Source organism: Ferruginibacter paludis (assembly GCF_030409685.1).
GTDB lineage: Bacteria > Bacteroidota > Bacteroidia > Chitinophagales > Chitinophagaceae > Ferruginibacter > Ferruginibacter paludis.
Genome location: NZ_JAUFQJ010000024.1, coordinates 519,044 through 576,714, shown reverse-complemented (window position 1 = coordinate 576,714; position 57,671 = coordinate 519,044). Strand labels below are relative to the sequence as shown.

The 57,671-nt window shown below is 40.2% G+C and carries 49 protein-coding genes (2 of these 49 running past the window's edge); 22 read left to right on the top strand and 27 right to left on the bottom strand.

The window, feature by feature from the left end; genetic code table 11:
• Together QWZ08_RS26815 and QWZ08_RS26810 are read left to right on the top strand one after the other, a co-directional pair.
• Window positions 1-1,252, top strand: the 3' portion of a protein-coding gene (locus tag QWZ08_RS26815; protein WP_290340826.1) for a sensor histidine kinase. 35 nt of this gene lie to the left of the window's left edge; 1,252 of the gene's 1,287 nt are visible here — the last part of the coding sequence; the start codon falls outside the window, past its left edge; the stop codon is at window positions 1,250-1,252.
• Window positions 1,253-1,257: 5 nt separating this feature from the next.
• Window positions 1,258-1,944 carry a response regulator transcription factor gene (locus QWZ08_RS26810; RefSeq protein WP_290340825.1) on the top strand — a complete coding sequence of 229 codons (687 nt, stop codon included), beginning with the start codon at window positions 1,258-1,260 and terminating at the stop codon, window positions 1,942-1,944.
• Window positions 1,945-2,304: 360 nt separating this feature from the next.
• On the opposite strand, the gene QWZ08_RS26805 is transcribed toward QWZ08_RS26810, so the two are convergent.
• Entirely contained in the window at window positions 2,305-2,919 is a 615-nt protein-coding gene (locus tag QWZ08_RS26805; protein ID WP_290340824.1) for a hypothetical protein, read from the bottom strand.
• Between the two features lie 81 nt (window positions 2,920-3,000).
• Window positions 3,001-4,068, bottom strand: a complete 1,068-nt coding sequence (gene prfA, locus QWZ08_RS26800) for a peptide chain release factor 1 (protein ID WP_290340823.1) — start codon at window positions 4,066-4,068, stop codon at window positions 3,001-3,003.
• Between the two features lie 182 nt (window positions 4,069-4,250).
• Here prfA and QWZ08_RS26795 point away from each other — a divergent pair, with 182 nt between their 5' ends.
• Window positions 4,251-5,429: an amidohydrolase family protein gene (locus QWZ08_RS26795; protein ID WP_290340822.1), complete on the top strand. Its 1,179-nt coding sequence runs from the start codon at window positions 4,251-4,253 to the stop codon at window positions 5,427-5,429.
• 28 nt (window positions 5,430-5,457) lie between these two features.
• Here QWZ08_RS26795 and recO read toward each other — a convergent pair whose 3' ends face one another.
• Complete coding sequence (recO, locus tag QWZ08_RS26790) at window positions 5,458-6,192, bottom strand: DNA repair protein RecO (protein WP_290340821.1); 735 nt, start codon at window positions 6,190-6,192, stop codon at window positions 5,458-5,460.
• A gap of 248 nt (window positions 6,193-6,440) precedes the next feature.
• Here recO and QWZ08_RS26785 point away from each other — a divergent pair, with 248 nt between their 5' ends.
• Window positions 6,441-8,786: an efflux RND transporter permease subunit gene (locus QWZ08_RS26785; protein ID WP_290340820.1), complete on the top strand. Its 2,346-nt coding sequence runs from the start codon at window positions 6,441-6,443 to the stop codon at window positions 8,784-8,786.
• An 83-nt stretch (window positions 8,787-8,869) separates the two neighbouring features.
• Here QWZ08_RS26785 and QWZ08_RS26780 read toward each other — a convergent pair whose 3' ends face one another.
• The 4 genes from QWZ08_RS26780 to QWZ08_RS26765 all read right to left on the bottom strand — a co-directional run bounded on the left by QWZ08_RS26780 (window position 8,870) and on the right by QWZ08_RS26765 (window position 14,419).
• Window positions 8,870-11,278: a hypothetical protein gene (locus QWZ08_RS26780; protein ID WP_290340819.1), complete on the bottom strand. Its 2,409-nt coding sequence runs from the start codon at window positions 11,276-11,278 to the stop codon at window positions 8,870-8,872.
• Between the two features lie 101 nt (window positions 11,279-11,379).
• Window positions 11,380-11,712, bottom strand: a complete 333-nt coding sequence (locus tag QWZ08_RS26775) for a hypothetical protein (protein WP_290340818.1) — start codon at window positions 11,710-11,712, stop codon at window positions 11,380-11,382.
• Between the two features lie 66 nt (window positions 11,713-11,778).
• Window positions 11,779-13,392, bottom strand: coding sequence for a S8 family serine peptidase (locus QWZ08_RS26770; protein ID WP_290340817.1), 1,614 nt, complete (start codon window positions 13,390-13,392; stop codon window positions 11,779-11,781).
• Window positions 13,393-13,492: 100 nt separating this feature from the next.
• Window positions 13,493-14,419, bottom strand: coding sequence for a PfkB family carbohydrate kinase (locus QWZ08_RS26765; RefSeq protein WP_290340816.1), 927 nt, complete (start codon window positions 14,417-14,419; stop codon window positions 13,493-13,495).
• A gap of 256 nt (window positions 14,420-14,675) precedes the next feature.
• Between QWZ08_RS26765 and QWZ08_RS26760 the strand changes: the two genes are divergently transcribed.
• Complete coding sequence (locus QWZ08_RS26760; protein ID WP_290340815.1) at window positions 14,676-15,284, top strand: L-threonylcarbamoyladenylate synthase; 609 nt, start codon at window positions 14,676-14,678, stop codon at window positions 15,282-15,284.
• 90 nt (window positions 15,285-15,374) lie between these two features.
• Here QWZ08_RS26760 and QWZ08_RS26755 read toward each other — a convergent pair whose 3' ends face one another.
• Both QWZ08_RS26755 and rnhB read right to left on the bottom strand, forming a co-directional pair.
• A complete protein-coding gene (locus QWZ08_RS26755) occupies window positions 15,375-15,680 on the bottom strand; it encodes a hypothetical protein (protein ID WP_290340814.1) in 306 nt (101 codons plus the stop codon).
• A 223-nt stretch (window positions 15,681-15,903) separates the two neighbouring features.
• The gene (gene rnhB / locus QWZ08_RS26750; protein ID WP_290340813.1) at window positions 15,904-16,500 is read right to left on the bottom strand and encodes a ribonuclease HII; all 597 of its coding nucleotides are present in this window, start codon (window positions 16,498-16,500) and stop codon (window positions 15,904-15,906) included.
• Between the two features lie 81 nt (window positions 16,501-16,581).
• Here rnhB and QWZ08_RS26745 point away from each other — a divergent pair, with 81 nt between their 5' ends.
• The gene (locus QWZ08_RS26745) at window positions 16,582-17,628 is read left to right on the top strand and encodes a COX15/CtaA family protein (RefSeq protein WP_290340811.1); all 1,047 of its coding nucleotides are present in this window, start codon (window positions 16,582-16,584) and stop codon (window positions 17,626-17,628) included.
• An 83-nt stretch (window positions 17,629-17,711) separates the two neighbouring features.
• Window positions 17,712-19,931, top strand: coding sequence for a hypothetical protein (locus tag QWZ08_RS26740; RefSeq protein ID WP_290340810.1), 2,220 nt, complete (start codon window positions 17,712-17,714; stop codon window positions 19,929-19,931).
• Between the two features lie 52 nt (window positions 19,932-19,983).
• On the opposite strand, the gene QWZ08_RS26735 is transcribed toward QWZ08_RS26740, so the two are convergent.
• From QWZ08_RS26735 to paaI, 7 genes are all read right to left on the bottom strand, one after another.
• Entirely contained in the window at window positions 19,984-20,433 is a 450-nt protein-coding gene (locus tag QWZ08_RS26735) for a CBS domain-containing protein (protein ID WP_290340808.1), read from the bottom strand.
• A gap of 62 nt (window positions 20,434-20,495) precedes the next feature.
• On the bottom strand, window positions 20,496-21,401 hold the full coding sequence (locus QWZ08_RS26730) for a diacylglycerol/lipid kinase family protein (protein ID WP_290340807.1): 906 nt from the start codon (window positions 21,399-21,401) through the stop codon (window positions 20,496-20,498).
• Between the two features lie 146 nt (window positions 21,402-21,547).
• Window positions 21,548-22,597 (bottom strand): 3-oxoacyl-ACP synthase III family protein, encoded by a 1,050-nt coding sequence (locus QWZ08_RS26725; RefSeq protein WP_290340806.1) that lies wholly within the window; start codon window positions 22,595-22,597, stop codon window positions 21,548-21,550.
• A gap of 108 nt (window positions 22,598-22,705) precedes the next feature.
• Window positions 22,706-23,248, bottom strand: a complete 543-nt coding sequence (locus tag QWZ08_RS26720; protein WP_290340805.1) for a hypothetical protein — start codon at window positions 23,246-23,248, stop codon at window positions 22,706-22,708.
• 275 nt (window positions 23,249-23,523) lie between these two features.
• Window positions 23,524-24,393 carry a CPBP family intramembrane glutamic endopeptidase gene (locus QWZ08_RS26715; RefSeq protein ID WP_290340804.1) on the bottom strand — a complete coding sequence of 290 codons (870 nt, stop codon included), beginning with the start codon at window positions 24,391-24,393 and terminating at the stop codon, window positions 23,524-23,526.
• 84 nt (window positions 24,394-24,477) lie between these two features.
• Window positions 24,478-25,482 (bottom strand): GTPase ObgE, encoded by a 1,005-nt coding sequence (gene obgE, locus QWZ08_RS26710; protein ID WP_290340803.1) that lies wholly within the window; start codon window positions 25,480-25,482, stop codon window positions 24,478-24,480.
• 71 nt (window positions 25,483-25,553) lie between these two features.
• Window positions 25,554-25,985: a hydroxyphenylacetyl-CoA thioesterase PaaI gene (gene paaI, locus QWZ08_RS26705; protein ID WP_290340802.1), complete on the bottom strand. Its 432-nt coding sequence runs from the start codon at window positions 25,983-25,985 to the stop codon at window positions 25,554-25,556.
• A gap of 1,116 nt (window positions 25,986-27,101) precedes the next feature.
• Here paaI and QWZ08_RS26700 point away from each other — a divergent pair.
• A complete protein-coding gene (locus QWZ08_RS26700; protein ID WP_290340800.1) occupies window positions 27,102-27,857 on the top strand; it encodes a DUF6089 family protein in 756 nt (251 codons plus the stop codon).
• Window positions 27,858-27,901: 44 nt separating this feature from the next.
• Here QWZ08_RS26700 and QWZ08_RS26695 read toward each other — a convergent pair whose 3' ends face one another.
• The 3 genes from QWZ08_RS26695 to ligA form a co-directional block, all read right to left on the bottom strand.
• Window positions 27,902-28,564: a DUF2461 domain-containing protein gene (locus QWZ08_RS26695; protein ID WP_290340799.1), complete on the bottom strand. Its 663-nt coding sequence runs from the start codon at window positions 28,562-28,564 to the stop codon at window positions 27,902-27,904.
• An 80-nt stretch (window positions 28,565-28,644) separates the two neighbouring features.
• Complete coding sequence (locus QWZ08_RS26690; RefSeq protein WP_290340798.1) at window positions 28,645-29,208, bottom strand: hypothetical protein; 564 nt, start codon at window positions 29,206-29,208, stop codon at window positions 28,645-28,647.
• Between the two features lie 90 nt (window positions 29,209-29,298).
• Window positions 29,299-31,401 carry an NAD-dependent DNA ligase LigA gene (gene ligA, locus QWZ08_RS26685; protein WP_290340797.1) on the bottom strand — a complete coding sequence of 701 codons (2,103 nt, stop codon included), beginning with the start codon at window positions 31,399-31,401 and terminating at the stop codon, window positions 29,299-29,301.
• Between the two features lie 201 nt (window positions 31,402-31,602).
• On the opposite strand from ligA, the gene QWZ08_RS26680 reads away from it, so the two are divergent.
• The 14 genes from QWZ08_RS26680 to pdxH all read left to right on the top strand — a co-directional run bounded on the left by QWZ08_RS26680 (window position 31,603) and on the right by pdxH (window position 50,726).
• The gene (locus tag QWZ08_RS26680; protein ID WP_290340796.1) at window positions 31,603-35,970 is read left to right on the top strand and encodes an Ig-like domain-containing protein; all 4,368 of its coding nucleotides are present in this window, start codon (window positions 31,603-31,605) and stop codon (window positions 35,968-35,970) included.
• Window positions 35,971-36,005: 35 nt separating this feature from the next.
• Window positions 36,006-36,746: an NUDIX hydrolase gene (locus QWZ08_RS26675; RefSeq protein WP_290340795.1), complete on the top strand. Its 741-nt coding sequence runs from the start codon at window positions 36,006-36,008 to the stop codon at window positions 36,744-36,746.
• 332 nt (window positions 36,747-37,078) lie between these two features.
• Entirely contained in the window at window positions 37,079-40,072 is a 2,994-nt protein-coding gene (locus QWZ08_RS26670; protein ID WP_290340794.1) for a SusC/RagA family TonB-linked outer membrane protein, read from the top strand.
• 19 nt (window positions 40,073-40,091) lie between these two features.
• Entirely contained in the window at window positions 40,092-41,711 is a 1,620-nt protein-coding gene (locus QWZ08_RS26665; RefSeq protein ID WP_290340793.1) for a RagB/SusD family nutrient uptake outer membrane protein, read from the top strand.
• Between the two features lie 25 nt (window positions 41,712-41,736).
• Complete coding sequence (locus QWZ08_RS26660; RefSeq protein ID WP_290340791.1) at window positions 41,737-42,576, top strand: SusE domain-containing protein; 840 nt, start codon at window positions 41,737-41,739, stop codon at window positions 42,574-42,576.
• Window positions 42,577-42,621: 45 nt separating this feature from the next.
• On the top strand, window positions 42,622-44,424 hold the full coding sequence (locus tag QWZ08_RS26655) for a SusE domain-containing protein (RefSeq protein ID WP_290340789.1): 1,803 nt from the start codon (window positions 42,622-42,624) through the stop codon (window positions 44,422-44,424).
• Window positions 44,425-45,008: 584 nt separating this feature from the next.
• Window positions 45,009-45,452, top strand: a complete 444-nt coding sequence (rplM, locus tag QWZ08_RS26650; RefSeq protein ID WP_290340788.1) for a 50S ribosomal protein L13 — start codon at window positions 45,009-45,011, stop codon at window positions 45,450-45,452.
• A gap of 45 nt (window positions 45,453-45,497) precedes the next feature.
• Window positions 45,498-45,887, top strand: coding sequence for a 30S ribosomal protein S9 (rpsI, locus tag QWZ08_RS26645; RefSeq protein WP_290340787.1), 390 nt, complete (start codon window positions 45,498-45,500; stop codon window positions 45,885-45,887).
• A gap of 75 nt (window positions 45,888-45,962) precedes the next feature.
• Window positions 45,963-46,850 (top strand): 30S ribosomal protein S2, encoded by an 888-nt coding sequence (rpsB, locus tag QWZ08_RS26640; RefSeq protein ID WP_290340785.1) that lies wholly within the window; start codon window positions 45,963-45,965, stop codon window positions 46,848-46,850.
• A 142-nt stretch (window positions 46,851-46,992) separates the two neighbouring features.
• Window positions 46,993-47,817 (top strand): translation elongation factor Ts, encoded by an 825-nt coding sequence (gene tsf / locus QWZ08_RS26635; protein WP_435387626.1) that lies wholly within the window; start codon window positions 46,993-46,995, stop codon window positions 47,815-47,817.
• A 120-nt stretch (window positions 47,818-47,937) separates the two neighbouring features.
• Entirely contained in the window at window positions 47,938-48,651 is a 714-nt protein-coding gene (gene pyrH / locus QWZ08_RS26630) for a UMP kinase (protein WP_290340781.1), read from the top strand.
• Window positions 48,652-48,854: 203 nt separating this feature from the next.
• Complete coding sequence (locus QWZ08_RS26625; protein ID WP_290340779.1) at window positions 48,855-49,337, top strand: hypothetical protein; 483 nt, start codon at window positions 48,855-48,857, stop codon at window positions 49,335-49,337.
• 64 nt (window positions 49,338-49,401) lie between these two features.
• Complete coding sequence (locus QWZ08_RS26620) at window positions 49,402-49,998, top strand: Yip1 family protein (protein ID WP_290340776.1); 597 nt, start codon at window positions 49,402-49,404, stop codon at window positions 49,996-49,998.
• A gap of 86 nt (window positions 49,999-50,084) precedes the next feature.
• Window positions 50,085-50,726, top strand: coding sequence for a pyridoxamine 5'-phosphate oxidase (gene pdxH / locus QWZ08_RS26615; protein ID WP_290340774.1), 642 nt, complete (start codon window positions 50,085-50,087; stop codon window positions 50,724-50,726).
• Window positions 50,727-50,787: 61 nt separating this feature from the next.
• Here pdxH and QWZ08_RS26610 read toward each other — a convergent pair whose 3' ends face one another.
• The 8 genes from QWZ08_RS26610 to metH all read right to left on the bottom strand — a co-directional run.
• A complete protein-coding gene (locus tag QWZ08_RS26610) occupies window positions 50,788-50,904 on the bottom strand; it encodes a 30S ribosomal protein THX (protein WP_290340771.1) in 117 nt (38 codons plus the stop codon).
• A gap of 83 nt (window positions 50,905-50,987) precedes the next feature.
• Window positions 50,988-51,257 (bottom strand): HU family DNA-binding protein, encoded by a 270-nt coding sequence (locus QWZ08_RS26605; protein WP_290340769.1) that lies wholly within the window; start codon window positions 51,255-51,257, stop codon window positions 50,988-50,990.
• Window positions 51,258-51,550: 293 nt separating this feature from the next.
• A complete protein-coding gene (locus QWZ08_RS26600; protein WP_290340767.1) occupies window positions 51,551-51,856 on the bottom strand; it encodes a DUF4286 family protein in 306 nt (101 codons plus the stop codon).
• A complete protein-coding gene (locus QWZ08_RS26595) occupies window positions 51,843-53,096 on the bottom strand; it encodes a hypothetical protein (RefSeq protein WP_290340765.1) in 1,254 nt (417 codons plus the stop codon). The genes QWZ08_RS26600 and QWZ08_RS26595 overlap by 14 nt, the downstream gene beginning before the upstream one ends.
• Window positions 53,077-55,527: a DUF2339 domain-containing protein gene (locus QWZ08_RS26590; protein ID WP_290340763.1), complete on the bottom strand. Its 2,451-nt coding sequence runs from the start codon at window positions 55,525-55,527 to the stop codon at window positions 53,077-53,079. The genes QWZ08_RS26595 and QWZ08_RS26590 overlap by 20 nt, the downstream gene beginning before the upstream one ends.
• 243 nt (window positions 55,528-55,770) lie before the next feature.
• Entirely contained in the window at window positions 55,771-56,538 is a 768-nt protein-coding gene (locus QWZ08_RS26585) for an exodeoxyribonuclease III (RefSeq protein ID WP_290340761.1), read from the bottom strand.
• Between the two features lie 42 nt (window positions 56,539-56,580).
• Window positions 56,581-57,396 carry a hypothetical protein gene (locus QWZ08_RS26580; RefSeq protein ID WP_290340760.1) on the bottom strand — a complete coding sequence of 272 codons (816 nt, stop codon included), beginning with the start codon at window positions 57,394-57,396 and terminating at the stop codon, window positions 56,581-56,583.
• Window positions 57,397-57,485: 89 nt separating this feature from the next.
• Window positions 57,486-57,671 carry the 3' end of a methionine synthase gene (gene metH, locus QWZ08_RS26575; RefSeq protein WP_290340759.1) on the bottom strand. Its footprint extends 2,535 nt past the window's final position, so only the last 186 of its 2,721 coding nucleotides appear in the window; its start codon lies beyond the right edge, outside the window; the stop codon is at window positions 57,486-57,488.

Sequence of the window (57,671 nt, the reverse complement as noted above, 5' to 3'; positions counted from 1 at the left end):
ATGGATCATGCTGAGCATTACCATTATTATTGCATTAATAATTGTATCTCAGTTATACTGGCTTAAACGGGTGTATACTTTGGAAGAGCAGCAATTTAGCACAGGGGTAGTTAAAAGTATCCGCGGTCTGTTTGAAGATGTAAAAATTGCAGATAACCCAGCCTTCCAGGTAAAACAAATTGTGGAAGTGATTGATCAAAATACTTACCTGGTTAAGTTGGATTCTATACCCAATAAAGATTCTTTATATTATCACCTGAGTAACGAATTTGAAGATTTTGATGTTTGGACGGATTGTAACGTCGGCGTATTCAGCAGCAGAAAATCGACTTTTCTGTATGAGTTCTATCTATCTACAGCAGCGTCCCGTTACCCGCAGAATGGTAATGTAACGTTGTTACCTGTGAATAAAACTTACGACTATTTATTGCTGAACTTTCCTCACCGTAATAAATACATTATTCATGAAATGCTTTTTTGGATTGTAACTGCTATCGTGTTGTTGCTGGTGCTTATCGGCCTTTCGGTAAGCCTTATTTATTTGTACAAGCAAAAGTTTTTAAACGAACTGCAACGGGATTTTGTTAATAATTTTACGCATGAATTTAAAACACCGCTGGCCGTGATGAAAATTGCCAGCGATGTGTTGACACAGCCCTCTATTACAACCCAACCGGGAAGGTTGCTGAAATATGGTACTGTAATTAAAGAACAAACGGAACACCTTCAAAACCAGGTAGAGCGGTTATTAAAAACGGCTTCGGGGGATAATAAAGACATTATTGTGAATAAGGAGCCCTGTAAATTGAATGAGGTGATTGAGCATGCGATCGATCAGTTGGAGCCATTGATAAAAGACAAAAATGCAGATGTGCATTTTACACCAAACGAAAATGATCCGTTAGTGATGGCAGATAAGGTACATTTGCAACTGGTTATTATAAACCTGATTGAAAATGCTTTGAAATACAGTGATGGCGCGCCTTATATAGCCATAGATGTACAGCACGATGCAAATAACTTTTATGCTGTTTCGGTTAAAGATAAGGGCATAGGAATTGAGGAAAAGAATTTCAAGTATTTGTTTAAAAAATTTTACCGTGTGCCTACTGGTAACATTCACCAGGTAAACGGGTTTGGGCTCGGATTAAATTTTGTGAAAAAAATTGTGGACGCCCACGACGGAAAAATTGTATTAAAAAGCGTACCCGGTGTTGGTACTGAATTCAAAATATTATTACCTGAAAAATAATCTCCATGGCCGATAAAGCAAAAGTTCTGTTAGCAGAAGACGATACTTCACTGGCTTTCGTAATAAAAGACAACCTGGAAGAAGCGGGGTATGACGTATTGTGGTGCAGTGACGGTGAAACTGCCTGGCAGCAATACCAAAAAAATCATTTCGACATTTGCTTGCTGGATGTAATGATGCCGGTAAAAGATGGCTTTACGGTTGCAAAAAAAATCCGTCAAAAAAGTGATGTAGTGCCAATTTTATTTATCACAGCCCGTTCTATGGAACAGGACAAACTCGATGGTTTTAAAACAGGCGCTGACGATTATATTACAAAACCATTCAGCATGCAGGAGTTAATAATGCGTATGGAGGTTTTTTTAAGAAGAACTAAAAAAATGCACTTCGAAAAATCGCACGAATATGCCATCGGCAGAATGCGTTTTTCTTTTGCAGATTTAAAAATTTACGACGGGGACAAAGTGATCTCATTAACACAGCGGGAAGCCGACCTTTTAAACTTCTTTTGCCAGCATACCAACAAAGTTTTAAAAAGAGAAGAAGTGCTGATAAATGTTTGGGGTAAGGATGATTACTTCTTAGGAAGAAGCATGGATGTTTTTATAACCAAACTAAGAAAGCATTTTAAAGAAGATCCCTCTATTGTGCTGGAAACCATTCACGGTATTGGTTTCCGTTTGAATGCCTGATTGACGGCAAAGCATTTTATTTTTTTATTTCTCTACCTCACTTACAGAAACATCTTATAAAAAAGAGAAGCCCCGATAGAAATCGGGGCCGTTTACCAAAACTAACTGCTTATGAGAAAAAGTTTATTTTATTTTTAAAATGTTCTAACTGTAATGTTGCAAAATGAATGCCATAAAAATCAGGTTTTGTTAATATTACCCTAATGTAAATTATTCATTTTTTTGCTTAAAATCAAGTAAAAAGAACTTTTTGTAAACAATAATTGAATTATTTATTTACACTGTAAAGTTAAGCAATAATTCAAAGCTACATACAATTTAAACATACAGGCAGGCTGGTTTAACAATACTTTAAAATGCCTATTTCATAAACCCACTAATAATATCCATTAATCCTCCGCTACTACTTTGCGCCTGTTGCTGCTGGGCGCCGCCGGTAACTTTACTGATGATATCATCTATCCCGACATGGCCGTCGTTATTAGCGTCTAAACTGCCGCTTGCAAATCTGCTTACCAAGCTTCCAATATCCAATCCACCGGATCCACCGGGGGCATTTCCACCTCCGGCTAATGAACTGATGATACTTCCGATGCTAAAGCTGGAATTATTAGGATCGTTGGTACGGTTAACCAGACTGCTTAATACCGAAGGAATAAGACTGCTGGCAATGCCACCAGCCTGATCGGCTGCAATACCATGGTTATTAGTGAGCTTGTTAGTAAAACTGCTGATAATATTACTCACTATGGGGTTGTTGAGGAATCCATTTCCCCCGGAGGAGTTATTGTTGTTATTAAAAAGAGATAAAACAGCTTGTAAGCCACCACCCGCCAGCACACCCTGCAACCCGTCTGCAACCGAATGCGTTGCATCGGAAATTACTGCATCATTTTTTTCATTTGGAATTGCGGGATTATTAATTACTGCCTCTGTGCTGTGTTCTTTAATCAGGTTAAAAAGGTTCTCAAGCATAATATGTATTTTAGAGAACCAAAGTAGGTAAAAAGGACAATAAAAGCAATTAAGACGTAATGTATTATTAGCAAGATATTGCTATGATCCTTCTGTCGCCATTTTCTCAGCGTTTTCAGCAAATTGAAGGGCATCAATAAATTCCTGTATATCGCCATTCAGTACATTATCCAGGTTATATGCAGTAAGGCCAATGCGGTGATCAGTAACTCGTCCCTGGGGATAGTTATAGGTTCTTATTTTGGCACTGCGGTCACCGGTACTCACCAAACTTTTTCTTTTATGTGCAATCGCTTCCTCGGCTTTACGTACCTCTTCATCATATAGCCTTGTACGTAACATATCCATTGCTTTTTCTTTGTTGCCAAGCTGGCTGCGCTCTGTTTGACACATTACTACAATCCCAGTGGGTTTATGCGTTAAAAAAACCTTGGTTTCTACCTTGTTTACATTTTGACCACCGGCGCCACCACTTCGCGCCGTTTCCATTTTAACATCACTCTCTTTCAATTCAAAATCCACTTCCTCCGCCTCCGGCATCACTGCCACTGTTGCGGCACTCGTATGCACACGTCCGCTGGCTTCCGTATCTGGTACACGTTGTACGCGGTGAACACCGCTCTCAAATTTTAAGGTGCCGTATACATCATCGCCCACTACTTCTACCTGTACTTCCTTAAAGCCACCTGCAGTACCTTCACTTTCACTTAACAAAGCAGTTTTCCAACCCTTTTTCTCACAGTATTTCATATACATCCTTAACAGGTTGCCTGCAAACAGTGAGGCCTCATCTCCACCCGTACCTGCCCTGATTTCAAGGATGGCATTTTTTTCATCATAGGGATCTTTTGGTATCAGCATGTTGCGCAATGCTTTTTCCCAGGCCTCTTTACTTTCTTCCAAAGCAGGAATTTCCTGTTTTGCCAGGTCACGCATTTCTGCATCATCTCCGTTCAGCACTTCTTTGTTAAACTCAATATCATCCAGTACTTTGATATAGGCGTTGCGGGCATTCACAATTTTTTCCAAACTGCGGTATTCCTTACTGATAGCGGTGAATTTCTTATTGTCACTTACAATTTCAGGATTGGTTAATGCAACACCCAAATTGTCAAATCTTCCCTTAATGGCGTCTAATTTATCTAACATAGTTTAGTACTTCTTTCCCAGAGGGAATAATTGTGTTTTTGAAATAATTGGTTGATACCTGTTTTGCGCAATCAAAATAAACAAAGCTATATCCATTGACAGAAAACTATACGCTATAACTTTGCAGCAACCTATTGCTTTTGCGATGTGGCGGCAAAATTACAGTATATCAACCAATCAATTTGTACAGAAAATTTACAGCCCATAACATTTTTAACGGTTACGATTTATTTCCCCCGCAGCGTGTTTTAATTACAACGCCGGAAGGTGTGGTGACAGATATTGTTGATAAAGCAGATGCCGGCGATGATATTGAATTTTTTGACGGGTTACTTACACCAGGTTTAATCAATTCCCATTGCCATACTGAATTGAGCTATTTAAAAGGAGCAGTTGCTGCAAATACGGGGCTTGTGAAGTTTGTACAACAGGTGATGAAGAGCAGGGGTGCGCTGGATGAACTAAAACTGGAAGCTATCCAGCAAGCTGAAATGGAAATGTACGAAGGAGGGATAGTAGCAGTGGGTGATATTTGTAATACTACAGATTCAATTGCAGTTAAACAAAAAAGCAGCTTATACTGGCATAATTTTATTGAAGTAAGCGGCTTTGTAGATGCAGCTGCCACAGCAAGACTGGATAGCGCAAAACAGGTTTACAATGAATTTAGAGCCCGGTTGCCACAAGCTGTTTCGTTATCACCGCATGCTCCCTATTCCGTTTCAAAAACCTTATTCAATCAACTTAACACGGTAACTGCCAACCAGCTTATTTCTATCCACAACCAGGAATGTATTGCGGAAAATGATTTGTATCAAAACAAGAATGGCGATTTTCTAAACCTGTATAACAATTTTGGAATCAATATTTCCGGCTTTCAGCCAACAAGAAAAACCAGCCTGCAAAGCTGGTTGCTTTTATTTAATAATCACCAATCTATACTGTCGGTTCATAATACTTTTACCAGCCTGGCTGATATTGATTTTTACAAGGCGTATGATGAAGAGAAAGCCAGCCTTTACTTTTGTTTGTGTGTAAATGCCAATCAATATATTGAGCAGCAGTTTCCTCCAATTGACATTCTGCGAAAAAATAATTGTAATATGGTTATTGGTACTGATAGCTACGCCAGCAACTGGCAACTCAGTATCCTGGAAGAGATGAAAACAATTCAACAGGGCGCAGCAGATGTACCTCTTACAGAGATATTACAATGGGCTACAATCAATGGCGCGCAAGCTTTAAAAATGGATGATGAGTTAGGAAGTTTTGAAAAAAACAAAAAGCCCGGGATTGTTTTAATAGATCATATGTCTGGATTAAAACTTACTTCTGCATCTACGGCAAAAAGAATATTATAGTATTGCCTGTGGCGGCTAATAGATAAGTTCATCCCAATACCTCATGTAATACCTGCAGTGTTTTCATTGGTCCAAAGTCAGTAATGTGCAGCGAATAATAATCCTGGTAGTATTGCAACAGCAATTTTCTTTTATCATGGTGCAGCCTGATCTCTTCCAGTTCAAATGGCTGCATCACTTTTAGCAGCTGTGAAGTTACTAAAGCGAGTTCTCCTTCAATAAAATTTGGATGTGCAGGCTGTTCGCCAACAAAATTCCCTTCCCGAAGGTCTAAAACAGGCTGTTGCTCATCGTAATCATCATTCATTTTAAACCCAAAAAACTGGGGCAGCTGTAATGAAAAATAGAGGGCAAAATTGGCGGTAACGGCTTTAGACGCCTTGTCCAATTGTATCAGGATATCTTCACAAAAATAAAAAAGCGGTGTGTTTTGTTCGGGTTCAGGCAAACATTTATGCAAAAGTTCTACCATATACAATGCAATGCTGTTTTTAATTACATCGCTTAAAACCTGGTCAAATAAGTAATCCCATTTAAATTCCTTAATTCGCTGCATATTGTGCAGGTCGTTATGGTAAACAATCATGTCCAGTATAGCGCCGGGCTGAAATTGATTGGCTTTGGAGGAAGACTTTTTTGCAGACCGGACTCCATTTATCATATAGGTTTGCACGCCAAACAATTCGGTAAAAATGGTCGCTACCAAACTGGTTTCGCCATATTTGATAGTGCGTAAAACAATACCTTTTGTTTTGTGTGTCATTGAAACAGCAAATTGTTTAATTATCGCCTTATAAAGCCACCGCCAAGCCGGCGGTTTTACCGCAACGAAAAATGGAGCAAATTAAATTTTCAAAATAATTTCGCAGCTTTTAGTGCCCATTCCGGTTTAGACTTGATAATAAAATTGAAGGTAGTATAAACAACATTGACTGCAACAGATATGGCTAAGCGGCTTAAAAAGTCTTTCTTTGCAAATCGTAACTGATTTACCAATAAAACAACAATATTATGTGGCAAGGCCTGGCGAAATTTGTATTAAAATACCGGTTACCGCTTTTAATTATACTGTTTGCATCAACTGCCGTAATGGGCTATTTTGCCAGCAAAGTAACATTGAGTTACGAATTTGCAAAGGCTATTCCATCTGACAATCCGAAGTATCTTGACTATGTAGCCTTCAGGCAAAAATTTGGTGATGATGGCAATTTGCTTGTGGTAGCAGTACAAACCGATCAAATTTTTGAGTTGAAAACTTTCCAGGCTTACCGGCACCTGGAAGCGGAATTAAAAAAAGTAAAGAATGTAGAAAGTGTATTGAGTGTTCCTTCCTCCATAACACTGCACAAAGATGAGTCAAATGAAAAACTGGTTGCAGTAAAAATATTTCCTGATTCCATTACAACTCAGGCGGAACTTGATTCATCCAAAGCACTTTTTTTTAGTCTTCCTTTTTACAGAACGCTTTTATATAATCCTGAAACAAAGGCTTATTTACTGGGTGTCCGCATTAATAAAGATTCACTCAGTTCTCCAAAGCGCACGGGGATAGTAAGTGATATCAGCAAAGCCGTTACTGCATTTGAAAGCGAAACAAAAATCACTACCTACATCAGCGGTTTGCCTTTGATAAGAACCCTTGTATCTGATATGATTAAAAAAGAAATGCGGCTTTTTTTGATCGGCTCACTGGTGTTGAGTGCATTAATCTTACTTGTATTTTTTCGCTCTTTAAGCACCATGTTGCTTTCTTTACTGGTAGTACTTTCAGGGGTTATCTGGAGTGTAGGGGTCTTATTTCTCCTGGGTTATAAAATTACATTGCTTACGGCATTAACACCTCCTCTCATAGTGGTAATAGGCATTCCCAATTGCATTTATTTTATCAATAAATACCACACCGGTTTTTTAGCCAGCCACGATAAAATGAAGTCATTGGTAGATATGGTGAGTAAAATGGGCGTGGTAACGCTTTTCTGCAATATCACCGCTGCCATTGGTTTTGCCGTATTTGCGTTAACACGCAGTTCTATTTTAAAAGAATTTGGTGTGGTGGCAGGTATCAGCATTATGCTGATTTTTGTGATTTCTTTTATTTTATTGCCAGCCGCGTTAAGTTATTTACCCGCTCCCAAACCGGTACAAACAAAATATTTGCATAACAGGTGGATTACTTATTTATTGTTGAAAATTGAGCAATGGGTAATGAACCACAAAGGGGTAGTGTTTGGTATTACGGCTGTTGTGCTGGTGGTGGCTATCGCTGGTATTTTTAAATTGAAAACGGTGGCTTATATAGTAGATGACCTGCCAAAGGATAATAAAATTTATACCGACCTTAAATTTTTTGAGCACAATTTTAAAGGCGTGATGCCGCTTGAAATTATGGTTGATTCTAAAAAACGCCGCGGTATCAGTGGCATGCGGGCGCTGACTGTTTTTAGTAAAATTGATTCTCTGTCGCAGTATGTTTCCGGGCAAAAAGAAATGAACAGACCGTTGAGTATTGCTGAAGGATTGAAGTTTGTAAAGCAGGCTTTTTATGATGGTGATTCAGCCAATTATCAATTGCCTAATTCATCCGACATCGCATTTTTAGGCGATTATTTAAAAGCAGGCAAGGGCGATAGCAGCAACAAAAATAATGTGTCTAATATGCTGGCATCTTTTATTGACACGGCAAAACAAACAACCAGAATCAGCATTAGTATGGCGGATGTGGGTACAGAAAAATTGCCTGTATTATTAAACGGCATTCAGCAGCAAACCAACCAGCTTTTTGATAGTACGCAATACAAAGTAACATTTACCGGCAGCAGCATTACCTTTTTGGAAGGCAGCCGCTTTATTATTAACGGGTTAAAGGAAAGTATTTTTTATGCGTTTTTACTGATCGCTGTTTGTATGCTGTACCTGTTCAGATCGGCGAGGATACTGGTATGTTCTTTAATACCCAATGTTATTCCTTTAATTATAACAGCCGGTGTGATGGGCTGGGCCGGAGTACCGCTGAAACCTTCTACAGTATTGATTTTTAGCGTAGCCCTCGGTATTGCCATCGATATTACCATCCGGTTTTTGGTAAACTATAAACAGGAGCTTCCGCTTTATGATAATGATGTGCAGGCAACCGTAAGTGCAACCATTAAAAGCACCGGTTTAAGCATTGTATATACATCGCTTGTATTAATTGCCGGCTTTGTTATTTTTTGTATGAGCAGCTTTGGTGGTACGCAATCGCTTGGCTGGCTTACATCTGTTACTTTATTTGTGGCTACAGTAACCAACCTGGTACTGTTACCAGTATTGTTACTGTTAATGGCACCAAAGAAGAAATTGCCAGTTGTAACAAATTAAAATGCTTCATCAATTTATACATATAAATAAAAAAACTGGCTGACTCACATTAAGAGGCAGCCAGTTTTTTGTTACAAACAATGCTATTGAAAAATCTTTTCTTCTCTTGTTAACTGCCCCAGTTCATTAATACCTTCTATAATTACCCTTAGTTTTTTACAGTTATCACTGTTGTAAAAAGGAATGGTGATACGGCGGTTAGTTTTGTCCATCAGCAAGAATGAATTCCAGTAAAGTGTGGTTCTGTAATCGGCCACTGTGGGATCATTCTCCGTTTCGTAATTGGGCGAATAAAATTGTTTGATAACCGAATAGCCCACAATATTGGTAAAGTCCAAACCTTTAAAATTATTATTCAAAGCAGCACCCTTTTTGGTATACACCGCAATGGCACCACCTGCACCACCACCCATGGCGCCAAAAAAAGGAGGGCGGAAAACTTTGATCATAGCCACATCATTCATGTTGATATTTTGCAACTGGCTCACATCTGAATTGATCTCATTTAAGAAAAAGCTGGTAGCACTGCCCCGCCAGGTAGCGCCACCCGTTCCCGTAGTAGAAATCTGCAAACCCGCTACTTTGCCCTGAAGGTATTGTAAAACGCTTTGCGCCGATTTTGCAAAAGGATCATCTTCTGTTGTAAAAGTATACCCATCGCCACCACTGAACAAACCTGAAGTATACTCTTCGTCCATTTTTTGTTTTAAGCTTTTTTGTTTGGTTTTTACAACCACCGTGCTGAGCGTTTGTATTTTATTGCGCTCGTTTTGCTCCCGTTGTAATTTTGCCAGGCTGCTGCTTCTTAATAAAATCAAACTGTCTGTTTTTGAAGGAGCGTATAAGCCAGACAATAAATTAACGGATTGAGCAGGCGATTTTACAAAGCCATTTTCAAAGGCAAAACTTGCTGCGCTGGTTAGTGTTTTGTCTTTATCATTATTAAATTGGTAATACAATTTCGCAGTATCAAAAAAGTAAAGTTTGTTCAGTTTAAATTGCCCGTCCTTGGTCATAGGGATGTTTAAAAACTGGGGCGCATTGGTCTTGGTTTTTAAAATACCGGTTAGGTCTTTATTGCTTAACTGCAGCTTGGATAAACCCAATACCTTGCCTTTGATAGAAATATAATCTGCAGGTGAAATAGTGAGTACGGGCCATTTTTCGGCCAACACATTTTCCCACTTAAACCTTCTCCAGCCGTTGGTCATCATCACAAGGTCCAGGTGTTGTTTAACTGAATCTTCATCGCTTGAAAAATAATATGCCGGATTATACACATATCCTTTCAAATCGCCGCTGAGCAACAGTTGTGTGAAAATGCTTTCTTCATTGTTGCTCACCGGATTAATGCCTTCATCCGTAACAGCGATTGATAAATTGGTAAGCAGGTTATTGCCAACGTCTATCTGCAACACATTGCGGGCCCGTTTTGCCAGGTTTTTTTCAACAGCATGCAAATCGGTATTGAAAAAATAATTATTGTTATTGATGAAAACGATTCTCTCTGCCACGGGAAGTTGTTCTGCATTGAAAACAGTCAATTGTAAAACTCCTGTGGGCATGCTGTCGGTTATAATTGGGGCAGTAACCGTACTTTTTTTGGTAAGATTTATTTTAGCGCTGTACACAACGCGTTGTTGCATTTGGGCTATTACATAATATTGCGATGCAGCGGGTGATTCAACCTCCGGCCTGGTAAGAGTATATTGTATACGGTTTGCCGAGTAAATGGTACTTAATGTAAGCCCATCTTTTTTCGCATCCGGTAAAGCCGTTTGATGCTGCACGCCTTTTTTATCTTTCCACACCGCTTTATATTTTTCTCCCGCAACAGGCAGCAATGAAAAATAACCCATACCATCATGAACAGATGAAAAAGGAGTTACTATTTTGCCTTTATCATCTACAATATTGCCTGTTATGGAAATGGGAGTACCTTCCTGGTCGGTTGCTTTAAAAGCTACCAGCGAACCAATATTCTCCACCAGGTCACCGCCTTCCGGGAATAAAGTAAGGGTGTAAGATGGCGCTACCGGCACTTTTTTTACAGCAGATTTTAAAGGTATAATGTGTACCGGGTGCATATAAAATAAGGCAGAATCAAAATTCAGCATCCAGGAGGTGTAGGCACGTATGTACAATTTATTGCCATGTAATGTATCCGGCAATTCAAAACTTGACGCTGCACCGGATTCCAGTACCGGCATGATTTGCCTTTGAAGCAGGGTGCCTTTTTCGTCCACCAGTTCTGCATAGCAAGTTTTGCTGAGTGCTGCGGGTTGGTTATCGGCAGTAATATAGGCCTTAAACCAAAGCGTTTCACCCGGGTTATAATTCAGTTTATCCATGTGCAGGTGAATTTTTTCCTGCGGATAATTTTCATCTAAAATACTTAATAACGAATCAATATGTTGTGCCTGAAGAGAGGTAAAGGATGCGGTAAAAAAAATATAAAAGACGATTATTTTATAAAAGCTGTTTGTCATCATTATAAATAATTTCAGTTTGTTGGCAGTTAGCAAAGTAAAGGTTTGTACCGCATTAAAGTTATTAATCAAATGCTAATAAAAAAAGCCCCTGAGGGCTGAGGTTATTGTATGTCCCGTTCTTCTTTACGGGGCGGTTGTAAATCGCTGATGCCTATTTTGTTTACATCCTCTTCAATGTCATCAGGCATTTTTTTAAGCAAAGCATTTATATATAAAAAGCCACCGAAGGCGCTTATCAATGCAAGTGCGGATAAAGCGTATAGATCCTTCATGCCGAATAATGCCATTCCAAAAAGGAGACCCGCTAACTCCGCCGCCAGCCATGCGGCCACTGTATACCATTTCCATTTAGTCGCCGACAGTCCCTTACGTTCGGCGAGGAATCCGTTGTGTCTGCAGAGAAAAACAAGTGCAATAATTTCAACTACAATCATGAGTAACTAATTAGAATACAAAATTAGTCAACTTACAACAGTTGACTGCTTTTTTTAACAATCTGTCTATTGGCCGCCATATTGTTTCAGTGCCAGTTTTACTGCCTCGTAAGCATTGATAATTTTACCGCTGCGGCACAATTGCTGCATCGGCACTTTTTTATCTCCACCAGGAATAAGGACATTTTCTTTTACAGCGTATCCTGTTTTCAATATCAGATCAATTATTTGTTCCGGGCTTAACTGTGGAAAATAAGATTTTATTAAACCGGCCACACCCGCTGCAACCGGACTAGCCATGCTCGTTCCATCAAAAGCTTCATAACCATTGCTGAAAGTAGTTGAGTTAATGTACACACCCGGAGCAAAAATATCTACCAGTTGACCATAATTGGAAAAGGAGGCAGTCAGTGAGCCGGTGCTATAATCTCCGCTGGCACCGATGGTTAAATAGTTGGTAGCCCTGGTGCCATCCATAAAAACCGGGCTTGGATAAAAAGGCTCCTTATCAATGTCTTCTGCATCATTACCTGCGCCATGTACCAGCAAAACGCCTCTCTCGTCAGCATATTTAACGGCATCATCCACCATTTTTTTATAAGGCGAAACAGGTTTGCCAAAACTCATGTTGATAATTTTAGCACCGTTATCTACGGCATAGCGTATTGCTAATGCCACGTCCTTATCGTGTTCGTCCCCACCAGGTACAGCCCTGATAAACATAACACGAACATTGTCTACGATACCGTCTACACCAATATGGTTGTTGCGCACCGCCCCGATTATGCCGGATACATGCGTGCCGTGATTGCCTGCATGATCGTACAAATTATTATTGCCATATACACTGTCTGTAATATCTTCATATTTATCTTTTGTCATGGCGCCCCTGTAATCAATCGGCTCATCTTCCATTCGTTTTTTATTGGCCAGCAGATTGTTTTTGTATGAATCTACTTCACCAATAAAAGCCGTATTGGTTGCAGCACTGTCATTGGTTTTTGTAAACAAGTCGTTCCAGACAGCTACCGCCCAGGCAAGGCTATCAGTTGATTTCACCGTTACAATATCAGCCTTTGTAAAACTTGGTTTATTAAGATAAGCAGTGATAAGCCTGTTTGTGGTGTTTAAACCGGTAGAGAAATTTTCAATCCCGGGATAACTTTTTTTATATTCTCCGTAGGCTTTGTTTAGCAATTTTTCCGATCGCTGCCATTGGTGAAAAAGAAACTTCTTTTCGGCCGGGATTTCATTTTCCACTTTGCCTTCAAAGTCATTTTTAAACCGATGGTAAACACGGGCAATTTCGTGTGTATTTACGCCAAGGTTCTCTCCCGAGGCTGTTCCGCAAAAATTCCATCCATGTATATCATCGGTATACCCGTTGCCGTCATCGTCTTTCCCGTTACCAGGAACTTCTCCGTGGTTCGTCCATAAAATACTCTTCAGGTCTTCATGCAGCGTATCGATACCACTGTCTATCACTGCGATAATCACCTGCGTGCTTTTTCTACCTGCCAGCAATTCATAGGCTTCTTTAACACCTGTGCCAACATAACCATCCTGCTGGTAATTGAGTAAATGCCATCCTTTTAGTTTGGGACGGACTGTGGTTGGCTGTGCGTTTGCTGCTGTAAAAAATACAAACAAAAAAAAAAGTACAAATATTTTCCTGTGCATCGGTAATAAATTTAGGGCCGGTGATCGCTGGCCTGTAAATGTATCAAAAATTAAAAAGCCGGCATTACGAATACCGGCTTTTATAACAAATTTTAACGGCTTATGCCACTACGTCAATTTCAAAATTTACCAGCTGTACAAATTCATCCAGCCTTGCGTCAATATCTGCTTTGCTAATTTCTTTCATCCTGTTGGGACCAAATTTTTCAACACAAAAACTGGCCATCGCACTTCCCACAATTACGGCGGTTTTCATATTGGAAAAACTAATGTCTTTTGTTTTGGCCAAATGGCCGATAAAACCACCGGCAAATGTATCTCCTGCACCGGTCGGGTCAAATACTTCTTCCAACGGTAAACCCGGGGCCGAAAAAATATGGTTTTTATGAAACAATAATGCGCCATGTTCTCCTTTTTTAATAACTAAAAAAGCAGGCCCCATTTCCATGATTATTTTGGCGGCTTTCACAAGCGAAACTTCGCCGCTCAGCTGCCGGGCTTCACCATCATTTACCATCAGTACGTCTACTCTTTTTAATACTTTCTTCAGACCGTCCAATGCAATTTCCATCCAAAAATTCATGGTGTCCATTACAATCAATTTGGGTCTTTCTTTTAACTGTTCAATTACACTTAACTGGATATCCGGAGACAAATTACCCAGCATTAAAAAATCGGCACCCTGGTAACTTTCGGGTACCACCGGGTTGAAATCTGCCAGCACATTTAAGTCAGTAATGAGTGTGTCCCTGGTATTCATATCGGTATGGTATTTACCACTCCAGAAAAACGATTTTTTATCAGGAACAATTTCCACTCCTTCCATTTGTACTCCGCGTGTTTTTAACAGGTCCATTTCTTCGGCTGGAAAATCATATCCCACTATAGAAATTTGTTGAACAGGAGTTACAAAATTACTTGCAGCATACGCTACGTAAGTGCCTGAGCCACCTACAATTTTATCTACTTTTCCAAAGGGAGTTTCAATGGCATCAAAAGCCATGGTACCTACTGAAATTAACGACATATCCGGTTTTAATTTTGGGTTGCTTAAAAATGAACAATAAGCTGCAAAAGTAATGGTTTTTGCTTCAAGGCCGCCGGCAGCCTTTGTCCACCTGGTTAAGGATATTTTTTAAGGCTGGTGTATTTTTAGCAGACAACATAATAACTATGAGGGTATTGACGGCTTAAAGTAACTTTGCCGCCTTATTGCAGCGAAGACTATCAATAAATATTTACTATAGCCAAATCTCTTTGCTAAATTGTATAAAACAGTCATTATGCTAATCCAGATACATCCGCAGAATCCCCAGCCAAGGCTCATCAAACAGGTAACAGAATGCCTGAAGGACGGCGGGGTAATTATCTATCCAACCGATACTATTTATGGTTTGGGGTGTGATATTTTTCAACACAAAGCAATCGACAGGATCTGTGTCATTAAAAATATTGATCCAGCCAAAGTACAAATGAGTTTTATTTGCCGCGATCTTAGCCACTTAAGCGATTATACCAAAAGTATTGGTACGCCGCTTTACAGAATGCTGAAGAATTATTTGCCCGGCCCGTATACTTTTATTTTACCGGCCAGTAAACAGGTGCCTAAAATTTTACAGACAAAGAAAAGTACCATCGGTTTGCGTATACCCGATAACGTTATATGCCGCGATATTCTCGATGTGCTGGATCACCCGATTTTAAGCACTTCGCTGCCCGGCGAAATGGTAGAGGAGTACACAGACCCGGAAATCATTCATGAAAAATTTGGCCATATGGTAGATATTGTGATTGATGGCGGACCAGGCGGTATGATACCTTCTACCATTGTGGATTGCGTAACAGATAACTGGGTAATCACAAGACAAGGAGCCGGAGAATGGATTGCTTAGAGGTTTACTTATTAAGACCACAAAAAGTAATTATAAAAAAAGGTACCGGCCAAAGCCAGTACCTGCTGATTAATCCCCGCTTATAATGATTTAATTTCTTTCTTTTTCGTTGTGTTTTTTACGGAAAATTTTGCGGCTTTCCTGCTTTTGATCTTTCCTGATATCTTTTACTTCGTCCTTGGTAACTACACCGTCCGCCTTTGCTTCCTGCTTTTCCTGGCGAATTTCTTTTTGGTCGTTACGTAGATTAACAGCTTCCGTTTTCGTCAACTCACCACTTTTAACGCCCTGGCGTATGCGTTGGTGCTGACGGTGTGCTACCGCGTGAGTTTGTGCGTTTGCACTGGTAATACCAAGTGCCAGTACGATTGTTGTAATTGCAATTTTAATAGTCATAATAATTGGTTTTTGATTAGTGATTTTTTGTTTAAGAAATATATAGGGTTAAAAATCTTTTTTCTGAAAGAGAACCTTGAAAGGACCGCTGGTGTACACTTGCAAAATATGCGTTGTAATAGCTGATGCATTTGTTTTGGTTATCAATAAAGCAGCTTAACTGGCGCTTATATACAGACTGGCGCTGCTAAACAAAGTTTAATGAGACGAAATAAAAAGAAAATTATTGTTCAGCGAAGGGGATGGGGGAAATGTCAAAACTTTTGCGATGATAGCAACAGAGGCCATGATTGGCAATGGCTTCCCTGTGAAAAGGAGTGCCGTATCCCTTGTTATCATGCCAGCCGTAGTGGGGGTATTGGTGATGCAGTTGCTGCATGTACTCATCCCGGTAAGTTTTAGCCAAAACGCTTGCCGCAGCTATTGAAGCATACAGCCCGTCACCCTTAACAATACATTGGTGAGGAAGATTTTGATAGGCTTTAAAGCGGTTACCGTCTACCAACAACAATTGTGGCACAGCGTTTAATTTATCAAGCGAAAGATGCATGGCTTTAAAAGAAGCCTGCAAAATATTGATGGTATCTATTTCATCATTATCAACTGAAGCCACAGCAAAGGCAATGCTTTCTTTTTCAATAATGGGGCGGAGCAGATTGCGTTCTTCTTCTTTTAATTGTTTGCTGTCATTCAACAGGGGGTGGCAAAAATCCAACGGTAAAATAACGGCAGCGGCAAACACCGGCCCTGCATAACAACCTCTTCCGGCTTCGTCCAGCCCGGCTTCAATTAATTCTTTTTGATAATAAGAAAGCAACATGTGGAACAAATATCTGTCAAAAAACGCAAAAACTAATTCAATGTGCAAATACAATCACCGCTATGCTAAATTTGCACCGCTATGGATACAACTTTAGAACAACGCAATAATAAGCAGGTGGCTTTTTGGCTGTTAACAGGGGTGGCGATGATTGTGATACAGGTACTGATTGGCGGCATCACCCGCTTAACAGAATCCGGACTTTCCATTACTGAATGGAAACCCATCACTGGTGCATTGCCTCCGTTAAATGATGCAGCCTGGCAGGCGGAATTTGATCGCTATAAAGTAACTGATCAGTTTAAATATGTGCACCAGAATTTTTCGCTCAGCGATTTTAAAGGCATATTTTTTTGGGAATGGTTTCACCGCCTCTGGGCAAGAACGATGGGGATGGTTTTTTTGATTGGCTTTATCTATTTCCTGGCTACCAAAAAATTCAATAAAAAAATGATTTTGCCCATGGTGATTTTATTTTTATTGGGCGCTGTGCAAGGTGCTATCGGCTGGTTTATGGTAAAAAGCGGGCTGGTACCGGAAAAATATTTTGTGGGGCATATAGAGCTGGCTACGCATTTTATAGCAGCATTGGGTTTGTTGTGTTATACTTTATGGTTCGCACTGGGATTGCTGGAAGCTCCGGCAAAAAAGGTGATCAATGCCAGGCTACATGGTATAATGCTGGCAATTGTAACCGTATTGTTTTTCCAGTTAATTTATGGTGCATTTATGGCGGGCTTGAGAGCTGCAGTTACTGCACCCACCTGGCCGGATATCAATGGCCAGATCATTCCTGCTGGTTTAAATGAATTATCTCCTTTTTCAAAAAATTTGCTGGATAATAAAATTACCATTCATTTTATTCACAGGGGTCTGGCTTATCTGCTTTTTGCCCTGATTACTTATTGGTATTTTGCTGCTTCGGAGGTAAAAAACCATCTGCTATTTACCAAATTACGATCGTGGGTATTGCTGCTTGTGATACTTCAGGTTGTACTGGGAATTTGCACCGTTTTAAATGCCACTTATCCCAGCCGCCTGGTATTGCTTGGCGTGTCGCACCAGTTTGTAGCCATGTCGTTGCTGATATGTGTGATATCCATTCTATTTGTGTTAAAAAGAAAATAAAATATTCTGGCAAAATAATTCGGCGTTGCGGATGTTATGTACTTGTGTTTAATAAGTAGTACATTTAAAAAAAGTCCATATACATGAAGCTTTTGCTGCGGAATATCTTTTATTCTTTCCCTATACAGTTACTGATCCTGCATTTTAGAAAGTACCAGGTATTGTTGATATTTTGGTTCCTGATGGCCAGCACTATCAACAGTGGCTTTATGAAAAACTTTGGGGCAGATGCTTTGTTTTTCGTTCCCGAATACCTTGGTAAAGTAAATGCACTTAGCTCTGCGGCGGTGGGTATTGCAATGGGTGTATTTTTTATGAGCTGGAATATCACCACTTTTATTTTGCATACCCGGCGGTTCAAGTTTTTGGCTACTGCATCCACGCCTTTTTTGAAATATTGTATAAACAATGGCCTGTTGCCTTTATTTTTCCTTGCTTTTTACCTGGTGAAATCTATACAGTTTAATACTTATAAAGAGTTGCTAAGTACGGGTGAAGAGGTGGCCCTTGTACTTGGGTTTTTAGGGGGTTTTATAGCCCTGGTGGCTTTTTCTTTTGCATTCTTTTTTGGAGTTGACAGAACTATTTTACGCACTATTACCCCGGTAGTAGCCAATCCTGAATTTTTCAGAAGCAATTTTGATCCGTCGAAAAAACCACACACGGATGGTTTTGGCATGAAGGTGAGTTATTTCCTTAGTGGGCGGTTTAAATTTCGCAAAGCCAGGCCTGTAACGCATTACAACCAGGACTTTTTAGACACTATTTTTAAGCGCCATCACTTTGCAGCGATGATGGGCATCATTCTCGCTTTTATTTTTCTGATTGTGTGCGGTTTTTTTTTAGATGTAAAATTTTTTCAGCCACCTGCTGCTGCAAGCATCGTTGTATTCTTTGCCCTGATGGTGGCCGTTATAGGTGCATTGACCTATTTTTTGCAAAGCTGGAGCCTGCTGTTTGTAATTGCCCTTGTTGCCATACTGAATATTTTATATGAGAAAGAAATCATCGATCCACGCAACAAGGCTTACGGTATAAATTACACCAATAAAGATCAACGGCCGCAATACAGCCGTCAGTCATTGCAGCAAATTTGTTCGCCCGCCAACATAACAGCCGATAAAAACAATATGATCCAGGTATTGAATAACTGGAAAAAAAAGCAACAGCAGGATAAACCGGCCATCCTGTTTTTAAACGTTAGTGGCGGGGGCTTGCGCAGTACCACATTTGTGATGAATACCCTGCAGCAACTCGACAGCATTACAGGCGGCAGCCTAATGCGCCACACTTTTTTAATAAGTGGTGCCAGCGGTGGTATGTTGTCTGCAGCATATTACCGGGAGTTGTACAGGCAAAAATTACAGGGCCAAAATCTAAATCTTCACCAGCAAGTTTACCGGGATAATATCGCACAGGATTTACTAAATCCTGTTTTTTCTTCCATGATCAGCAGGGATATTTTTTCTCCGGCGCAAAAATTTAGGGTAGGTCCTTATAGTTATATTAAAGACCGGGGATATGCCTTTGAAGAAAAGCTTAATGAAAATTCGGGTAAAATATTAAACCGGCAATTAAAAGATTACGCGGCCGATGAAAAAGCAGCCAACATTCCGATGATGATATTCAACTCCGTGGTTACCGCAGATGGGCGCAAAATGATGATTGGCACACAGCCGCTTAGTTTTATGATGAAACCGGCAGCCTTTGACAATGATAGCAGCGTTAGTCCGGATGCCATTGATTTTGCCGCCTTGTTCCGGCAACAGGACCCTATGAACTTACGGCTACTTACTGCCATGCGGATGAACGCTACGTTTCCCTATGTTTTACCAAATGTATGGTTGCCCTGTAACCCCGTAATTGATGTGATGGATGCAGGCCTGCGGGATAATTTTGGCCAGGAATCCACGTGGCGTTTTATCGATAATTTTAAAGACTGGCTTGCTGAAAATACCAGTGGTGTTTTAATAGTACAAATACGTGACAGGGAAAAAGATAACTGGCAACATCCGCTGGAAACAGGTACTATAACAGATTTATTGGTAAAGCCTGCCACCATGCTGCAGCATAACTGGTTTAATCTACAGGATTATTTTCAAAACCAGGCCTATAGTTTTATACCTGAACAAACCAGAACAAATTTGCACCGGCTGGAATTTATATATACGCCTAAAATTGAAGACCAGGGAGCAGCACTGAATTTTCATTTAACCGCAGCTGAAAAGGTAGATGTAATTGCATCTTTTAATGCAGCCAATAACCAGCAGGTATTGAAAGCATTAATACAATTGCTTAAATAAAAAAACCTGTTTGTTGCAACAGGTTCCTTCGACAAAAATATTACAACAGGGTTTAAAAAATCTTATCCTGCCATTCCATTGCCTGGTTAAGTGTTAATTCATCAAACACCATTTCCTTGCTTTTGAGCGCTTCTCTTAAAACGTCATTGATGGTTACAACGCCTTTAAATTGATTATGCTCAAACACAATCAGGTAGCGTGTTTTATGTGTATTCAATAATTCCATGCAATGCTCGGCAGTATCCTGCATGTCAATTACCGGAAGCGAAACACTCATCACTTCCTTAACAGCACAACTGTCGCTGTGTAACCCTTTTAAAATTACATTGCGGCTATAATCCCTTTCAGAAAAAATTCCATAGAATGTATCATTCTTATATACCACCAGGTAGCTAAGGTTAACTGAGTTCATGATGTGCAGAGCTTCAATCACTTTTGCATCGGGATCTACAAAATTAAATGCCGGCGTCTTACTCATTAATATGTTTGCAACTGTACGCATTGGTTTTAGGTTTAAGCTGTTAACAATCTGTAATTGAAGTTACGTTATTTTACCTTAGTTAATTAGCCGGCAGGCTGTATTAATTTAAAGGCATCAGGTATTATTTTTATCACCAGTTTTTGGGCAGTATAAGCCGGATCTCCGTCTACATGCAGCGGTGCTTTATCAAGATTGTGGATGATTAACTGCGGAGTTTGAAAATAAAGTACGTCTCTTTCATGAAACGTTTTATCATCATGTTCGTTTATTTTACCCGCAGTTACCTGCCTTGCAATTGCCAGCAGCATACGTAGTTTACTCATTTTTTTTACCACCACAATATCCAGCAGGCCGTCATTTAAACTGGCTTTTGGTGCGATGGTAAACTGGTTGCCAAATTGATTGCTGTTGGCTATACTAATAAAAAAAGCTTCGGCAGCAAATGACTTCCCCTTATTTACAATTTCAAAGGAATAAGGTTTGGCCGTAATGAAATTTTCAAGCGTTTTTTTAATATAGGTACCTAATCCACGGGATGACTGCCGGGCAAAATCGTGTGCTACCTGGGCATCAAACCCAAGTCCGCAAAGCATGCAGCTAAAAGTATCATTAATAAAAAAGGAATCAATATAACGGGCTCTACCGGTGAAAATTACATCAAGGGCTTTATTGATTTCCTTTGGAATTTTTGCCGCCAATGCCAGGCCGTTGCCCGATCCCATGGGGATGATGCCAATATTTACATCCTCCTCCATTAAGGTGGCGGCTACCTGGCTAACTGTACCATCTCCGCCGCAAACAACAATATCAGTAACGCCTTCCTGCTCAATTTTTTCTTTTAAAAAATGGTAATTACCCTGGGCGTTGGTATGTAAAATTTCATACGGTATATTTTGTTGCTTTGTTCTTTCTTCAATTATTTTTAAAACAGGCGCCTTGTCTTTTGTTCCAGAAATAGGGTTGATAAAATATATGATTTTCCGCGGCATCAATGATTGAATTTAGTAAAACATTAAAATTAACGTAAAGGCCCAACAGTTGCGGGTAATAAAATAGCATGCAACATTATTAACAACGGCGCTTGATTTTACTTCTTGAAATTGTTTAGTCAAAAATTATTTCAGATTATAATTGTCTACCAGCGCATCAAAGCACTGGCCCAGGTAAAGCCACTACCAAATGCAGCCAGGCAAACAAGATCGCCTTCGTTTACTTTGCCTTTTTCCCAGGCCTCGCATAAAGCTATAGGAATGGAGGCTGCCGTTGTATTACCGTACTGCTGAATATTATTAAACACCTGGTCATCCCTCAGCCCCAGCTTTTGCTGAACAAACTGGCTGATGCGCAGGTTAGCCTGGTGCGGTATCAGTAAATCAATATCGGTGGCGGCTAAATTGTTTTTTGCAAGTGCTTCCTGTATTACTTCCGGAAATTTTACAATGGCCTTTTTAAACACAGCCGGTCCGTCCATGAACGGAAAATTTTCAGCTTTGTCAATCATTTCTTTACTCATAAACATTCCACCTGCAGGCGCATCATCGTAAGTGGCAACAGCATTGGTTACCCAATGGTTGGCATGCGTGCCAGGGTTGTACATGGCCAGCAGCTCTGCACTCTGGCCATCGCTGTGCAGGTGGGTACTTAAAATTCCCTGACCTGGTTTTTCCGTTGCCTGCAACACCACAGCGCCTGCACCATCACCAAATATCACGGATACATTTCTGCCACGGGTGCTGAAATCCAAACCAAATGAATGCTTTTCACTGCCGATTACCAGTATATTTTTATACATACCGGTTTTAATAAACTGGTCTGCTACCGACAACGCATACACGAAACCGCTGCATTGGTTGCGGATATCCAATGCGCCTATTTCTCTCATTTGCATGGCACGTTGTACCAGCACACCACAACCCGGAAAATAGTAGTCGGGGCTTAAAGTGGCAAAAATAATAAAGTCAATGTCAGTTGGTGTGATGCCCGCCCGGTCAATCGCAATTGTCGCAGCTTCTACTGCCATGGTAGTGGTGGTTTCGTTGGTGCGGTGGGCGTACCTGCGCTCCCTAATGCCGGTGCGTTCCTGGATCCACTCATCCGAAGTATCCATAAATTGTTTCAGATCTTCGTTGGTTACTTTGTTTTGAGGAACATACATTCCTATTCCTGCAATTTTACTGGTTGGCATGAGCAATGGTTAAATGAATAAGCAAATTACATCATTGCCGATAATTTGCGGTAGTTGTGGAAAATAGCAATTGTTAATGGAGCGGTAAATAAGTAAATGTGGCTGGTGTCAGTTTACTTTTTTTAAATTTTTGGCAACAAAAAAATCATCATAAGTAGGTGAGGCGTCAAATTTGGAGTGAAACTCAATTTCCCGCCGCAGGTCTTTGCTGTTTTTTAAATAGCGTACGGTGAATTTTTCAGCAAGACAAAGGATGGACAAATTATCGTCACGCCGTTTTATCTCCGCTAAATACATTCTGCCTTTTATAAAGCAGTTTAAAAACTGCCTGCTGGAAACGATGGAAATAAATGCGGTTCCCCTAATGGTATCATTGGTTATAACATGATAAGGCTTTAATTCATCAATATACCCGGTGATGGCAATGTTATATTCCTGGTCGGTGTTTTTGGAAAAAATGATTTTTACGGGGTCTTCGACATGCTGCTGATCATATGCAGGCTTCGCAACAAACGCAGCCCAGCTGCCTAATAAACTTTCATCAATATTTTCCTGAGCAGCGGCATCAATACCGTAAGGTGAATCGTACGGGCAACCCCATAAAACAATGCAAACCAGTGGTAGTAAAAAAAGAGGTATAAATTTTCTCATCGCAGGTTTTTAAAATTAATGTTATTATTTGTAAAAAATAAATTGACTATACTTTTTACGATAGAATAACAAAATTTAGCGACGAAATACAAAAAAAAATTGTTGACCTGCCTGAAAAGCCCTGTGGCACATCGTTGCGTCGCACTCTTATACTGTATTTTTTAATTCTACATTGGCTTCCCGGGCAAAGTATAAACACTGAATCAAAATAAATCAACGCAAAAAGTTTGTAATAATTGTGCCTCTGAATTGTGGATGCAGCTAAATGTGCGGGGTTATATTTGTTTCACTTTGCCAAGAATTACCCCAATCCAACCAACGGCTTCCATCACCCAGGCGATACCTAAATGCACAATTAAGCCGCCCCATATACTGCCGGTATTATACACCACAATTCCTAATAAACTACCACCAAAAAAGCTGCTAATGGCTTCGCCCATGGGTTTACCTAAATGGATGGCGCAGTAAAAACAGGCCACGGGAATGATGCAATGCATACCGCAAATACGCATCAGGGCAAGTATTAAAAATCCGCGAAAGAAAAATTCTATGCTTACAAAATCAAAACCATAACACAATTCAAATACAACATACCGGACCTTGTCCATCCAGTTTTGCACCGGTATTGTATCAATCAGTTTTGCCTTGGGATAAACCTGTAAAAAATCTTTTTGTGTACCTGCCAGTACCAGCAAAGGAATCATTACCAGTAACATCAGCAGATAAGGGCGCAGGCTGTCAAGCGCTTTGGTGCCATAAAAAGGTTGTATATTTTTATCCTTTATGAACCATATAAAAAATACCGGTATCAGTAAAACAAAAACGCGTACAACCCAGTTAAGGCAATGCAGGTAAAATAAGCGGATAGGGCCTGACCAGGTGTTTATAATCCATTGCTGGTGCCAGTTAAAATTTACCCGGAAGGCAAATAACGCAGGAGCTAAAAAAAGAATGATCCAGAACCAGGCATCTTTATAGTAACTGCAATCTTTAAAAAATAACAGTTGTAAAAAAAAGGCGCCTGCAAAAGGAATGAAATACAGCAGGTAGTATCCTGTAAATCTGCCTAGCCGGCTGGTGGGTGCAGCAGCATATTTTTTTTCCAGGTTGTGCCAGTAGTTAAGATAAATAAGGCATCCCAGCATTAATGCTATCAGAAAAAAATACCTCCAGTTAAATTCTTTGGTGTAAAAATCTTTCAGGTATTTTAGTACGCTGTTCAGTGCTTTTTATTTTTGTACCTGTTGATTCATGACTGACCAAAGCAGATCTTTTAATTCTGGTAGTCCCTGGCCTGTTACGGATGAAATAAAAATATGCGGGATCTTTTGAGGAAGTTCTTTTGCAATGTCAGCCTTCAATTCTGCATCCAGCATATCACTTTTACTGATGGCAATTACAAAATCTTTCTGCAGCATTTCAGGATTGTATTGTTCCAGTTCGTTTACCAGTATTTCAAATTCTTTTTTATGATCAGCACAATCAGCCGGTATTAAAAACAGCAGGATGGAATTTCGTTCTATATGACGCAGAAACCGATGCCCCAGGCCTTTTCCTTCTGCAGCACCTTCGATGATGCCCGGTAAATCGGCAATACAAAAACTTTTGCCATCGCGGTATTCTACCATGCCCAATTGTGGTACCAAAGTGGTAAAAGCATAATCAGCTATTTTTGGTTTTGCAGCGGTAATTACAGATAACAGTGTTGATTTGCCAGCATTGGGAAAACCCACCAAGCCAACATCAGCCAATACTTTTAATTCCAGTAATTTCCATCCTTCGGTTCCTTCTTCACCCGGCTGCGCATATTCAGGCGCCTGGTTGGTGGCAGTTTTAAAATTGGCATTTCCCAATCCGCCACGACCCCCTTTTACCCAAATTACCTCCTGGCCATCTTCCAATATTTCTACTTCTTTCTGGCCTGTTGCTTCATCACGGGCAATGGTGCCTAATGGCACTTCAATAATAATGTCTTTACCAAAACGACCGGTACTGTTGTTTTTGCTGCCACTTTCTCCATCTTCTGCCAGCACATTTTTGTAATAACGCAGGTGAAGCAATGTCCACAATTGGGAGCTTCCCCTTAAAATAATATGTGCGCCCCTGCCGCCATCTCCACCATCCGGACCAGCCATGGCGTTGTATTTGGTACGCATAAAATGCCTGCTACCAGGTCCTCCATGGCCACTGCGGCAAAAAATTCTGATATAATCTATAAAATTTGACTTTTCCATTATTGTTGCAAAGGTCGGTTTTTTTGCGGAGGGTTAAGTACTTAATGATTGTGCGTCGCCTTTTTATAAACTCACAGTTGAGTTAACTGTTTATTGGTACGAAAGCAGGTTCCTTTAAAAAGCGCAACAACATGCTGTTGCTGGTTGGTAACAGTTACCTGGTAAAGTCCGGTATTTTTTCCATTGTGAATTTCGGTTGCTTCGGCTGTCAGCACATCGGCAACATGTACAGGCTTTATAAAATTAATAGCTGTATCCAACGCTACTGATAATGTATTGCGGCTGTTGCAGGCCAGGGCAAAACAAGTATCGGCTAGTGAAAAGGCAATGCCGCCATGTACAATGCCAAGGCCATTGATCATCTCTTTGCGAACCACCATTTTTATTTTACTGAAACCTTCTTTGGTTTGCAACACCTCAATGCCGAGCCATTGGCTAAACAGATCATGCTGTAAAATATGTGCAACTGCTTTTTCTGCGATGCCGTTTTTATCAGGATTCATACTGTATAATTTTAAGTCGAGTGGAATTAATTTAAAGTAGTTTCAGATTTCGCGTAGCGTTCCTGGGATTGTTTAATGCCATGGGAGCTGGTACAAAACTAACTATAATAATTACTGCACATCTAACTTCCTAAGGCAGCCAGCAGGTAATTTTTTTGTTTTTTATAAACAGAAAGACAATACAGCAGGTATTATCTCTCATTCAAATAAAAAATATAACATAAAATATGTCTGCTGATATAACCTGCAAATACAGTCCAGTTGGTAAATGAGCGTTAAATGCGCATACAAATAAATAAATAGCAACGATCAATATATCTAAATAAAAAAAATTATATTTATCCAGAAAATATATTATTTTTACAACCTGCTTGCACATTTCCATTTCCTCCTATCTTAATGAAAACCCATCCACAAAGGCATTTTTTACCTTGGTGTGCTGTTTAAAAAGAATTCAAAAAATATATCCTTATAAATAATTGACTAAAGATTTTTCTTGTGGTTTCAGAGGTAAGCAAGGCCGGTGATTTTTATCACTGGCCACTATTTTTTTAGATGTATCCGTTCTTTAATTCTTCATTTTATTTTACAATCCATTTTTAAGATTTCTGTTCTTTTACCGGCACATAGGTCTCTTTTACCGGTTTCAAATTCCTTTCGCCCAACGCATTTTTATTTTCCTGCATCAGTAAAAATGTAGCGTGATGCCAGCCTTATCCAGGCTTTATCAACGCCATTCCCTTCAGTACTTCATAACAAAATCAATTAAAACAATGCAATCGGTTCGTCTACAACAACTGGTATATAAGGTTCATGTGTTATTGCCCCAACAGAAAGGTCTTATCCTTATCCCTGCGGAGAAATAAACAATTCAATACCAGGAAATAAATGTTATGAATATACATGCCTGATTATGGAACTGTCATTATTTTACTTTATGATTTCTTTGTGATTTTGGTGCACAATATTCCCTAGCTTAGCGCATTATTATCTCTGCCTCAATACTTTTAAAAGCGCTGTTACTGTTCTCATGGATTAATTTTTACCTGCACATTTATTTTACCAGATTTTTCTAACTGCATGGGAATTTTTTATTCAATCTAAAAAATTATTGCCATGAGTAAACCAAACAAAGCAGGTTTTTTTACTATTGCCGTATTGATGGGAAACATTTCCATTTGTCAGGCGCAGTTGAATTTAAGCAACTGGCAGGTGGGTGTTAACGCAGGTACATTTGTTTACCAGGGCGACCTTACACCTGAAACTTTTGGATCGTACAAAACGCTGAAACCAGCTTTGGGTTTTTATATTTCCCGCATTTTAAATCCATCCTTCCTTTTACGGACGAATATTGCTACCGGGCGTTTGCTGGGTTCCGATGCCAGATACAGCAGCCCCGCATACCGCCAGCAACGCAACCTGCGCTTTACTTCACCTGTTACAGAAATTTCTGAACTAATGGTTTGGAATATGTTTGGCAATAACGGCAATGAAATTGGCAACCGTTTCTCGCCTTATATTTTGGGGGGCGTTGGGATAAGCTTTTTGAATATTGACCGCAGCAGTAATTTAAACAAATCTTTTTTTGTAAATGAACCACAGGTAACGACTGGCCTTGCCGTGGACATGAACAGAACACCTCCACGGACTATTTTGGTTGTACCAGCTGGTATTGGAGTAGAATATTTTTTAACATCCAATATATCCTTAACTGCAGAAACAAATTTCAGGTACACTTTTACTGATTACCTGGATGGTTTTAGCCAGGTGGCAAACCCTGATAAAAAAGATTTTTACCAATCGCATACCATTGGGATAGTTTTTAAATTTAATAAAAACAAAGGGTTGCCTTGCCCTGTGATAAAGCGATAAGAAACCGGCATTTATAAAGGTAAACCGGTGATGCGGCAGTTAAATTATTCCACGGCAAGGTTTAAGAAATCGAGCATTGGTTTCATAGTTTCAAAAACTTTGGCCACATCTTTTACCAGCGTTTTGCTTTGCAGTTCTGCATCTGTAAAGGGCTTACTCACAATGAAGTGTTTCATCTTAAGATAGTGAATGGCCGGGTTTGTTTCATCATATCCCTTTGGAGGTCTTTGCAAGGATTCAATACCATCCACCCCATTGGGGAAATATTTTTTAAATGTTTTGTTGTCAATGATCTTTTTCCATTCATTAAAATTGTAATCAATTTCCTGGCGTATTTTAGCAAGCTCCGTAGGCATGGGCGAATAAAAGCCACCGGCAGCGTAACTCTTGCCTGGCTCGCAGTGAAAATAATAGCCGGCCACACTCGCCTTTTTACCACCACGGCTAAAGTAAGCGGCCATATTATTTTTATAAGGGCTTTTGTTTTTACTAAAGCGAACATCGCGGTTGATGCGAAACGTACAATCTTTTACCTGGAGGGTGCCAATGGGTTCATCAAAACCTGCGATAGCAGGAATTAACTGGCCAACCAATTTCTGCAGATCGGCTTTTGCATTTTCGTATACCTGCCGGTGGGCATCAAACCAGGGCTTGTTGTTATTGTCCTGTAGGTCTTTTAAAAAACGGATGGTTGCGGATTGCAGCATTGTTATTTTTTTTGTCACAAATGTAGGGCAATAAATAAGTAAGAAGGAGTTGTGTTTATCTTGTTTTTTGGAACGAAAGATTATTTTACACCTGCCCAGTTTTCGCCACTTTTAATTCTGTACAATGTCATTTCACTGACGTTATATTTGGCAGCTATCATTTTATAAGTCAGTTTTCTTTTTGGGTTGCTGATGGCTTCTTTTATCAGCTTTACTTTTGAAACGTTTAGTTTAAGTCCTTCGGTTTTGCCAGCCTGTCTTTTTTTATAGGCAATTTTTTGCGGGCTGTTTTGCTGATGCCTACCTACCTCATCAGCCGTTACCCATTGCAGGTTGGTGTAGTGGTTATCTTTTTTATTATGGTTAAGATGAATAACGTAACTGTGTTTTGAAGAAGGCATTTTACAAAACAGCCTGGCAATTTCCCGGTGGAGATAGAGAGTGCCGCTGCCATCGGGCAGGTGAAAGTTTAACGTGGGGTAGCCTGAAGTGAGCGAACCATTCAGCAGTTGACCATCAGTATGTATGTCCGCGCTATAACTTGCTGCACGGCCATGAGAAGAAACAGCATATTTTTTTCGCAATGCCTTATAACCGTTAAACTGTAAAACGTTCCATTTTTCACCGGGGAGTTTTTTTATCATACAGCAAATTTTTAGTTCTTTTTTACTGGGTTGTAAAAACAAATACTGCTGAATTGTTATGCAAAAACAAGCTGCTATAAAAATAAAAAATTATTTTTCCTGGGGCAGCATTTTTATAAATTCTTCTTCACTAATTATTTTAATGGTTTGAATTTTTTTTGCTTTTTCCAGTTTGCTGCCAGCATCATCCCCCACAACCAAATAATTTAATTTGCTGCTGACACCACTGACTAATTTTCCGCCGTTTTCTTCCACCTTTTCTTCCGCGTCGCTTCTTTTAAGCCTGTTAAGCGTACCAGTAAACAAGAAGGTTTGTCCGGCCAGCGGCGTATCGGTTACAATTACCTGTTTCTTTTGATTTTTTAGTGAAATGCCCAATTGTTCCAGCTTTCGAAGCATGTGCAGATTTTCCGCATCGTGAAAAAAGCGGTAAATGCTTCCCGCTACTTTAACTCCGATGTCTTCGGCCTGCTGCAATTGTTCTTCTGTGTAATCTGTAAACTCCATCAAATCATTTACCAAATTAGCCAGTGTTTTAGCCGTGGTTTCACCAACATAACGGATACCCAAACCATATATTAACCGATGTAAGGGCTGCGATTTGGAGCTCGTGATTGCTGCCTGCAAATTGTCGAGCGATTTTTTTCCAAAGCCTGGTAACTGACCAATGACTTCGTAATCCAGTTCATATATACCCGGAACATCTTTTAATAAACCAAGCTCAAAGAATTTGCGCACATTGGCCTCTCCAAAACTTTTAATATCCATTGCATCTTTACTTACAAAATGAATAATTCTTTCCACCACCTGTGCGGGACAATTGATATTAATGCAGCGCCAAACGGCTTCACCTTCCGGCTTAAATAACTGGTGACTGCAAACGGGGCAGCTTGTTGGAAATTGTATGGCTTCTTCTGAACCAGTTCGGAGCTCGGTAAATGATTTTACAATTTGTGGTATTACATCGCCGCTGCGTTCTATGAGAATAGTATCGCCCAGCATCAGCTGCTTTTCCTTAATGTATTCTTCATTGTGGATGGAGATACTTGTTACGGTAACACCGCCAACTGCTGCTGCGGCAATTCTTGCAACAGGGGTAACTGCCCCGGTCCGGCCCACCTGGAAGTTAACGCCTAGTAATTTGCTGGTTGCCTGGCGCGCCTTAAACTTAAAAGCAATTGCCCAGCGTGGATGATGGGATGTCATCCCCAGCCGCTCCTGTAATTGCAGATCATTCACTTTCACCACCATTCCATCAATTTCATAAGGCAACGTGTCGCGTTTGTTTTCAAAATCTTCTACATGCTGAATCACCTTGTCTATTCCCTTTACCACCAACATTTCTTTTTTAGGACTTCTGAATCCCAGGTTCCAAAGCATTTCAAGCATGCCGGAGTGAGTAGTTGGCTGGCGCGTGTCCGTAGCAGTTATATAGCTTACATGGTATAAAAAAGCTTCCAGGTTTCTCCGCCCAACTTCCGCGGTATCTTTTATACGCAACGACCCGGCGGCAGAGTTGCGGGGATTGGCAAATGGCGGAATCCCTTCTTCAATTAATTTATCGTTGAATTTTTTAAAATTATTTTTATTGATCAGTACTTCACCCCGTATCTCAATTTGCTCAATACCATAACTGCTGAATTTGGCGCTGAGCGGCAGAGATTTTATTTGCCGCGTATTGATGGTAATTTCATCACCGACCACACCATCGCCCCGGGTAGCAGAACGATACAGCTGGTCATTGTCGTATATCAGTGAAATACTGGCGCCATCAAATTTAGGTTCTACACAATATTCAATTTCGGAAAGGCCTGAGAGTTCTTTCGCTTTCCTGTCCCAGTCAAGCAAATCATCGGCATTGTATGAATTTTCTAAAGATAGCATTGGCACCAGGTGTTGCACTTTTGGGAAACTGCTTACCAGCCCTTTGCCTACTCTTTGTGTAGGAGAGTCCTGAGTGACCAGTTCGGGATGGACCTTTTCAAATTTTTCCAGCAGTTTGTATAAAATATCATACTCTTCATCGCTGATAAGCGGATCGTTTTGTACATAGTACCGGTATTCATGAAAGCGAAGTATTTCCCGGAGGCTGTCAACCTTGCCCGTGGTAACCGGGTCGCTCTTTTCCCTGGCAGCCAATAACCAATCACTGGTTTTGGACTGTAATTTTTTCGTTTGGCTGTTGTCGTACATATAACTGTTGCTGCTGTAAAATTATAGAATTCAATTACTAATAATTACACATAAATTAATACGGTCGCTTTTTTATCCATCCGGAATTATATGCACAACAGGGCAAATCTCTTTTTAAAAAATAAAATAAATAAAACAGAAGCCGCATTTTTATTTTGTCACTGTCGATAATGTGTTTAATTTACACATTAAATGCGCCACATGAAAAAAACTCTGCAGCTGCTTATTATTCTTTTTTTTGCTTTTACTTCCCATGCACAGTTACTTTCCTGGTCTCCTCAATTTCCAGGCGATAATTCTACCATAACAATCACTGTTGACGCAACAAAAGGCAACCAGGCATTGAAAGGCTATACCGGTACTGTCTACATGCATTTGGGCGTAATCACTAACCTTAGCACAACGCCGGGCGACTGGAAATATGTACCCACAACCTGGGCATCCACAACGGCGCCGGTAGCAACTTCACTTGGTAGTAATAAGTGGTCGTTTATAATCACCAACCCTAGGGCATATTTTAATTCAGGTGCTGGCGGCGTTCCCGCGGGGGAAACTATTTTAAAAATAGCGTTACTTTTCAGGGATGCAGCGGGAAACCTGGTGCAAAAAAATGCGGATGGTTCGGATATGTACGTGCCCATTTATGCAGCCGGCAGCAATCATATCCAATTTACTACACCGCTGATTGTACCGACCAACACAATTTCTCACGAACCAATTACAGCAACTATAAACCAAACTGTTGCTGTTGCGGCCACAGCTTCTACTACTACAGGCATTTTAAATTTATACTATAACGGAACAAAAATTACGGGCCCTTTGAGCGGGGTTGCCACCATTACCGGCAATGCATTGGTAACCGCAACAGGTAACCAGCAACTTATATCAGAACTTGTTTTAAGCGGTGTCAGTTATTACGATACGGTCAATTTTTATATAGCCCCTGTTACCGTAGTAGCGCCATTACCTTCAGGGGCTGTGGAAGGAATTAATTATGCCTCTAACTGCACCTCAGTAACGCTTGTTTTGTATGCGCCGAATAAAAGCGATGCCATGGTAATTGGTGATTTTGCCGGTAGTAACTGGATGCCGCAGGCTGCCTTTCAAATGAATAAAACACCGGACGGTAACTATTACTGGCTCACTATTAATGGTCTTGCTTCCGGCCAGGAATATGCTTTTGAATATGTTGTCGACAATGCAATTTATGTTGCTGATCCGTATAGTGAAAAAATACTGGATCCTGCCAACGACCAATATATTCCGGCAGCAACTTACCCAGCGTTAAAGCCATACCCGGTGAATGTCAACGTTTCAGCAGGAAAAAATGGAATAGTAAGTGTGCTGCAAACATGTGCGCCTGCCTACAACTGGCAGGTAACCAACTTCACAAAGCCGGATAAGCGAAACCTGATCACCTACGAATTATTGGTACGTGATTTTGGTGATGCCCGCAATTACCAGATGCTGATTGATACCGTCGGTTATTTTAAACGGCTGGGAATAAATGCCATCGAATTGATGCCGGTAAACGAGTTCACCGGAAACGAAAGCTGGGGATATAACCCAACTTTTTATTGTGCGCTTGATAAAGCTTATGGCACAAAAAATAAGTTTAAGGAATTTATTGATCTGTGTCACCAAAATGGTATTGCTATAATCCTGGATGCGGTATATAATCATATGGACGCATACAGTAATCCGCAGGGCCGGTTATATTGGGATGCAACCGCTGGAATACCCGCTGCAAACAGTCCCTGGTTTAACCAGAATGCGCCGCACCCATATAGCGTATTTAACGACCTCAACCACACTACCACCGCCACACAATATCTTGTTGAAAGATCTATGGAATATTGGCTGAAAGAATATAAAGTAGACGGCTTTAGGCTTGACCTGGCAAAAGGATTTACTCAAACACAAAGCAGTACAACCACTGTTGAAAATTATGATGCTACGAGGGTTGCCAATTTAAACCGGTACTATGATTATATAGTGCCGAAATTTCCCGGGACGTACATGATACTGGAATTTTTAGGGCAGCAAAGGCAGGAAGAACAGGAATATGCCACCAAAGGATTTATCCTGTGGGGAAACAATAATGCCACCTATAACCAGAATACGATGGGCTATGCCAGCAATGCTGATTTTTCTAAAATTGTATATAACAGTACGCAGGGAGCCTTTACCACACCATCTGAAATGGGATATATGGAAAGCCATGATGAAGAAAGGCTGATGTATAAAAATGAGCAATATGGTAATATTGCAGGCGGTTATAATGTAAAAACTGTTGCCACGGCTTTAGACAGGCAGGCAGCAGCAGCGGCTGTTTTCTTCACTGTGCCGGGGCCAAAAATGTTTTGGCAGTTTGGCGAAAGAGGGTATGACATTTCATTGGGTTTTGGCGGTTCCAACGTAGCCAATAAACCGCCACATTGGGAATATATGGCTGATGCGGACAGGCTGAAATTATGGAATGCCTATGCGCAACTGATAAAATTAAGATTGAATAATCCTGCTGTTTTTAATAACCCCAGTTTTACATATGATTTTAATGATAACAACGGCTTGTTCAGAAAATTACAGATTGCAGATCCTTTGGCTGCAGGTATTAAGGTTACCGTAATAGCCAACCTGGATGTATTACCGCAAACCAGGACCATCTCTTTTCAATCTGCCGGCGACTGGAATAATTATTTAAGCAACGGAACAGGCACGGGACTGAATGGTATCACTGGCAATGCTTTTAATCTTACAGCCGCAACACAATCAATCACATTGCAGCCCGGTGAATACCATGTGTATGTAAGCGTTCCCACTTGCGCAACGGTTGCGCCTACTGCAACAAGCCCGGTAAATTATTGCCAGAATGCAGTTGCTGCATCACTTACTGCTACCGGCACAAATTTGTTATGGTACACTACTGCCACCGGTGGTACAGGAACTGCCAACGCTCCGATACCAGTTACATCAACCACTGGCAGTACTAATTATTATGTAACTCAAACAAACGGCTGTGAAAGCTCACGCCTGCCTGTTACTGTTAATATATCAGCAACAACACCAGTACCTGTTATTACTACACCTGTTAACTATTGCAAGGGAGTTACACCTGTTGCACTTACAGCAACCGGCACAGGCTTGCTGTGGTACACTACGGCAACAGGCGGCACCGGTTCTGCAACAGCACCCGTTCCATCAACCGTTGCGGCTGGCACAACAATTTTTTATGTTACACAAACCCTGAGCTGTGGGGAGAGTTCAAGGGCTGCAATAACAGTAAACATTTCTCCCGTTCCAGCTGCGCCAGTTGTTGCAACCCCGGTTATGTTTTGCCAGAATACTACGGCGGTGGCCTTAACAGCCACTGGTACCAGTTTATTATGGTATGCTGCACCCACCGGCGGTACGGGCAATACAGCAGCACCCGTTCCGGGAACTGCTATTACAGGCAATGCAGTTTATTATGTTACCCAGGCTGTTAACGGCTGCGAAAGCGAGCGGGCCACTATTACTGCAACTGTAAAAGCGACACCTGCAATACCATTGGTTACTTCATCGGTCACTTATTGTCAAAACGCAACTGCCAGTGGTTTGTCAGCCACCGGCACCAGTTTATTGTGGTATACCGCTGCGACAGGTGGCAGTGGTATTGCAACTGCTCCGGTACCATCCACTGCAGCTGCAGGGACGGTTAGTTATTATGTAAGTCAGACTAACAATGGGTGTGAAAGCCCGAGAGCATCTATCACAGTAAATACAACAGCACTTCCTGCTACGCCGGTAGTTGTTGAAGCTGTCGCTTATTGTCAGCATGAAAACGCCGCTGTTTTATCAGCAACAGGTACTGATTTGTTATGGTATACTGTTGCTACAGGTGGCGTTGGCAGTTCTGTTGCAATTGTTCCTTCTACAGAGGTTGCTGGTAACACTACTTATTATGTGAGTGAGCGAAACAACTGCGGCGAAAGTGGCCGGGCGGAAATTACTGTAACTGTAAAAGCAACACCAGCACCTCCAACAGCGTTGGCGGTTTCAGATGTAACACTTACAGCAGCTCATCTCAGCTGGGCAGCTTTACCAGGCATTTTTTATTCGGTAGATTATAAAGCCATCATCAGCAGCAGCTGGATAAACGTTTTATCGAACAGCACCGCAGGTAGTATTGCTATTGAAAATTTATCACCAGCCACAACGTACGACTGGAGAGTTAGTGCCAATTGTACCGGTATTGGTGCCGGTAATTTTAGCAATGCACAGTTTACTACCGCCTCGAGGAATAATACCATTACCAATCTAAAAGATGGATTCGGCCTTAAAATTTCACCTGATCCTGCAGCAGGCGAGGTGGTGATTGATTACCTTGTACCAGGCAGCGGCAAGGTCACCCTTTCATTGATTACGTCGCTCGGGCAGCGAATACAACGCCTGTTCAGCGGTACACAAAACCAGGGACAGTATCAATTAATTTTGCCATACCAGTTAAAGGGGATAAATTCCGGAAATTATTTTATACAGCTTGAACAAAATGGGAAAAGCCATTATATTCACTTTATTAAAAAATAAACAAACTACCATCAGCAGATTTTAAAAAAGAACGAATGTCGGCCGCAGAAAAAAAAGCACTGGAAAAAAAGAGTAAATCAATACATGCTATTCAATCAGAACTGGAAAATACCAATCGCATCGCCCTGTCTGTTGACTGTGTAATTTTTGGCTTTGATGAAAACAAACTCAAAGTATTGCTGATAAGAAGTGATTTAAAAAAGTATTCGGGTAAATGGTCATTACTAGGCGACCTTGTATTTCCAAAAGAAGATTTGGATGATGCAGCTTACAGAATATTAAAACAACGTACCGGTTTAAGTGATGTATACCTGGAGCAGGTGCATACTTTTGGAGCTGTTGACAGGCATCCGGCAGGCCGGGTAGTTACAGTTACTTACTGCTCTTTAATTAATGTGCAGCATCATAAAATAAATATTTTAGATAATGAACTGCACTGGCACGATGTACAAACGGTGAAAGACCTCGCTTTTGATCACCAGCAAATATTTGATACCTGTTTAAAACAGTTGCAAAAAAGGGTACAGGAACACCCGTTGGGTTTTAACTTATTACCCAAAAAGTTTTCGCTGAGAGACCTGCAAAATTTATATGAAGCGATACTGGATGTAAAAATGGACAGAAGGAATTTCAGAAAGAAATTTTTTACTATGGACTTGCTGATTGATCTGAATGAAATGGAACAAGATGCACCACACCGTCCGGGAAAGTTGTATAAATTTAATTTTGAGAAATACGAAAAGAAACAGAAAAAGTGGGTGGGTATAGACTTTTAGCCCGGGCGCCCACGTAATTTCCTCTCAGGTTTACTATCAGCACCAACTCTGTAATAATTTTTTTTCTAAAAGCAGCGTTAATTCACACAAAACGGTCTAGATTTGCGTAATATATACACATTGTAATAATGTAAAAAATACACATTACTATTGTGTAAAAAATACACATACAAAAATTTAACCAGCTTTATTAACGAATGGCTGCTTTATGAAATACCACCAAATTGTTTGCTACTGAGAAAATCTGTTCACCCATCCCTGGATGAGTTCATCTTCCCCTCCACAACATTTTGCCTGCATTTCTTCTGCCATCAAAAAGAAAAATTATGCATATGAAAAAGAGCATGAAAAGATGCTTCAGGTTTTTTTCAATGACGCTTGCCGTATTGCTGCTTTCCGCAGCGGCTATGGCACAAAGTGTTGTTACTGGAAAAATTACTGATTCAAAAGACGGCAGCCCTGTTGCCGGCGCAACCGTAACAGTGAAGGGCACACAGCGTTCCACACAAACCGCCGCTGATGGTACTTACAAATTAACCGTGGCCGACGGTTCAACGCTGGTTTTTACCTCAGTTGGTTTTGGCCGCCAGGAAATAGCGGTAAATGGCGCAACAATGAATGTAAGCCTCGTTACTTCAAGTCAGCAGTTAAGTGACCTTGTTGTGGTAGCTTACGGCACACGTAAAAAAAGTGATTTGACAAGTGCAATCACTTCTATTTCTTCCAAAGATTTTCAAAAAGGTGCTATTGCTTCCTCCGAACAATTGTTGCAGGGAAAAGTAGCCGGTTTGCAAATTACAACAGGAGGTGGTGCTGCCGGTGGTGGAAGTACTATCCGCATCCGCGGCGGATCTTCTATCAGTGCAAGCAATGATCCTTTGATTGTAATTGATGGGGTACCGGTGGATAACAATAACTTACCTGGTTCAGCTAATTTACTTAATACTATTAACCCGAATGACATTGAATCAATGAGTGTTTTGAAAGATGCATCTGCAACTTCATTGTACGGTTCAAGGGCATCAAATGGTGTGATTCTTATTACTACTAAGAAAGGCTTAAAAGGAAAAATCAAATTCAATTTTAATACGCAATTGTCTGCAGGTGCAGTAGCTAAAAAAGTAAGTGTATTAACTGCTGATCAAATCAGGACCATTATCAACACGGATGCAATGACTTCCGGAAATAATACCTATAAAAGTTTATTAGGCAGCGCCAATACTGACTGGCAGGATCAGATTTTTCAAACAGCAATCGGAAATGATAATAACCTGAGTGCAAGTGGAGCAATTGGTAATATCCCTTTCCGCATTTCGGGAGGTTATTTGAACCAGGACGGAATTTTAAAAACAGATCATTTTAACCGTTATTCTACTGCTTTAAATTTATCACCTAAATTTTTGGATGATCATCTTTCTATCAACCTGAATGTTAAATACTCTTCTACCAGTAACCGTTTTGCAGACCAGGGAGCTGTAGGTTCTGCGGCAGCATTTGATCCTACTCAACCAGTTCACGATGCTACACACAATGGCAAATGGGGTGGCTATTATGAGTGGTTGCAGCCAGGTACAACATTACCAATTGATTTGTCAACACGTAACCCGCTTGCTTTGCTGGAGTTAAGACATAACACGTCTACTGCCAACAGAATTATTGGTAATGTGCAGCTTGATTATAAATTACATTTCTTTCCTGATCTGCATTTGCAGGCCAACTTGGGTTTGGATAATGCCAATGGCAGCGGACACGACAACCGGGATTCTATCATGGCGACCGACTATAAAACAGCCGGCCGGTATGCTTACTACAAACAAGGCAAGCAAAATAAACTGGCCGAAGTTTCCCTGTTTTATACAAAAGATATCAAAAGCATTAAAAGCAAAATAGACGTGCTGGCATTGCATGGTTACCAGGATTTTTTGACCAATGTATCTAATTATGCCAGCTATGGACAAAATGGAGTAGTAATTGCCAACAGTGTTCCAACGTTTGCTACTGACAAACCAGAGTACAGGCTGGAATCTTATTTGGGCCGCATGAATTATGCCTATGACAATAAGTACTATTTAACAGCTTCAGTCCGCAGGGATGCAAGTTCAAAATTTTCACCTGCAACCCGTGTAGGTTATTTCCCTGCTGTATCAGCTGCCTGGAAACTGAAAGAAGATTTCTTTAAAAACACCCGTTTATTAAGTGAATTAAAATTGCGTGGAAGCTGGGGTGTAACCGGCCAGCAGGATATCAGCGGAACAGGTGGCAGCTTTAATCCATTGTATCCATACCTGCCAGTTTATTCAGTAAGTAATTCTTCTGCACAATACCAATTTGGAAATGCATTTATCAGCTACCTCCGTCCGGGTGCATACGATCCCAATATTAAATGGGAAACAACAACTACTTCCAACCTCGGTCTTGATTTCGGATTTTTAAACAACCGTATTTCAGGTTCAGTGGAAGTTTATCAAAAGAAAACAAAAGATTTATTAGGTGCGGTGCCACAGGCTGCAGGCCGCAATTTTGATATTTCTATCGTAACCAATATTGGTAACCTGGAAAGTAAAGGTGTTGAGTTTGTATTAAATACTACACCTGTAAAAACAAAAAACGTTACCTGGGATTTTGGATTTAATGTGGCTTACAACGAAGATAAAATTACCAACCTGGGTCCGTCAAAAGCAATACCCCAGAGTGGTATCAGTGGTGGTACCGGTAACCAGATTGGCATATTTGACGTAGGATATGCACCTTTTACCTTTAATGTTTACCAACAGGTGTACGATAGCAAAACCAGTAAATTGATTGAAGGATTATATGAGGACAGAAACAGGGATGGTGCTGTAGATGCAAAAGATCAGTATTATTATAAAAAGCCGGCACCAGATGTCTTGTTAGGGCTTAGCACACAATTAATGTACAACAAATGGGTACTTGGCCTGGCCGCACACGGCGCTTTCGGCAACTACCTGTATAACAACTTCAGCTCCAACAGCGGGGTGTTGCGTTCTATAAAAAATCCTATCAACTTCATAGGCAATGCAGGAACAAATTACCTGTCAACAGGTTTTGTAAATAACCAGTACCTGACTGATTATTATATTGAGAATGCTTCGTATTTACGGTTGGATAATATCAATATTGGTTTTAATGCAGGTAAGGTATTCGGCAACAAAGTTTCTTTAAGGGTAAACGCCAGCGTTCAGAACGTGTTTGTAATTACAAAGTATTCAGGACTTGATCCGGAAAATTCTGATCCTCATGGAGTAGATAATAATATCTATCCACGCCCACGTATTTTCTCATTGGGTTGCAATCTTGATTTCTAATTTGATAAAAATATTTTTTATGATAAGTAAAACATTTAAAAAAATAGTTGTTGCGTTTGTTGCGGTTGCGGCTGTAACATCCTGCGCAAAAAAGTTGGACTTAAATCCAACGAATGATCTTACACCGGATAAAGTTTATTCCACACCAGCAGGATACAAAAGTGTACTGGCTAAAATTTATGGAGGACTTGCTTCCGGTGGAAACCAGGGACCTGCCGGTCAGCCGGATATCAGCGGCAACCTGGATGAAGGTTCACAAATCGCTTTTATACGTCCATATTTCAACTGCGAGGAACTACCAACTGATGAAGCCGTAGTAGCCTGGAATGACCAGACCATACACGATTATCACAATTTATCATTCACCAGCGCTGACCCGTTTTTAAAAGGAATGTACGCCAGGCCGATGTACAATATTACTTTGGCAAATGAATACCTGCGTTACTCCACCGATGAAGCGGTGGCTGCCAATGGCATTACCGGCGCAGACGCTACCAGCATTAAAAGCACCAGGGCGGAAGTTAGATTTTTAAGAGCGTTTAATTACTGGCTGATGATGGACTTGTTTGGCAACTCTACTTTTGTAACAGAAGCAGATGTTGTTGGCGGACCATTGCCAGCGGAAATAAAAAGAGCTGATTTGTTCAAATATATTACAGGTGAATTAAAAGCAATTGATGCTGACCTGGCTCCTGTTAAAACCATTGAATACGGCAGAGTTGACCAGGGTGCTGCATGGGCTTTACTTGCCCGTGTTTACTTAAATGCAGAAGTGTATACTGGTACGCCCCATTATGACAGTGCAATTTTTTATGCATCCAAAGTAATTGGCGGCGGATATGCATTACAATCCAGCTATGCAAAATTATTTATGGCTGATAATGATAAGCAAAAAAATGAATTCATTTTTGCGGTGCCTATTGATGGTTTACATACACAGGGTTATGGTAACACAACCTTTATAGCACACGCCGCATCAGGTGATGAAGCTACTTCTGATTATGGAGTTACAGGTGGTGGATGGTATGGCTACAGAGCTACGTCCGGCCTGGTAAATTTGTTTGCTGATAAAACAGGTGCTTCTGATACAAGGGCCATGTTTACTACTTCAAAATATGGCACCGGTTCAGCCCAGCTGGCTATAGCTGATATCAGCAATTTTGACCAGGGACCACATGTTGTTAAGTTTGTAAATAAAAGATCAGATGGTGCCAAAGTGAATGACCCTACAGGTTATTTTGCAGACATCGATTTTCCTGTTTTCCGCTTACCTGAAATGTACCTGATCTACGCAGAAGCAACCCTTCGCGGCGGTGCAGGTGGCGATAAAACAGCCGCATTGACTTATCTGAATTTATTGAGGGTTAGGGCTTACGGAGGAACAGCAACCGGACAGTTAACCTTAAGTGATTTAACCACCCAGCTAATATTGGATGAGCGGGGACGTGAATTGTATTGGGAAGGTCATCGCCGTACAGATTTAATCAGGTTCGGGTTACTGACATCCGGTACTTATTTATGGCCATGGAAAGGTGGCGTTGCTTCCGGTACCGCGGTGGATGCAAAATATAATTTGTTCCCAATACCTGCTACTGTCTTATCAGCTAATTCTAACCTCACCCAAAATCCGGGGTATTAATCACTCACTGCTAAAATCAAAAAAAATGAAAAAAATAGTAAAATCATTCTTTCTCTTTTCTATGCTGGGTGTAGTGTTTACTGCCTGCAAAAAAGATGAAAATAAAGTTTATTTTGAAGGCGGTACAAGTCCTGTATTAAGCAGTTCGGTTACTGCAAGTACACTTCCGCTTTCTTTTGCAAACAAGGATAATGCAGCGCTGAATTTAAGCTGGACAAATCCGAATTATATGTTTAACACCGGCGTTAGTTCGCAGGATGTAAGCTACCAGGTTGAAATAGACACTACTGGTGCCAACTTCACCAGCACTTCAAAACAAACAGTGTCGGTAAGTAAAGATTTAAGTAAATCATTTTTAGTATCAGAATTTAACGGATACCTGTTGAACCAGCTGGTACTGACTCCGGGAGTTTCACACAACATAGAATTAAGGGTAAAATCTTTTTTGGGCAACAACTCCGCAGGGTTATACTCCAATGTTTTAAAATACAAGGTTACGCCTTATGCTATCCCGCCTGTAGTGGAGCCTCCAACAAATGGCACATTATGGCTTACCGGTGATGCAACTGCTTCAGGGTATGCAAATCCTTTGCTTGCACCTTATGATGCGAGCCAGAAATTTAAGATGGTTTCAGCTACACTATATGAACTTACTGTAACCATGAAAGGTGGGGGCGCTTATAAACTGATACAGGAACAAGGTAAATGGGATACGCAATATCACATGAAAACAGGTGGGACCTGGGATGCCGGCGATTTTGAAAAGAAGGATTCAGACCCCGGATTTGCAGGACCAGCGGCAGCAGGCAGCTATAAAATTGCTGTTGATTTTCAGCGGGGAAAATATGCTGTTACCAAATTGTAAAACTAACCAGCCAACAAGGCCTATAATTTCTAAAATAATTTTATTATGAAAAATATTTTTAAACTTCTGCTGCTTGCAACGGGTATGTTGATGATGTATTCATCCTGCAAGAAGGTAGACCCATTGCCTTTTTATGCCAATGGCGCGGCACCGGTACTTACCAGCTCTTCCACAACCATTGCTCCTACGGCCAACGATTCAAGTAAGGTTGTTGTCACTTTTTCCTGGACGAATCCGAAATATGCAACTGATTCAGCTACCCAAAAATTTATTCTTGAAATAGATTCTGCAGGCCGCAATTTTGCTAAAGAAACAGTCAGTATTGTAAGTGGCCAACCTGGTATTTCTTTTACTGGTCAGCAGCTCAATAATATTTTGGCAAATTTTGGATTTGCTGCAGGCAAGGCGTTCAGTTTTGATATAAGGGTTACTTCTTCTTATGGCAATAACAATGAGCAGCTTAAGTCAAACGTAATTAAAGTAACTATTACCTCGTACCTGGTTCCTTTAAAATTAACTCCATCCTCAGCCAGTCCGTTGGTGTTGCTGGTTAGCAATGCTACCAGTAAAGCGGTTTCGTTTAACTGGAAATCAAGTCCATATGGAGCTGATATTATTAACTATGCGATTCAGCTGGATACAGTGGGCGGTAACTTTACCAGTCCACAACTCATAAAATACGGCAGTTCATTAACTTCAGACTTTACAGTAACTGATTTGAATTCGGCAGCAATTGCTGCAGGTGCAATTGGAGGGTCTACTAAAAATGTTGAATTCAGGGTGGTTAGCTATTTGGGTACCAACTACGATAACCCATTGGTTTATTCAGATCCTGTCGTAATCAATATTACCACATTTACTCCCATTCCTGAAAATTTTTATATTGTCGGCGATGCCACAGCACTCGGCTGGAACAATGACGCAGGGTTATCACCAACACAACAATTTACAAGGCTGGATGCTGTTTCTTATGGTATTATAGTTAACCTTACTGCTGGCAAAGGATATGTATTTGTACCGGTTGCCGGAAACTGGGATCATAAATTTGGTGGCACTAGCGCTACCGGCGGTACCTTACTGGCTGATAACGCAGTTCCGGGTTCAAACACTCCATCACCGGCTACCAGCGGTACTTATCAAATAGTGGTAAACTTCCAGACAGGTACTTACACAGTTACACCTTATGCTGGTGCAATTCCTGCTAATTTGTATATTGTCGGCGATGCTACCGCATTAGCCTGGAATAATACTCCTGGCTTAGCACCTAAGCAGCAATTTACCCGGCTGGATGCTGTTTCATATGGCATTATAGTTAATCTTACTGCCGGTAACGGATATGTATTTGTTCCTGTTGCCGGAAACTGGGATCATAAATTCGGTGGTACAAGCGGAACAGGCGGTACTTTACTTGCAGATAATGCAGTTCCCGGTAGCAATACGCCGGCACCTGCAACAACCGGACTTTACAAGATAATTGTGAACTTTCAAACAAACACCTATACTGTTACACCTTATACCGGCGTACCAGTTCCCGACAATTTATATATAGTGGGAGATGCCACCGCCGGTGCCTGGTCTAATCCGGTTCCTACTCCATCACAGCAATTTACACAAACAGATAATGCAACCTTTGAACTTACAGTACCTTTAACCGGTAGCGGCGCTTACCTGTTCTTGCCATTAAATGGTAACTGGGACCACAAGTTTGGCGGGACTTCGGGTACCGGAGGTGCTTTACTGTCAGATAATGCAGTTCCCGGATCTAACACACCAGGGCCAACAGTTGCTGGTAATTACAAAATCGTTGTAAACTTTATCCGGAATACGTACACTGTAACCAAACAATAATTTAAAGAGATTACAATTTTATAGCCAGCTCAATTTTGAGCTGGCTTTTATAATTTTATTGAGATGCATATTTTATGAATAAGCTTTTTTAAAGTGTTGTATGAAATTTTCAAATCGGACAGCAATACTTTTTTATTGATAACAACTTTTTTTATCGCCCGCAAAAGGCCGGAAGCGGTTACCAGTTCCTCCTGTAACTGAAATAAAAAATGCATTAACGGTCAACGCTTGCAATGGTTAAATACCTTTCATTTGATTTTGAAAGTAAACCGTTACGGGTTATAAGCTATATAAAATATGCCTACACATTTTGATTACATCTAACCTGTAAGATGCCGGTCAAAAATGTCTTCCTGAGGTTGCAGGATCATACCTGTTACCAAAATTCAGCAGTAGTTAGCCACATTCTTTATCATGTTAAAATAATTGGTCAAAATATTTATTGTAAATCAGTTAGTTATAAAGCTTCGATAAAAAATACATCCTCAATTAGTAGGAAATTAAAATATTGCATCCTACCTTCGCCGTCCATTAAAAAAAAGCCCTTCGGGATAGCGAAGGCATCACTTAAAAAATAAATACAAATGAGTAAACTACATTTCACCACCAAACATGCGAACGAGGCTACCGTTACACACAACTGGTATGTAATAGATGGTACTAATCAAACCGTTGGCCGCATGTGTTCTAAAATTGCAGCGGTTCTTCGTGGTAAGAACAAAGCTTATTACACTCCACACGTTGATTGCGGAGATTATGTAATTGTAATTAATTGCGAAAAGGTTAAACTGACCGGCAATAAAATGGATGAAAAAGTATATGACAACTTTAGTGGTTACCCAGGTGGCCGTAAGGAAGAAATAGCTAAAGATCTATTGAAGCGCAGACCAGAAGTGATCATCGAAAGAGCAATCAAAGGGATGTTGCCTAAAAATCGTTTGGGTCGCAAGATGTACAAAAAATTATTTGTATACGCAGGTGCAGAACACCAGCACGCAGCTCAGAAACCAGCCGAATTAAAATTCTAAATCACCAACAAGCTGGCAAAATTGCCGGCTAAAAGATAAAAATAAATGGAAAAGCAAAAAAACGCAGTTGGCCGTCGTAAAGAAGCTGTAACCCGTGTTTTCTTAAGCAAGGGAGATGGTAAAATAACAATCAACGGTAAAGATTATAAAAACTATTTTTCTTTGGTTTACCTGCAAAATCAGGTTGAGTCTCCGCTGAAAGCTGTTGAATCAGTTGATAAATTTGACATCGTTATCAACGCACAGGGTGGTGGCATCAAGGGCCAGGCCGAAGCAGCTAAATTGGGTATCGCACGTGCATTGCTGGAAGTTAGTTTAGACTATCGCCCGGTATTGAAAGCAGCTGGTATGCTTAAACGTGACCCACGTTCTGTTGAACGTAAAAAACCAGGTCGCAAAAAGGCAAGAAAGAGCTTCCAGTTCAGCAAGCGTTAAACCTTTATCTCCTGCAAGGGAAAAATGGTTTCACGGTTTCAAATTTTCAAATTTTCAAATTTTCAAAATATTAAGATGGAAAATACTTCCTTACAACAGCAACTTCTCGAAGCAGGTGTTCACTTTGGTCACTTAAAAAAGAAGTGGAATCCTAAAATGTTGCCTTACATTTTTGCTGAAAAAAAAGGTATCCACATTATTGACCTTAACAAAACAGTAGAAGGATTACAGGAAACTGCTGCTGCCTTAAAGTCAATTGCAAAGAGTGGTAAAAAGATCATGTTTGTCGCTACCAAAAAGCAGGCAAAAGAAATCGTTTCTGATTGCGCAAAACGCATCAACATGCCTTATGTAACAGAACGCTGGTTGGGTGGTATGCTTACCAATTTCAATACGGTTCGTAAGAGCGTAAAGAAAATGCAGAGCATCGAAAAAATGTTGAACGACGGAAGCATTGACAATCTTACCAAAAAAGAGCGTTTAACACTTACGCGTGATAAGGATAAGATGGAAAAAGTATTGGGTGGAATTGCACAAATCAGCCGGGTACCAGCCGCTTTATTCCTGGTAGATATAGGCCATGAACACATCGCCCTTGCAGAAGCAAGACGTTTAAACATTACCACTTTTGGTATGGTTGATACCAACTGTGATCCTAATAAAGTTGAATTTGCTATTCCTGCAAATGACGATGCAACCAAATCAATCGCTATTATTGTTAACTACATTACAGCGGCAATTGCAGAAGGTTTGGCAGAGCGTTTGGCTGAAAAAGATGACGACGACAACAGCAACGACAGCGACGAAACTGCAGAAGCTAAAGCGGCCCGTTTTGAACAAAAAGTAGACAGCGCTGACGAAAGAAATAAAAGAGCAAGAGGTGCTGCACCAACTAAACGTCGTGTACCCGGACCTGGAGCAGGCGGCAGAAGACCAGCAGCTGGTGGAAGCGGACCTAGATAAGATTTATGACAGAGTGTTTGTGTAACAGCAATGGTACTCTGAAATTAATCAATTGAGATCTTAGTTCTTTAAATAAAAATCTTACAATCCTGCAAAAATTCATTTGTGTAAAAGCAGGTGAATTTTTGTAGTTAAAAATACTATTATGAGTGCAACAATTACCGCAGCAGAAATCAATAAGCTGCGCCAGACAACAGGAGCCGGCATGCTGGATTGCCGTAAAGCATTAACCGAAAGCAATGGTGATTTTGAAGCTGCCATTGACTGGTTACGCAAACAGGGACAAAAAGTTGCTGCAAAACGCAGCGACAGGGAAGCTAAAGAAGGTGTGGTATTGGCAAAAACAAGTGCTGATAATGCAACAGGTATCATTGTTTGCATCAGTTGCGAAACTGATTTTGTAAGCAAAAATGCTGAATTTGTAGCCTTTGCTCAAAGCATTATGGATGCTGCAATTGCCAGCAATGTAAAGAGTGTAGAAGAATTAAATGAAGTGGCCATCAACGGTACAAAAGTTTCTGAACTGATCAATGATAAACTAGCCGCCATCGGGGAAAAAATTGCTATCAAATTTGAAAGGGTAGATGCGGCTTATGTTGCATCTTACATTCATGGTGCTAATCGAATGGGTGTGCTGGTAGGTTTTAATAAAGAAGCTGCTGAAGCCGGAAAAGATGTGGCAATGCAAATTGCTGCAATGAATCCACTGGCGATTGATGAAACCTCTATTGCACCGGAAACAATTGCAAGAGAAAGAGAAATTGCGATTGAGCAAATTAAAGCCGAAGGCAAGCCTGCAGAAATGGCTGAAAAAATTGCCGTAGGAAAAGTAAATAAATTTTTTAAAGACAATACTTTATTAGCCCAGGCATTTGTAAAAGACAACAGTAAATCTGTTGCTGATTACCTGAAAGGCGTAAATGCTGACTTAAAAATTACTGAATTTAAGAGAGTAGCATTAGGATAATTATCCGGCATATTTTTTAAAAAAGCGAAGCGAAAGTTTCGCTTTTTTTATGCTCATCATCTTTAAATTTTATCACGAGCCCATAAAACAGTTATCTTCGCAGCGCAAAAAAAACGCTTTATGCTTCCAAAGTACAAACGAATTCTACTAAAATTGTCCGGTGAATCTTTGATGGGCGATAAAAATTTTGGCCTTGACAGCGATGTGATCGCCAGGTATGCAAGGGACATTAAAAGTATTGTAGAGTTAGGTGTACAAGTGGCCATTGTTATTGGAGGCGGTAACATCTATCGCGGCATGAACGAGGCTGAAACAGGCATAGAAAGGGCACAGGGCGATTATATGGGCATGCTGGCTACCATGATTAATGGTATGGCCTTACAAAGCGGCCTTGAAAAGGCGGGCGTATATACGCGTTTGCAAAGTGCTATTAAAATGGAGCAGGTAGCCGAACCTTATATCCGCCGCAGGGCGATGCGACACCTTGAAAAGGGCCGGGTGGTAATTTTCGGCGCAGGTACAGGCAATCCTTATTTTACCACAGATACAGCCGGTTCATTAAGGGCCATTGAAATTAAGGCAGAGGTTATTTTAAAAGGTACACGGGTTGACGGTATCTATACCGCAGATCCGGAAAAGGACGCAACAGCTACTAAGTTTCAGAACATTACTTTTAATGAGTGCATCAGTAAAAATTTAAAGGTGATGGACATGACGGCTTTTACATTGTGCATGGAAAACCAATTGCCTATTATAGTTTTTGATATGAATAAAGAAGGCAACCTGCTGAGAGTGGTGAGTGGAGAAAGGGTAGGTACACTGGTGAAAGGGTAAAAATATTTAATTGTTATAAGAGCTTCCGCAGCAATGCCGGAAGCTTTTGTATTTTACGCATATTGACATTGTTAAAACTACCAGCCAACTATTGGTATAACGGTTCAAAAATCAGGACAGTATTACCAATACGTTTGCAGAATATGGTTAACTTAACAGGATAGAAATTAATAATTAACTATTGAAAACTTTGGTAACACCCGGTGAAAGGAATAGATAACTATAGTTTAATAAACAAAATAAAACACCTCGCGGCAGAACATGAAAGCCTGAAGGAAAGGTTAGCTGAGTGCGAACTGATTGCAGCCGCACGCCAAAAAACTATCCTTGAACAGAAACTGCAGCTGAGTGAAAATAGCGAAGTAAAGAGCAGGCTGGATGAAGAACTTACTGCGACTGCAACAATAAAAAATTTAATCAGCGAAATAGTAATGGATGATTCCGGAAGCAGGCTGCAATCAAAGTCAGGTAAAGATGATTTAAAATATCAGCTGGAGGAACAGAAGCGGCAATTTGTACAGTTGCAGTCAAAATTAAGCGACCTGCAAATGCAGGTACAGGATTTAAGCAACCGCAATCTAGCACTGCAACAGCAATCGTCCCGTGTGGCAGAACTGGAAAGTCTGCTGGCTGATGCCGAACAGGAACGGGATGAATGGAAAGCACTTTATAATCTCCGGAAATAAGAATGCTTAAACAGTTGTATATTTTTAAAATAAGTTCACTATTTACCCGCTAAATTGTCCAGGTATGAAGCTTATTGAACGAATTAAAAACATGATCGCTACTCCAAAAACGGAATGGCAAACCATCAACACGGAACCAGAAACACTACCTTCAGTTCTATCAACTTATGTGCTCCCCCTCGCATTGGCTGGTGCAGTTGCTATATTTATAGGTTATAGTTTTATAGGCATGGACTATGGTTTTTTTAGAATGCGGGGTATGGAGTGGGGTATCAAGATGGCATTGCTGCGATTCATTTCAGCCTTAATAGTTGTAATTTTAACTACCTACATACTGGATGCGCTTGCACCTTCGTTTTCTTCTGAAAAAAATATAGATAAGTCTGCGCAGTTGGTTGCTTATAGTTGTACCCCGGCTTTTGCGGGCACACTGCTTTCCATTATTCCAAGCCTGGCATGGTTGGGAGGGGTGTTTGGTTTATATGGCTTTTACCTGATGTACCTGGGTTTGGGGCTATTGAAAAAAACACCAGAGGATAAAAAGGTAATTTATCTGGTAGTTACCATAGTTGTAATGATAATTTTATACGCATTGGTAGGAGTAGTATTGGGAATGGTGATGCGGACAAATTTAAATGCGCTTAATAATGCCGCCAACTGATAAATTTTTACCTATTAAAAAGTATCTTTTGCATAAAGGGGCTTTTTTTGTTTGCGTTAATTAGCAGAATTTTGCAAATAAAAAATATGAGTACGATAGCTGATATAAGAAAGGAGTACATATTGGAAACGTTAGATGAAAAAGGAGCTGAAACCAATGCTATACGACAGTTTGATAAATGGTGGGAGGAAGCGACTGCCAGTAAAATAGAAGAGGTGAATGCTATGACGTTGGCCACGGCAACACCAAATGGTATACCATCTGCCCGCATAGTTTTACTAAAGGGGTACGATGACGATGGGTTTGTTTTTTTTACAAATTACGAAAGTAATAAAGGCAAAGATCTCGCCGCTAATCCAAACGCCTGCCTGGTATTTTTTTGGAAAGAACTGGAGCGGCAGGTAAGGGTGGAAGGCAGGGTTGAAAAAGTAAGCAATGAAGAAAGCGATGCTTATTTTTTTTCAAGGCCGCAAGGCAGCCAGGTAGGGGCATGGGCATCGCCCCAAAGTAGTATCATTGAAGGAAGAGAAGTGATTGAAGCCAACGTTTTAAAATACAGCCGGCAGTTTGAAGCGCAGCCTTTGCAACGGCCGGCTCATTGGGGTGGGTATCGCTTAAAACCGCAATTAATAGAGTTTTGGCAGGGAAGAGAAAGCCGGCTTCACGATCGCCTGCAATACACTTTGCAAAGCGATTATAATTGGAAAATTGAACGGCTTGCCCCATAAAAAAATAATGGATAATCGTAGCTGGAAAAGCAACAAGTATCCATTATGAAAATCATTTTTATCAGGCTTCTTTAGTCTTAGGTGCTGCAGTTTTTTTTGCAGGTTTTGATGGCCTTGACTTGCCGAAAGATCCTTTGGTGATCTTGCCTTTTTTTGTTTTGATATCTCCGCGTCCCATATACTATTTATTTTTAGTTTTGAAATTAGATTAAAAAAGCAAGACCGTTATACGTCTTGCTTTTTAATGTGTTTGGGCAAACATTACAATTTACCAGACAGTTCTTTACCTGCTTTAAACTTAGCTACTTTTTTAGCTTTGATTTTAATAACAGCGCCTGTTTGAGGATTGCGGCCATTACGGGCAGCTCTCTTAGATACTGAAAAAGTACCGAAACCAACTAAAGTTACTTTACCGTTTCCTTTTAATGTTTTTGTAACTGCTTCTACAAAAGAGTCTAAAGTTGCATTGGCTTGTGTTTTTGTAATGCCTGCATCATCAGCAATTTTTGCAATTAATTCTGCTTTGTTCATAATTATATTTTTGAAATTTATTTAACAGCAACAAATATAGAAGCTTTTTGATTGCAACAAAATTATTTTCTGTAAAACTTTATTGTATTAAATCGCTGAAAACCGCAAGGAATAAGGGATTTACGCATTCCTGCAATCAAACAATTGCATTGTTAAAATTCAGCGAAGCTCCCAAATCCTTATTGGTAAAGAGTTTCAGAGGATGTAATTCTAAAAATCAATACCCGTGCGGTTTTGCTGTTAATATACAAACGATTTTAATTAAATAAACCCGCTATTTTTATTTTGCACAATTAGTGCACAACTTGCATAAGTGATCGAAAAGCAATGAATTTATTGCCCCATTTATCAAATGCTTTTTGTCGCATTAATGGTGCAAATTTTTCAATGTAGGCATTGTACAAGGCCTTGCTTTCTGCATGGTATTGAATGGTATAGGTCGGGCCTTCGGTATCGTCTGTTTCCAGCAATTGGGCAAGCGTTGCATTGCTAAAACAGCCGGTTCCTACTATCTCTGGTATATGTTCATTTTTAGCCCACTCAACCCAGTCGTTTTTTATGGATGCATCTATTTTTGTGGTCACGTTATAAATTATCATTGTGTTTGTTTTTATCAACTTCTGTGATCATTTTTTTTGTAAAGAATAATAACAAAAGTAGTATGACTGCAATGGCCGTCCAAAGCAGCCACTTGTTATTTTTTTTGATAACTGCGGGAATAATTTTTTCATTGGCTGCAATTATTTCTCCGGTTGATAAAATCTGGTTGCTGTCAGATGAAATGGCACTATTCAGATGGCTTAAATCATACGCTGGTTTTGTCGCTTCCGGGTTATCCATTATCAGTTTATATCCGTCTCCCTTTTCCATGTAAGCTGCCAGGTATTTATAGTCTGATGCAGTGCTTACATTATTTACTATTAAGGGTAAGTTATCATCGTTGTTTATTAGCAAATAAAAAACACCGGGATTAATAAGCGGTAGTTTAAATTGTAATGTACTGTTGTTTGAAACCGTAAAAGGCTGAATTAATTTGCCAGGTTTGGAAAAGGAACCGCTGTCATCGGTCGGCACATATAAACTGGCCTGCCTGTAAAAGTATTTAGGTCCACTCAGTTTAAAACTAATGTTATTGAAATGATATGCTTTTTGCTGGATGATTTTAACATAAGAAATTTTGCCACTGTCTTTTTGAACAATCGCTGGTGCGGGGTTTTGCAATATTTTATTAACCTGCATTTTTGGTGAACCGGGATGGCTTTCCTGAACTATATCCCGGATATTAAAGGGATCCTTGTTGTCATTGAAAATAATAATTCTGAAATACTGATAACTGCTTGGAGGGAAATCAATGCGGATGGTATTGACTGCAGAATCCCGCTCAGCGGATGGGTTCAGCAAGATGCTATCGTTAATGACAAACCAATTCTTTTTATCATCACTGCCGCTTAATGTACAAAATCTTTTGGCTGCGGTGTTTTTTATTGTAAGGCCTATATTGGAAGTCAGCCCTCCCGGTGATTTAATGGTAACAATGGTGTTGACTTTTGAATTTGCTATTATTTCGTATGATAAATTAACCGGGGCGAGATCCCGTTGAATTATGTTTTGGGACAATACCAAAAGGTGAGGTACCCATTTACCCTCTTTATTTACAATGCGGATATCGCTGTAATCTGTTTTTACACTTGCGCTTATTTCCGGCGTTAAAACAATATTATAAAAGCTGGATTGTTTAATGGTATCCAGCAAACTAAAGTATTTATACCCCGCTGTTTGCGCATTGCAGCAAAGGTATAACAGGTTAAACAAAAAAACATTAATCCACTTTGGCTTCATTATCTATAATTATTTTTTTCAAACGCTGGTACATAAATGATACAATCAGCAGCAATATACCAAGACAAAAGAAAGCAGCAATCTTTCCGCCTGCGGGGATGTTCCTGATATCGAATATAAATAATTTAGCCAGGGTTAAGGTAAACAAGCTGAGTGAAATAATCCTTAAAGGACGGTATTTATAATGCATGCCCAGCCACATAAAACCAAACGAACATATACCACATAAAATGGGCAACCCTGTTTTTATATAAATGCGCTGAATATTTTCGAGTGGGTTGGTTGCACTGTAAAATATATTGTTCACAATTAAAGCAATTTCTGAGCTGAGGTAAATGACTGCAACAATGCACATTATCCATGCTGAAAAATTAAAAAGGTCTTTCATCGAATCGCTATTGCTTTTAAACAACAGCATTAATCTGTAAAGCGCAATTGCTGCAAGAAGCGCTGTTGCCCAGTGTGCCAGCATATGTATTCCGTTGCTGTTATGAATGAGCATGTTTTGTTGTATAAAAAATACCTGTGTTTCAAACAATAGATATAACAGCACAGAAACCGACAGCAGCAACGCAATGGTTTGCCAATGCAGGTTTGCCCACTTGATTTTCGGACTAACGTAGGTTACTATGTTTAAAAATATTGTTGTGTACAACAACAGGTAAAGCATATTGAAATTACTGTCAGGATAATAAAAATTGAATTGAAAATTAATTTCAAGTGCTCCGGCCAGGAACAGTAATACAATTGAAGCCAGGCGAAAAGCCATTGGATGGGGAATGATTTTGGTGCCTGTTGCCAAACTTGTTTCATTGTCTCTGCTGCGCAGCATGAATAACAGGTAAGTAGTCGCCGCTGCAAAAACGGAAGTAATGAAACCCTTATTGACGATGATTTTAACGGCATTATTTTGAAGAATGTACAATTGAGACCAGTCCATGAAAAGGCTGATCAGCATCAATAACCAGACAAGAATAGATGCATATTGAATGATGGCAATTCTTGCTTTTGTAAAAAACCAGTACAACAACACCGCTTCACTAGCCCAAAACAACGTGATGTAATTACCATGTAATTGTATGGGTGCGGTGATAGAAATAAAGGTGAGCGTAATGCCAATCAGCAGGTATAAAATATTGGGATCTGCTTTTTGTTTACGGAATAAAAAATAAGAAGCCGCTAAGTTAAAGATGCCCATCGAAGCACTGAATAAACCTTTGAATTCCGTCGCATTCATTTTGTCTATACAGTAAATGCCAGCGGCAAAATAAAGCGAAGTGCCTGCAAGCAGAATACCGAAATCAGAAGCAATAAACTTTTTTTTCTCCCTGATATTGTGGGCAATGTTTATTATAAAATACATCAGGTAAAAAATAGTAGAAAATGCAAAACCATTCTGGTAAGTGGAAGCTGGTTCATCATTACCCAGCGTTATAAGCCAGCTACCAAACAGGATAACGGTAAAAATAAAACTCAGCAAATTTAACAGGCGCCAGGCCTTGTTAAAAGCAATTACCAAAAGACCGGTATTTAAAACAATAAGATAAATGAACAATGCTTTGTAATTGTTACTGCCATCGCTCACTAAAAACGGCGCAGCAAAACCGCCGACCAGTGCGATAATAATTAACTCCTGTTTATTATACAGCAATGAAAGTATTACTGCAAACAGGGTGATCACTATCATGATTATAAAAGCAGTTGTTTGGCTAAAAAGATGAAACTGGTGATAGGCCAGCGTGATAGTAAAGTAAAAAACAGCCAAACCACCTCCTGCTAAAACGGAGCTAAAACTTTTGTAGCTGTTACGCATGCGATGCGCCAACGCCACCAGTATGCCGCCACAAAATACACCAATAGATACCCGTCCAACCGGGCCTACCCAATCCTGGTCAATAGCATATTTTACAAAGAAGCCAATGGCCAGTACCAATATGGCAATGCCAATTTTATTGACAAGATTTTCGCCAATAAATTTTTCCATATCCGGATGGCGCTCAAAAAAGCCGGGCGCTGGTTTGGGAAAATCTTTTGCAGGCAGAGAATTGATCAACGGTTTTGCTGGTTCTGTTTTTTCGGTCAAAATTTCTTCCTGTTCACCTGCGTTGAATGTGGCTGGTTGTTCAGTATGCTGAGGTTCATTTGTAGTCAGGGCCGATATTATAATCGGCTCCGGATCATCTGCTATTGTAAACAGGCTGGTATACGTATTTACATCTTTTAGCGGCGGTTTTACTTCAACGGGTACATCTGCTTCTTTGATGGTGGAAGGTTCGGGTGGAGTAATCTTTTCGGGCGTGAATTTTATAAGCTGGTTTCTTAGCAGCCTGAGCTCGCCTTCAAACTTTTCAAGTTGACTGCTTATTTTACTATTTTGATTGAGTACGATTATTACAAAAATAATCAGCAAGAGGATAGACAAAAATTCCATACGGCATAAATTGGGTAAAGGCTAAGGTAGCGAAGCAATTATCAATTATGTAAATTTTTTTAAGGCAGGTGCGGAAGACTGCGGGTTAACGATGGAATTGTATGAAATTAGATGATCAATGAATGTATTCAACCACCAACACCAGTGTTGAACAATGCCTACGCATTGAGGCACTTTGTGTGATTAATGTAAAGCTGATTTAATTGCTGATATCAAACAAAACAGCTAACCTGGCAGCAGTATTTAATTATCTATCTCCAGGTAAATCGGGCAATGATCACTGTGCTTTACATCAGGATAAATGTCTGCGCTTACCAGCTGATTTTTAAGCGCTTCGGTAACAGTGATATAATCAATGCGCCAGCCCTTGTTGTTTAAACGCACTGTTGGAAAACGCTGACTCCACCAGCTGTAACGGTGTGGTTCGGGATGAAATTCCCTGAAAGTATCTATCCAGCCACTGGCTAAAAATTGAGTCATCCATTCCCTTTCCTGTGGTAAAAAACCAGAAGAATTTTTGTTACCCTTTGGATCGTGGATGTCTATTTCCCGGTGGGCAATATTATAATCGCCGGTTAAAATTAATTTGGGGTATTGCTTTTTTAAATCGTTCACCCATGCATGAAATTCATCCAGCCAAACATATTTAAAAGCCTGCCTTTCTTCACCTGAAGTACCTGATGGAAAGTAGGCATTGATTAAACGGATATCTCCAAAATCAGCCCGTATTATGCGTCCCTCATTATCACTGGATGGAAGGCCACAGCCAATCACCACATTATCCGGTTTAATTTTTGAAAAAATAGCAACGCCACTGTACCCTTTTTTTTGCGCACTAAACCAATGGTGATGAAAACCCAGTTCATCCAGTTGTTTAAAATCCACATCATCTTTGGTAGCTTTGGTTTCCTGCAGGCAGATGATGTCGGCCGGGTTGGTTTTAAGCCAGTCGATAAAACCTTTTTTAAAAGCAGCACGAATGCCGTTGACATTATAGGAAATGATGCGCATGAGAAAAATTACTTGAAGTTTACAAATTCATTATAGCAGTTATTATTTTACTTTTCCCCCGGCCGGGAAAGTAATTCCGAGGTTCAAAATCATTTCATAAGTACCGAATGCATGTTTAGCTGTGCCCTTATAAATTTTTAGATTTGAGTAGCGGGCATAATCAATTTTGTTACAATACTCCAGGTAAACATACTTGCAAAACGTCGCTCTGATGGCTCCTTCAACACCCATGTTCCAGCCGCCGAGTTGAAAATGTGCATCATTTGCCTGGCCAAAAAATTTATTATCAACATGCGGAATAACCGGACCTATACCTGCTTTGGCTAAAAAATCAATCTTTACTTTTTCATTGTTGCTACTGTACCATTGCGAACGCTTAACAATATTAAACAGTAAAAAATTGGCTCCATTATTCAGGTAATAATAAAAATCTGGCTGGCGGAAACTTACAACTGTATCTACTGTTCTTTTGTTAAGTGTACCTTTAACTCTTGCCTGCTGATCTGCAAAAATAAACTTGGTATGATCAAAATTTATTTCAAAAGCGATGCCTCTTTTTTTATTTACAAAAAGGCCGATACGGTAGTTATATTGTGGTATTGAAATGGCTTTTGTAAATAAGCCTTCGTTCCATCCCGGATGATCATTGCCGCGAATGTTTACAAAGCTGTAATGATTACCAAGAGATGGCTGATCAATTTTTACTTTGCTGTTGGTGTACCATTCTTTATTGTAACCCCATGAAAAATAGAATTCTTTTTTTCTTTCTTTTTTTTGTGTTTGAGCTAATGCTGGAATTGCAAGAAATATAAACAAAAGCAAAAGAGTGGCGGATTGAACTGGACGTTTGTAATTCATTGAATATGCATTTATAAATTCTTTGTCAAAATTAATTAAAAATCAACCGTACTTTGTTTGCTGGTAGTTAACCGTCGTTTAAAATATTGTTATTCCAGAATGGGGCGCAGCCACCTTTTTACTTCATCCGGTGGCATTGCTTTTCTCTCTGTATAATCTTTCAGTTGATCATCATTTATTTTGCCCACACCAAAATATTTACTTGCCGGGTTAGCAAAATACCAGCCACATACCGATGCCGCAGGATACATGGCCAATGATTCTGTGAGGTGAAT

Coding starts and splice junctions, on each gene's coding strand:
- QWZ08_RS26810 (WP_290340825.1), top strand. CDS start 1,258: ATGGCCGATAAAGCAAAAGTTCTGTTAGCAGAAGACGATACTTCACTG.
- QWZ08_RS26805 (WP_290340824.1), bottom strand. CDS start 2,919: ATGCTTGAGAACCTTTTTAACCTGATTAAAGAACACAGCACAGAGGCA.
- prfA (WP_290340823.1), bottom strand. CDS start 4,068: ATGTTAGATAAATTAGACGCCATTAAGGGAAGATTTGACAATTTGGGT.
- recO (WP_290340821.1), bottom strand. CDS start 6,192: ATGACACACAAAACAAAAGGTATTGTTTTACGCACTATCAAATATGGC.
- QWZ08_RS26785 (WP_290340820.1), top strand. CDS start 6,441: ATGTGGCAAGGCCTGGCGAAATTTGTATTAAAATACCGGTTACCGCTT.
- QWZ08_RS26780 (WP_290340819.1), bottom strand. CDS start 11,278: ATGATGACAAACAGCTTTTATAAAATAATCGTCTTTTATATTTTTTTT.
- QWZ08_RS26775 (WP_290340818.1), bottom strand. CDS start 11,712: ATGATTGTAGTTGAAATTATTGCACTTGTTTTTCTCTGCAGACACAAC.
- QWZ08_RS26770 (WP_290340817.1), bottom strand. CDS start 13,392: ATGCACAGGAAAATATTTGTACTTTTTTTTTTGTTTGTATTTTTTACA.
- QWZ08_RS26765 (WP_290340816.1), bottom strand. CDS start 14,419: ATGTCGTTAATTTCAGTAGGTACCATGGCTTTTGATGCCATTGAAACT.
- QWZ08_RS26760 (WP_290340815.1), top strand. CDS start 14,676: ATGCTAATCCAGATACATCCGCAGAATCCCCAGCCAAGGCTCATCAAA.
- QWZ08_RS26755 (WP_290340814.1), bottom strand. CDS start 15,680: ATGACTATTAAAATTGCAATTACAACAATCGTACTGGCACTTGGTATT.
- rnhB (WP_290340813.1), bottom strand. CDS start 16,500: ATGTTGCTTTCTTATTATCAAAAAGAATTAATTGAAGCCGGGCTGGAC.
- QWZ08_RS26745 (WP_290340811.1), top strand. CDS start 16,582: ATGGATACAACTTTAGAACAACGCAATAATAAGCAGGTGGCTTTTTGG.
- QWZ08_RS26740 (WP_290340810.1), top strand. CDS start 17,712: ATGAAGCTTTTGCTGCGGAATATCTTTTATTCTTTCCCTATACAGTTA.
- QWZ08_RS26735 (WP_290340808.1), bottom strand. CDS start 20,433: ATGCGTACAGTTGCAAACATATTAATGAGTAAGACGCCGGCATTTAAT.
- QWZ08_RS26730 (WP_290340807.1), bottom strand. CDS start 21,401: ATGCCGCGGAAAATCATATATTTTATCAACCCTATTTCTGGAACAAAA.
- QWZ08_RS26725 (WP_290340806.1), bottom strand. CDS start 22,597: ATGCCAACCAGTAAAATTGCAGGAATAGGAATGTATGTTCCTCAAAAC.
- QWZ08_RS26720 (WP_290340805.1), bottom strand. CDS start 23,248: ATGAGAAAATTTATACCTCTTTTTTTACTACCACTGGTTTGCATTGTT.
- QWZ08_RS26715 (WP_290340804.1), bottom strand. CDS start 24,393: ATGCTGGGATGCCTTATTTATCTTAACTACTGGCACAACCTGGAAAAA.
- obgE (WP_290340803.1), bottom strand. CDS start 25,482: ATGGAAAAGTCAAATTTTATAGATTATATCAGAATTTTTTGCCGCAGT.
- paaI (WP_290340802.1), bottom strand. CDS start 25,985: ATGAATCCTGATAAAAACGGCATCGCAGAAAAAGCAGTTGCACATATT.
- QWZ08_RS26700 (WP_290340800.1), top strand. CDS start 27,102: ATGAGTAAACCAAACAAAGCAGGTTTTTTTACTATTGCCGTATTGATG.
- QWZ08_RS26695 (WP_290340799.1), bottom strand. CDS start 28,564: ATGCTGCAATCCGCAACCATCCGTTTTTTAAAAGACCTACAGGACAAT.
- QWZ08_RS26690 (WP_290340798.1), bottom strand. CDS start 29,208: ATGATAAAAAAACTCCCCGGTGAAAAATGGAACGTTTTACAGTTTAAC.
- ligA (WP_290340797.1), bottom strand. CDS start 31,401: ATGTACGACAACAGCCAAACGAAAAAATTACAGTCCAAAACCAGTGAT.
- QWZ08_RS26680 (WP_290340796.1), top strand. CDS start 31,603: ATGAAAAAAACTCTGCAGCTGCTTATTATTCTTTTTTTTGCTTTTACT.
- QWZ08_RS26675 (WP_290340795.1), top strand. CDS start 36,006: ATGTCGGCCGCAGAAAAAAAAGCACTGGAAAAAAAGAGTAAATCAATA.
- QWZ08_RS26670 (WP_290340794.1), top strand. CDS start 37,079: ATGAAAAAGAGCATGAAAAGATGCTTCAGGTTTTTTTCAATGACGCTT.
- QWZ08_RS26665 (WP_290340793.1), top strand. CDS start 40,092: ATGATAAGTAAAACATTTAAAAAAATAGTTGTTGCGTTTGTTGCGGTT.
- QWZ08_RS26660 (WP_290340791.1), top strand. CDS start 41,737: ATGAAAAAAATAGTAAAATCATTCTTTCTCTTTTCTATGCTGGGTGTA.
- QWZ08_RS26655 (WP_290340789.1), top strand. CDS start 42,622: ATGAAAAATATTTTTAAACTTCTGCTGCTTGCAACGGGTATGTTGATG.
- rplM (WP_290340788.1), top strand. CDS start 45,009: ATGAGTAAACTACATTTCACCACCAAACATGCGAACGAGGCTACCGTT.
- rpsI (WP_290340787.1), top strand. CDS start 45,498: ATGGAAAAGCAAAAAAACGCAGTTGGCCGTCGTAAAGAAGCTGTAACC.
- rpsB (WP_290340785.1), top strand. CDS start 45,963: ATGGAAAATACTTCCTTACAACAGCAACTTCTCGAAGCAGGTGTTCAC.
- pyrH (WP_290340781.1), top strand. CDS start 47,938: ATGCTTCCAAAGTACAAACGAATTCTACTAAAATTGTCCGGTGAATCT.
- QWZ08_RS26620 (WP_290340776.1), top strand. CDS start 49,402: ATGAAGCTTATTGAACGAATTAAAAACATGATCGCTACTCCAAAAACG.
- pdxH (WP_290340774.1), top strand. CDS start 50,085: ATGAGTACGATAGCTGATATAAGAAAGGAGTACATATTGGAAACGTTA.
- QWZ08_RS26610 (WP_290340771.1), bottom strand. CDS start 50,904: ATGGGACGCGGAGATATCAAAACAAAAAAAGGCAAGATCACCAAAGGA.
- QWZ08_RS26605 (WP_290340769.1), bottom strand. CDS start 51,257: ATGAACAAAGCAGAATTAATTGCAAAAATTGCTGATGATGCAGGCATT.
- QWZ08_RS26600 (WP_290340767.1), bottom strand. CDS start 51,856: ATGATAATTTATAACGTGACCACAAAAATAGATGCATCCATAAAAAAC.
- QWZ08_RS26595 (WP_290340765.1), bottom strand. CDS start 53,096: ATGAAGCCAAAGTGGATTAATGTTTTTTTGTTTAACCTGTTATACCTT.
- QWZ08_RS26590 (WP_290340763.1), bottom strand. CDS start 55,527: ATGGAATTTTTGTCTATCCTCTTGCTGATTATTTTTGTAATAATCGTA.
- QWZ08_RS26585 (WP_290340761.1), bottom strand. CDS start 56,538: ATGCGCATCATTTCCTATAATGTCAACGGCATTCGTGCTGCTTTTAAA.
- QWZ08_RS26580 (WP_290340760.1), bottom strand. CDS start 57,396: ATGAATTACAAACGTCCAGTTCAATCCGCCACTCTTTTGCTTTTGTTT.